Origin of the sequence: Streptomyces sp. NBC_00358, assembly GCF_036099295.1 — a bacterium.
Taxonomy (GTDB): Bacteria; Actinomycetota; Actinomycetes; order Streptomycetales; family Streptomycetaceae; genus Streptomyces.
The window spans coordinates 6,950,753-7,007,974 of the sequence record NZ_CP107976.1; the positions used below are offsets into that span (position 1 = coordinate 6,950,753).

Genomic DNA, 57,222 nt, shown 5'->3' on the forward strand with positions numbered 1-57,222 from the left:
ATTCTCAACGGGCCCAACCTGAACCTTCTCGGGCAGCGGCAGCCGGAGATCTACGGCTCCGACACGCTCGCGGACGTGGAGGCGCTGTGCGCCAAGGCCGCGGCCGCGCACGGTGGCACGGTGGACTTCCGGCAGTCCAACCACGAGGGTGAACTGGTGGACTGGATCCACGAGGCCCGGCTGAACCACGCGGGGATCGTGATCAACCCGGCCGCCTACTCGCACACCTCGGTCGCCATCCTGGATGCGCTCAACACCTGTGACGGACTTCCCGTGGTGGAGGTCCACATCTCCAACATCCACCAGCGCGAGGAGTTCCGGCACCACTCGTATGTGTCGTTGCGTGCCGACGGGGTCATCGCGGGCTGCGGGGTGCAGGGGTACGCGTTCGGGGTGGAGAGGGTGGCGGCACTCGCGGGGACGGGGCGCGCGGACACATGACCGTCGTGGGGAAGCGTCCGCCCGCCGTGACGTCCGCCCGCGGTGACGTCCGCCCGCGGTGACGGACGCCAGGCGTGGCGGACGCCGTGGTGCCGGACGTCCGGGGTGGCGGACGCCGTGGTGACGGACGTCAGGGGTGGCGGACGCCTGAGGTCAGAGGCGTCCGGTCGCCACGATCCGCTTGAGGAAGCGTTGCGTGCGTTCCTGCTGCGGGTCGCCGAAGACCTGCTCGGCCGTGCCGCGTTCAAGGATCACGCCGCCGTCCAGGAAGCAGACCTGGTCCGCGACCTCGCGGGCGAAGCCCATCTCGTGCGTGGCCAGGACCATGGTCATGCCGTCCTCCTTCAGGTCACGCACGACGCTGAGGACTTCGCCCACGAGTTCCGGGTCCAGGGCGGCGGTGATCTCGTCCAGGAGGAGCAGCTTGGGGCGTACGGCCAAGGCCCGCACGATCGCCGCCCGTTGCTGCTGGCCGCCGCTCAACCGGTCCGGATACTCACCCGCCTTGGCACCGAGCCCGAGCCGTTCCAGCAGTTCACGCGCGTGTGCCTCGGCCTCCGCGCGGCGCACGCCGTGCACCCGGCGCGGGGCGAGGGTGATGTTCTCCAGGACCGTCATGTGCGGAAAGAGGTTGTAGGCCTGGAAGACGACGCCGATCCGCCGCCGTACCGCGTCCTGATCGGCCCGCGGGTCGGTGATCTCCTCGCCGTCCAGCCAGATCGCGCCGTCGTCGATCTCCTCCAGGAGGTTGGCGCAGCGCAGCAGCGTGGACTTGCCGGACCCGGAGGCGCCGATCAGCGCGGTCACCGTGTGCGGGGCGACCTCCAGATCGACGTCCCGCAGTACGACGGAGTCACCGAAGGTCTTGCGGACGGACTCCATCCGCAGCATCGGACCGCCGGGGACGGGGGCCTTGCTCATACGGTGCCTCCCTGGCTGCGGCGCCGGTCCATACGGGCGGTGACCCAGTCGGTGAAGCGCGTCATGGGAATGGTCAGAGCCACGAACAGCAGCGCCGCGACGATGTACGCCGTGTAGTTGAGACTGCGGCCCACGATGATGTCAGCGGAGCGCATCGCTTCCACGGCGCCGCCGATGGAGACGAGGCTGGTGTCCTTCTGCAGGGACACCATGTCGTTGAGGAGCGGTGGCACCTGACGGCGTACGGCTTGCGGCAGCACCACATGGCGCAGCGTCTGCCGCGTGGTGAGGCCCAGTGAACGTGCCGCGGCCCGTTGCGAGGGATGGACGGATTCGATGCCGGCGCGGACGACTTCGGCGACGTACGCCGAGTAGGTCAGGACCAGGCCCGTGCCGCCCAGCAGGACGGGGTCGTTGGTGACGCCCTGCAACTGGAGCGCCGGGACGCCGAACACGACGATCGACAGACAGATGATCAGCGGCAGACCGCGGAAGAAGTCCGTGTACGCCGTGGCGAGGGCGCGCACCGGCCAGTACATCGGGCCCCGCAGGGTACGGGCGACGGCTATCAGCGTGCCGAGCACCAGCACCACGACACCGCACACGACGAACAGCCGGAGATTCAGCCAGAGGCCTTCGAGGACCTTCGGGAAGGCCTCGCGCGCGTAGGGCGCGTCGAAGAACGTCTCCTTCGTGCGCGGCCAGCCCGGCGCGTCGACGACGACGAGGTACAGCACCACGGCCGTGAGGAGTGTGGAGAGCGCGGCGACGGCCGTCGAACGGCGGGCGCGGGCGCGCCGATGGCGCTCGCGCTCGATCCTCCGCCGCGAGGGGACGTAGCCGTCGCCCCCGCCGGGCATGTCGCCTTCGGCGGTGTCCTCTCCCGACTCCTCCTTCATCTGCGTCACTTGAGCACCGGGGCGTCGACGGCCTCGGACAGCCACTGCTTCTCGATCCGCGCGAGCGTGCCGTCCGCGCGCAGGGCGTCCACGGCCTTCGTCACGCACGAGGTCAGCGCGCTGCCCTTGTCGAGGACGAGCCCGAACTGCTCCGGCGTACCACCCTGGTTCTCGAACTGCCCGACGATCTTCGCGTCGGTCACCTCGGCGGCCGTGATGTAGAAGGCGGTCGGCAGATCGGTGACGATGGCGTCCACCTGGCCGTTCTTCAGCGCCGACTTGGCCTGGTCGTTCTTCGCGTACGCGGCCGGCTGCCGGGCGGGCTTCACCACGTCGTCGATGTAGTTCAGGCTGGTGGTGCCGACCTGGGCGCCCAGCTTCAGGCCCTTGAGGTCCGCGAGGCTCTTCGCCTTCGCGGCCTTGGAGCCCTTCAGCGCGATGACGGCCTGGCGCACGTCGTAGTAGCCGGACGAGAAGTCCACGGCCTTCTTGCGCTCGGCGCTGATCGACACCTGGTTGATGTCGAAGTCGAAGGTCTTCGCACCGGGCGCGAAGGCCTTGTTGAAGGGCACGCTCTGCCAGACGACAGCACCCTCGGCGTAGCCGAGCTGCCGCGCGACGGCGTACGCCACCGCCGACTCGAAGCCCTTGCCGTTGGCGGGCTTGTCGTCCTTGAACCACGGCTCGTAGGCGGGCTCGTCCGTCGCGATGGTGAGCTTGCCCGAGGTCTGCGTCCGCAACGAGCCCTTGGCACAGGTCTCGGCGGTGCTTCCGGACCCCTTGCCGGACGCCTTCTCCTCCGGCTGCGGGGCGCAGCCCACGGCGAGGGCGAGCAGGGCGACGGTGCTGGCGGACGCGGCGCGCCGCAGGGCGTGTTGGGCGAGATGCATGGCGGGAGAGTGACAGCGAACCATGCTGTTTGTCCAGGTCACGGCAACAATTGTCCGCATGGTGGGAACGTGTGTTGCAGTCCTGTGAACACCCTGGACGCGACGGGTCCGGACGCGCGCCCCGGACTCATCGGCCGCGGGCGGTGGAGAGGTTGCGGGGTCGGTCCGACGGGGTGGGGGACTCTGCGCCGCGCGCCGGGCACGCACGCGAGGCGTCATGCCCCGCGTGCGTGCCCCGCGCTCGCGTTCACCAGCCTCGTGCGCGCCACTCCGGCAGATGCGGGCGCTCGGCGCCCAGCGTCGTGTCGTCGCCGTGGCCGGGGTAGACCCACGTCTCGTCCGGCAGTACGTCGAAGATCCTCGTCTCGACGTCGTGGATGAGACGGGCGAAGGCGTCCGGGTCCTTGCGCGTGTTGCCCACCCCGCCGGGGAACAGGCAGTCGCCCGTGAACACGTGCGGGTGACCGTGCGGGTCGTCGTAGACGAGGGCGATCGAGCCCGGTGTGTGCCCGACCAGGTGGCGCGCGGTGAGTTCCACGTTCCCCACCTTGACCGTGTCGCCGTCCTGGAGGGTGACGTCGGTCGGCACCGGGATGCCGTCCGCGTCGTCCCGGCCCGCGTAGGTGCGGGCGCCCGTGGCGGCCACGACCTCGGCGAGAGCCTGCCAGTGGTCGCCGTGCTGATGGGTCGTCACGACGGAGGCGATGCCGTCGTCACCGATCAGGGTGAGCAGTGTCGAGGCGTCGTTCGCCGCGTCGATCAGGAGCTGCTCGTCGGTGGCCCGGCAGCGCAGCAGATAGGCGTTGTTGTCCATCGGGCCGACGGCGACCTTGGAGATCATCAGGTTCTGCAGCTCGTGCACGTCGGCAGGGCCGCCGACCGTCACCGCTCCGCTGTACGTCATGACGGCAGCCTATAGCGGAGGGAGCGCCGGAAGCGGCCCGCCGTCGACGGCCAGCCGCGAGCCGTCGCGGCGGCCGCACAGCCAGCCGAGCAGATCGGCCGCCGGGCCCTGGACCGTGACGGATCCGCCCCCGGCTCCACCGCCCGTGGTCCACATCCGGCCGTCGCCGGCGTCCAGCACGGTGGGGGGTACGTCCTTGTGCCCGCCGAACCGCTCCGCCAGGAAGCCGATCTCCCGGATCACGAACTCCTCCGGCAGATCCTCGAGCTCGTAGCCGATGCCCAGATCCACATGGTGCAGGTCGACCTCGACCCACCGTCGGAACGGCACCCGGGCCGCGGAGTCCGTGACCCCGTTGCGCAGCTCCACCGTGCGGGACCAGTCGGCGGGAGCGGCTCCCGTCTCCCCGAAGCGGGCCGCGCTCTCGCGCACGTCGGCCAGCTGTGCGTCCAGGTGGCGCGGCGCGTCCCGCTCGATGTCGGCGTCCCGGGTGGTCGCGGAGGCGTACATGGGGCGCCCCTCCAGAACGTTCACCAGGGCGTCCGCGTTGCGGGCCAGGTGAGCGAGCACATGCCCGCGGCTCCAGCCGGGAAGCCGTGACGGTTCGGCCACGGCGGCGTTGTCCAGTTTGGCGGCTGCGGTGAGCAGTCGCTCCGTCGCGTCACGTACAGACGCCAGGTCGCGCACATGATCCATCATGAGGTCGACCCTAGCCCCGCCACACGTTCGGGTGAAGCTGGTCGGCCACGGCCGTAAATCGAATACGCGTGCTATAAGCTCGGAGGCGGCGTCGGGCATGCTGGATGGCCCGGGATTGTTGTGAAGCAGGGAAAGCAACCGGCGCTGTCAGTGGCTCCCCCTAGTCTGAGAAGACGGGGGCCTGCGGCCCCTGTCACTTCTCTGAAGAAAGGTGCGGACCGGCGTGGCCGACCGTCTCATCGTCCGTGGAGCGCGCGAGCACAACCTGAAGAATGTCTCGCTCGACCTCCCGCGCGACTCGCTCATCGTGTTCACGGGCTTGTCGGGGTCGGGCAAGTCCTCCCTCGCCTTCGACACGATCTTCGCCGAGGGCCAGCGGCGCTACGTGGAGTCCCTGTCCTCGTACGCCCGGCAGTTCCTCGGCCAGATGGACAAGCCGGACGTGGACTTCATCGAGGGTCTCTCCCCGGCCGTCTCCATCGACCAGAAGTCGACCTCGCGCAACCCGCGCTCGACGGTCGGCACCATCACCGAGGTCTACGACTATCTGCGGCTGCTCTTCGCGCGCATCGGCAAGCCGCACTGTCCGGAGTGCCGGCGCCCCATCTCCCGCCAGTCGCCGCAGGCCATCGTCGACAAGGTCCTGGAGCTCCCGGAGGGGAGCCGCTTCCAGGTCCTGTCGCCGCTGGTGCGCGAGCGCAAGGGGGAGTTCGTCGACCTCTTCGCCGATCTCCAGACCAAGGGGTACAGCCGTGCCCGGGTCGACGGCGAGACCATCCAGCTCACCGAGCCGCCGACGCTGAAGAAGCAGGAGAAGCACACCATCGAGGTGGTCATCGACCGCCTCACGGTGAAGGACTCCGCCAAGCGCCGTCTCACCGACTCCGTGGAGACCGCCCTCGGGCTCTCCGGCGGCATGGTCGTGCTCGACTTCGTCGACCTTCCCGAGGACGACCCCGAGCGCGAGCGCATGTACTCGGAGCACCTGTACTGCCCGTACGACGACCTGTCCTTCGAGGAGCTGGAGCCCCGCTCCTTCTCCTTCAACTCGCCCTTCGGCGCCTGCCCCGAGTGCACCGGTATCGGCACGCGCATGGAGGTCGACCCCGAGCTGATCGTCCCCGACGAGGACAAGTCCCTCGACGAGGGCGCCATCCACGCCTGGTCGCACGGGCACACCAAGGACTACTTCGGCCGGCTGATCGGCGCTCTCGCGGACGCGCTGGGGTTCCGGACCGACATCCCGTTCGCCGGCCTGCCGCAGCGCGCGAAGAAGGCCCTGCTCTACGGCCACAAGACGCAGATCGAGGTCCGCTACCGCAACCGGTACGGACGCGAGCGCGTCTACACCACGCCCTTCGAAGGGGCCGTCCCCTTCGTCAAGCGGCGGCACGGCGAGTCCGAGAGCGACGCCAGCCGTGAGCGCTTCGAGGGCTATATGCGCGAGGTGCCCTGCCCCACCTGCCAGGGCACGCGCCTCAAGCCGCTCGTCCTCGCGGTCACCGTCATGGAGAAGTCGATCGCCGAGGTCGCCGCCATGTCGATCAGTGACTGCGCGGACTTCCTGGGGGCGATGAAGCTCAACGCACGCGACAAGAAGATCGCCGAGCGCGTCCTGAAGGAGGTCAACGAACGGCTGCGCTTCCTGGTCGACGTCGGCCTCGACTACCTGTCGCTGAACCGCGCGGCCGGCACCCTCTCCGGCGGTGAGGCCCAGCGCATCCGCCTTGCCACCCAGATCGGCTCCGGGCTCGTCGGCGTCCTCTACGTCCTGGACGAACCCTCCATCGGCCTGCACCAGCGGGACAACCACCGGCTGATCGAGACCCTCGTCCGCCTCCGCGACATGGGCAACACACTCATCGTCGTCGAACACGACGAGGACACCATCAAGGTCGCCGACTGGGTCGTCGACATCGGCCCCGGCGCGGGCGAGCACGGCGGCAAGGTCGTGCACAGCGGACCCTTGAAGGAACTGCTCGCCAACGCCGAGTCGATCACCGGCCAGTATCTGTCGCGCAAGAGGCAGATCCCGACCCCGGACATCCGCCGGCCCGCCGACCCGGGCCGTAGGCTCACGGTGCACGGCGCCCGCGAGAACAACCTCCAGGACATCGACGTGTCCTTCCCGCTGGGCGTCCTCACGGCCGTCACCGGCGTATCGGGTTCCGGCAAGTCGACGCTGGTCAACGACATCCTGTACACGCACCTGGCCCGTGAACTGAACGGCGCGAGGAACGTGCCGGGGCGGCACACGCGCGTGGAGGGCGACGACCTCGTCGACAAGGTCGTGCACGTCGACCAGTCGCCCATCGGCCGTACGCCCCGCTCCAACCCGGCGACGTACACCGGAGTCTTCGACCACGTCCGCAGACTGTTCGCCGAGACCACCGAGGCGAAGGTCCGGGGCTATCTGCCCGGCCGCTTCTCCTTCAACGTCAAGGGCGGCCGCTGCGAGAACTGCTCCGGCGACGGCACGATCAAGATCGAGATGAACTTCCTGCCGGACGTCTACGTCCCCTGCGAGGTCTGCCACGGGGCGCGCTACAACCGGGAGACCCTGGAGGTCCACTACAAGGGCAAGTCCATCTCCGAGGTCCTGGACATGCCGATCGAGGAGGCGCTCGACTTCTTCGAGGCCGTGCCGGCGATCGCCCGCCACCTCAGGACGCTCAACGACGTCGGCCTCGGCTACGTCCGGCTCGGCCAGTCCGCGCCGACGCTGTCCGGCGGTGAGGCGCAGCGCGTCAAGCTCGCCAGCGAGCTCCAGAAGCGCTCCACCGGCCGCACGGTGTACGTGCTCGACGAGCCGACCACCGGCCTGCACTTCGAGGACATCAGCAAGCTCATCACGGTGCTGTCCGGTCTGGTCGACAAGGGCAACACGGTCATCGTCATCGAGCACAACCTCGATGTCATCAAGACCGCGGACTGGGTCATCGACATGGGCCCCGAGGGCGGCAACGGCGGCGGTCTCGTGATCGCCGAGGGCACGCCCGAGGAGGTCGCCGGCGTTCCGGCCAGCCACACCGGCAAATTCCTGCGCGAGATCCTCGGCGCCGACCGGATCAGCGACGCCGCTCCCGTGAAGGCCCCCCGGAAGACGGCCGCCAAGAAGACGGTCGCCGCCGGGACGACGGCGAAGAAGGCGGCCACGAAGACCGTCAACAGCACGGCCACCAAGAAGGCGGCCGCGGCGAAGAAGACCGCCACCAAGACGGTCGCCAAGAAGGTGGCCCCCGCGAAGAAGACCACGCGGGCCCGCAAGGCCTGATCCGACCGGTCCGCGCGTCGGCCCGGCGACTCCCCACCACACGGCGCCCCACGGGAACTCCCCGCGGGGCGCCGCCCGTTGCGACCTTGACTGCTTGGCTGCCGCGGTTCGGAACCGTGGGGTTGGCGGACGGGCGTTCCTACAGGTCGCCGAGTTCGCGGGCGTACGGCGGTTCGGCTCCGGCGCGGGAGCAGGTGACGGCCGCCGCGCGGGCCGCGAAACGCAGGAGTTCGGTCCAGCCGCGGGGGCCCAGTTCCGCGAGTGCGGTGGCGGACAGGGCGTTCCGGGTGGCCAGGCCGTGCAGCAGGGCCGCGTTCACGGTGTCACCGGCGCCGATCGTGTCCACGACGTCGACCGGTTCGCCGGGCACCGAGTGGACCGAGCCGTCCCGGGTGAACGCGGTGAGACCGTCTCCGCCCTGCGTGACGACCACGGCCGCGGGGCCGGCGGCCAGCCACTCCCGAGGGGTGCCGCCGAGCCAACGGGCGTCCTCCTCGGACAGCTTGAGCAGGGAGACCGACGGCAGCCAGCTCCTGAACCGGGCGCGGTAGGCGTCCGGGTCGGGGATCAGACCGGCGCGGACGTTCGGGTCGAGGGTCGTGAAGACGCCCCGGGCGGCGGCGGCCCGCATCAGCTCCTCGTACGCGCTCGCGCCGGGTTCCAGGACGAGTGAACAGGTGCCGAAGGACACCGCCCGCGCCGCGTCGGGGAGTCGCGCCGGGGCCGAGAAGAGACGGTCGGCCGTGCCCTCGACGTAGAAGGAGTACGCGGCCGAGCCGTCCGTGCCGATCGTGGCGACGGCCAGGGTCGTCGGTTCGTCGCCGCGCTGCACGGACGACACGTCGACGCCGGCGTCGCCCAGTCCGGCCAGGAGGGCCTCGCCGAACGCGTCGCGTGAGACGCGGGAGCAGAACGCGGTGGGGGAGCCGAGGCGGCCGAGTGCCACCGCCGTGTTGTAGGGGCCGCCGCCGAGACGAGGCAGCAGGTCCGCCAGGGCGCCCGCGCCCTGCGGCACCAGATCGATCAGGGCCTCACCGGCGACGACGATCACGACGCGGGTCCTTTCCTCGGTATCTCGGGGCTCTCGGGACGAACGGCGCTCTCGGGGCAGCCGCACGAGGTGCGGTGGACGAAGACGGAGGGAAGCCGGACGGTGCGGCTCTCGCGGTGCGGTGACGCCAGCCGCTCCAGGAGCAGGCGGACCGCGGTGGCACCGATCTCCTTGCCGGGCTGGGCGATCACGGTGAGCCGGGGCGTGAACAGATCCGCCCACGAGAAGTCGTCGAAGCAGCACAGCGCCAGGTCGCCGGGCACGGACAGGCCCCGGTCGCGCAGGGCCCGCAGGGCGCCGATGGTCATGGCGTTGTTCGCGGTGACGAGCGCCCCGGGCGGCGCCCCGAGGGACAACAGCCGGTGGGTGGCCTCCTCGGCCGTACCCGCCCGGGAGTCGCCGTGCGCCACGAGCCGTTCGTCGTAAGGGAGTCCGGCGTGCGCGAGGCCGTGGCGGTAGCCGGTGATCCGCTCCGTCGTGGTGCTGAGTCCGGGCAGGCCCGCGATCAGCCCGATGCGCCGGTGCCCGCGCTCGGCGAGGTGGGTGACCAGGTCCGCCATGGGCCCGGTGTTCTCGGCACAGACCTGGTCGTGGCGGAAGCCGTCGGCGGGGGAGTCCACGAGCCGGTCCAGGAGGACGGTGGGTACGTCGTGCCGCGCGAGGTACCGCAGGAGTGCGGCGGGGGTCGCCGAGGGCGCGATGACCATGCCGTCCACGCGTCGTTCGTGCAGCAGTCGGACGACGGTGCGCTCGTGCTCGGGGTCGTCGTGCGGATCGGCGATCAGCAGGCCGTAGCCGTGTTCCAGGGCTCCGGCCTCGACACCCTGGAGGGTCTCCGTGAAGTACGGGTTGCTGATGGCCGACACCGCGAGCCCGATGGACCGCGTGCGGGAGGTGACGAGGGAACGGGCGAGGGTGTTGGGCGTGTAGCCCAGCTCCTCGATCGCGTCGAGAACGGCCTGACGTGTGCGGGGCAGCACCGGACGGGTGTCGTTGAGGACGTGCGAGACGGTCGCGATGGACACGCCTGCCCGTCGGGCCACGTCGACCATCGTCGCCATGGCACTCCCTCCTCTCGCACTCGGGTGCCCGCCCGTGAAGGAACCCGGGTGCCGATCCGCACGGAACCCGGTCGTCCGCCCGTGAACATATCCCGTCAGCGCCTGACGTAAACGCTTACGCATACGCTTGCGTAAGCGTTTACGTCCAGGATCGCGCCGACCGGCCCCGCAGTGAGCGGAATGATCTGTACCGGTATGGTCGACGCGCGACAACCCTCGCCGTGTTCTGAGTCGTCGCGCTCGGCGGAGTGTCCGCGAGCACCCTCGACCAGTGGAGATGCCATGTCCGGCCGTCCGTCCGCGACCCGTCGTACCGTCCTGCGAGGAGCGGCGCTCGCCCCGGTCGCCGGGCTCGGCCTCGCCGCCTGCTCCGGGGGCGGCGGTGGCGGTGGCGGAACTCCCGCGACGCCGACCGCTCCCGTCGTCCTGGGCGCGGAGAGCGAGGTCGCCAAGGGCGGTGCTCAGCTGTACCAGGACGAGAACGTCGTGGTCAGCCGTGCCGAGGACGGTTCACTGAAGGCGTTCAGCTCGATCTGCACCCACGCCGGGTGCGCCATCAACAAGTTGCAGGGCACGACGCTCGTATGCCCTTGTCACGGCAGCGAGTTCGACGCCACGACGGGCAAGGTGCTGAGGGCCCCGGCCACCGTGCCGCTCCACGAGCTGCCCGTCGAGGAGAAGAGCGGGAAGATCGTCGCCGGGCCGGGCGCCTGAGCGCGGGCCGGATCGAGCCGGTTGCCGCACCGGAGCGTGGACCGGACGGGGCCGGCGACAGCCCTGGAGCGCGAGGTGGACGGGCCCGGGTTCCGCACCCCGGTGGGTGGTCACTCCCAGTCCCAGCCGATGCCCACGATCCCCGACCGCACGCGCTGTTCGACCAGGTGCACCGAGCGGTGGCGGCCGCTCAGCGGCAGTTCCTGGCGGCCGCTGCGCGGGGCGGCCGCCGAGTGCTGGGTGAACCGGTGGCAGCGCACGGGCAGCGCGTTCTCCGCGAAGTGCACCTGGAGCGCGTACTGCCCGCCCGCGAAGCCGAACCCCCGGACGTACTCGCTGGACGTCCCGGCCGTGCCGTCCTCGAAGGCGTACCGGAAGAGGTACGTGTCGCCTGCCCGCAGCCGGGTGTCGAAGAGCAGTTCGGCGACCAGCACGCCGGTGTCGCGGTGCCAGCGCACCCGGCCCGTACGGCAGTTCTCCAGAGCCCGGACGGCGGTCCGCTCCGGTGAGCATCCCGGGTCGCCGTGGTGGATGGCCATGTAGCGGTCGACGCCGTCCTTGTGGGCGCGCGCTATGTGCTGCGATTCGCGGCCCAGCAGTTCGCGATGGGCGCCGATGCGGACCCGTTCGTGATGGCCGATAGTGTGCAGACCGCCGTCGAGCGGGGACTCCAGTTCGGCCAAAAATCGTTCCAGGACGCTCGAAGCCTCGACCAGGGAGCGGTACGAACGCCTCGTGGGGCGCTCCGGATCAGGTCGCTCCTCGGCCTCGGCCAGCAGTCTTATCAGGGACTCGTCGGGCAGCTGGAGTATCTCCTCCAGGGCGCGGACGGCCCGCAGCGACTCGGGCCGCTGGGGGCGCCGGGCGCCCTGCTGCCAGTAACTCAGGCTCGTCACCCCGACCTTGACGCCGTAGCGCGACAGATGGTGCTGGACGCGTTGCAGCGGCAGCCCGCGGGCGGTGATCGCGGCGCGCAGTGCGACATGGAAGGGGCCGCCCCGCAAGGCCGTGTCCAGTTCCGCCGTGGCGACGTCCGCGTGCTGTCTGCCGTACCGCATGCAGGGGCCCTTCTGTGGATGTTCACGACGGCTGGTCAGGCCGTTCGAGCGGTTCTTCGGCGCCGCCCGGTGGGCGCGCGGGGGCTGTTCACCGGCGGGTTTCGCCGTTCACGCCCCGAGTTCCCCCGCATTGAAGCGTGTTGACCAAGTCCCGACAACACCTGATGCTCAACATGGCTCACCGCAGCCCCCGGACGCGCTCCTTCCCTCCCCGACCCCCACTCCGGAGCAGACACGATGCGCCACAGACGACGACTGGTCGCTCTCGCCGCGGTTCTGGCCGCCCTGGGAGCCACTCCGGCGGCCGCGGCCGCCGGGCCCGCGGCAGGTCACCCCGGCACGCCCGTGCACGCGGGGCCGCTCGCGCGATCGGCGCCCACGCGGCTCGGCGCGGCGGCCGGGCACGGCGCCCCCAGGATGGAACGCGCGGCGAGCGGGGACGACCGCGGACCCGGACGGGGCGGGGGCGGCGACAGGGGACCCGGACGGGGCGGGGGCGGCGACAGGGGACCCGGGCGCGGAGGTGCGGATACCCGGGACGCCGCCGCGACCGACCCCTTCGTCGTGGTGGCGTCGGCGACGGCCGGGGCGGGAGCCCTCGTCGCGCTCGTCCTGAGCGTCTCGCGCGCCCTGCGCCGGCGGCGCGGCTGACAGGGCGAGGGAACGCCGGGACGCCCGGACGGAGCGTGCGGGCGGCGTACGTCTCCGGGCGGGCCGTGACGACCGCCGTCGGGAGGCAGGGAGGCAGGCCCCACCGGTGACAGCGGCGGGGCCTGCCTCCCTGGTGCCGCACCGGCGCCCGACCTCGTCCTCCGTCCACAGGCGGGCCGGGAGCCGACCGCGCTGTCGGCCCGCGCCAGTAGGGTGTGTGACATGGCCGACCCCTCCAGCTACCGCCCCAAGCCGGGACAGATCCCGGACTCCCCCGGGGTGTACAAATTCCGCGACGAGCACCGCCGGGTGATCTACGTCGGGAAGGCGAAGAGCCTGCGCCAGCGCCTGGCGAGCTACTTCCAGGACCTGGCGAATCTCCACCCGCGCACCCGCACCATGGTGACCACGGCCGCGTCGGTGGAGTGGACGATCGTGTCCACCGAGGTCGAGGCCCTTCAGCTGGAGTACTCCTGGATCAAGGAGTACGACCCCCGGTTCAACGTCAAGTACCGCGACGACAAGAGCTACCCCTACCTCGCCGTGACGATGAACGAGGAGTTCCCGCGCGTACAGGTGATGCGCGGCCACAAGAAGAAGGGCGTGCGCTACTTCGGTCCCTACGGGCACGCCTGGGCCATCCGCGACACCGTCGACCTGCTGCTGCGCGTCTTCCCGGTCCGCACCTGCTCCGCCGGTGTCTTCAAGAACGCCTCCCGCACCGGCCGGCCCTGCCTTCTCGGCTACATCGGCAAGTGCTCGGCCCCCTGTGTCGGCCGGGTCTCTTCCGAGGAGCACCGCGATCTGGCCGAGGAGTTCTGCGACTTCATGGCGGGCCGGACGGGGACGTACATCCGCCGCCAGGAGCAGCAGATGACGGACGCGGCCGAGGAGATGGAGTACGAGCGCGCGGCCCGGCTGCGGGACGACATCGAGGCCCTGAAGAAGGCCATGGAGAAGAGCGCGGTCGTACTCGCGGACGCGACCGACGCCGACCTCATGGCGGTCGCCGAGGACGAGCTGGAAGCCGCGGTGCAGATCTTCCACGTGCGCGGCGGACGCGTGCGCGGTCAGCGGGGCTGGGTCACGGACAAGGTGGAGGCGGTCACCACGGGTGACCTCGTCGAGCACGCGCTCCAGCAGCTCTACGGCGAGGAGACGGGTGACTCCGTCCCCAAGGAGGTGCTCGTCCCGGCGCTGCCCGAACCGGTGGAGCCCGTCCAGGAATGGCTCACCGAGCGCCGCGGATCGAACGTGTCGCTCCGCATCCCGCAGCGCGGTGACAAGAAGGCGCTCATGGAGACGGTGCGGCGCAACGCGCTCCAGTCGCTCGCCCTGCACAAGACCCGGCGCGCCTCCGACCTGACCACCCGATCGCGGGCGCTGGAGGAGATCGCCGAGGCGCTCGACCTGGACAGCGCGCCGCTGCGGATCGAGTGCTACGACATCTCGCACCTCCAGGGCGACGACGTGGTGGCCTCGATGGTCGTCTTCGAGGACGGGCTCCAGCGCAAGGGCGAGTACCGGCGCTTCCAGATCAAGGGCTTCGCCGGCCAGGACGACGTCCGCTCCATGCACGAGGTGATCACGCGCCGCTTCAAGCGCTACCTCGTGGAGAAGGAGAGGACGGGGGAGTGGACGGACGGCGAGGACACCCCAGCGGAGCCGTCGGAGACCCCCACGTCCGGCAGCCCGCTGACGGAGGCGCCCGCCGCGGGGACCACCTCCTCCGGGACCGCGCTCGCGGGGACCACCTCCTCCGGGATCCCGCTCGTGGAGGCCGCCTCCACCGGGACCGCCCTTTCCGGTGCTCCCCTCCCCGGGAGCGCCTTCTCCGAGGAGGACGGCCGGCCCAAGCGTTTCGCCTACCCCCCGCAGCTCGTCGTCGTCGACGGTGGCCGGCCGCAGGTGGCCGCCGCCCAACGGGCCCTCGACGAGCTCGGTATCGACGACATCGCCGTCTGCGGACTCGCCAAGCGCCTGGAGGAGGTGTGGCTGCCCGGCGAGAGCGATCCGGTGGTCCTGCCGCGCACCAGCGAGGGCCTGTACCTGCTCCAGCGGGTCCGGGACGAGGCCCACCGCTTCGCGATCACCTACCAGCGCGCCAAGCGGGCCAAACGCTTCCGGGCGGGCCCCCTGGACGACGTACCGGGCCTGGGCGACTCACGCAGACAGGCACTGATCAAACACTTCGGCTCCGTGAAGAAACTCCGGTCCGCGACGATCGACCAGATCTGCGAGGTCCCCGGCATAGGGCGGAAGACGGCGGAGACCATCGCCGTGGCCCTCGCCGAGGCGGTTCCGGCCGCACCCGCCGTGAACACGGCCACTGGAGAGATCATGGAAGACGACGAACACGCGGCGCCCGGGACGACTGCGGGCCCCGTGGAGGAGCCCGTGACCGCGGGCACCTCGGACGAGCGACGGGGGCAGGAGACATGACCGAGAACGACGCGCGTGAAGAGGAACGCCCGGCGCAGGGCACCGAAGAGCACGGGACGGCAAGCGAGGATCACGCGGAGCACGAAGCACCACGGGAAGACGGAGCACAGGTGGGTACGGGCATCGAGACGGCCGGGACCGGGGTCCCGGACGCGGCCATTCCCGAGCTGGTGATCATCTCCGGTATGTCCGGAGCCGGCCGGTCCACGGCCGCCAAGTGTCTGGAGGACCTCGGCTGGTTCGTCGTCGACAACCTGCCGCCCGCCCTGATCCCCACCATGGTGGAGCTCGGCGCCCGGTCCCAGGGCAACGTGGCCCGGATCGCGGTCGTCGTCGACGTACGCGGCCGGCGCTTCTTCGACAACCTCCGCGAGTCCCTCGCCGACCTGGAGTCCAAGCAGGTCACCCGGCGGATCGTCTTCCTGGAGTCCTCCGACGAGGCCCTGGTGCGACGCTTCGAGTCCGTGCGCAGACCGCACCCCCTCCAGGGCGACGGCCGCATCGTGGACGGCATCGACGCCGAGCGTGAACTGCTGCGCGAGCTGCGCGGCGACGCCGACCTGGTCATCGACACCTCCAGCCTGAACGTGCACGAGCTGCGCGCCAAGATGGACGCCCAGTTCGCGGGCGAGGAGGAGCCCGAGCTGCGGGCCACCGTCATGTCCTTCGGCTTCAAGTACGGCCTCCCGGTCGACGCCGACCTGGTCGTGGACATGCGCTTCCTGCCCAACCCGCACTGGGTCCCCGAGCTGCGCCCCTTCACCGGCCTGAACGAAGAGGTCTCGGCGTACGTCTTCAACCAGCCCGGCGCCAAGGAGTTCCTCGACCGCTACGCCGAGCTGCTCCAGCTGATCGCCGCCGGATACCGGCGCGAGGGCAAGCGCTATGTGACCATCGCGGTCGGCTGCACCGGCGGCAAGCACCGCTCGGTGGCGACCGCCGAGAAGCTCGCCGCCCGCCTCGCCTCCCAGGGCGTGGAGACCGTGCTCGTGCATAGGGACATGGGGCGCGAGTGACCGGACGCACTACCCTGCGGCTGAGCCGGCTGCGCCGGGAGATCCCCGGGGACCGAGCCGCCCAGCCGGTCGCGGCGCGCGGGGCCAAGCCACGCCGCCGCGGCGCCCAGCCCAAGGTCGTCGCCCTCGGCGGCGGCATGGGGCTGTCCGCCTCGCTCGCCGCGCTGCGCCGGATCACCGGGGACCTCACCGCCGTCGTCACCGTGGCCGACGACGGCGGTTCCAGCGGCCGCCTGCGTGACGAGCTGGGCGTTCTCCCGCCCGGTGATCTGCGCAAGGCGCTGGCGGCGCTGTGCGGCGACGACGAATGGGGCCAGACCTGGGCCCGTGTCATCCAGTACCGCTTCCAGTCCAAGGGCGACCTGCACGAACACGCCGTCGGCAATCTGCTGATCGTCGCCCTGTGGGAACAGCTCGGCGATCACGTCCAGGCTCTCGACCTGGTCGGCAAGCTGCTCGGCGCGCACGGCCGGGTGCTGCCCATGTCCGCCGTTCCCCTGGAGCTCCAGGCCCTGGTCAAGGGGCACGATCCGGACAGTCCCGACGAGGTCGCCACCGTGCGGGGCCAGGCGAACGTGGCGCTCACCCCCGGCGAGGTCCAGTCCGTGCACGTCGTGCCGCACGATCCGCCGGCCGTGCCCGAGGCCGTGGCCGCGGTCCTCGACGCGGACTGGGTGGTTCTCGGCCCCGGCTCCTGGTTCTCGTCGGTCATACCCCACCTTCTGGTGCCCGAACTGCTGGACGCCCTCAGCCAGACGCGGGCCCGCCGGGTACTCTCCCTGAACCTCGCCCCGCAGCCCGGAGAAACCGAAGGCTTCTCCCCGCAGCGTCATTTGGAGGTTTTGGGACGACACGCCCCTAAACTCGCCCTGGACGTGGTGCTGGCCGACGAGGCCGCCGTGCCCGACCGCGAGTCTCTCGCCGACGCCGCCAAGCGGTTCGGTGCCGCGGTCGAGCTGGCGCCGGTGGCTCGGACCGACGGATCTCCGCGGCACGACCCGGAGCTGTTGGCCGCCGCGTACGACCGTATTTTTCGGATGCATGGAAGGATCGGCCCATGGCGATGACGGCAGCGGTGAAGGATGAGATTTCCCGGCTCCCCGTCACCCGGACGTGCTGCAGGAAGGCGGAGGTTTCCGCCATTCTGCGGTTCGCGGGCGGCCTTCACCTGGTGAGCGGCCGGATCGTGATCGAGGCGGAGCTGGACACCGCCATGGCGGCGCGCCGCCTGAAGCGGGACATTCTGGAGATCTTCGGCCACAGTTCCGAACTGATCGTGATGGCGCCCGGCGGGCTGCGGCGCGGTTCGCGCTACGTCGTGCGCGTCGTCGCGGGCGGTGACCAGCTGGCCCGCCAGACCGGGCTCGTGGACGGGCGGGGCCGCCCGATCCGCGGGCTGCCGCCGCAGGTGGTCTCGGGGGCCACCTGCGACGCCGAGGCGGCCTGGCGCGGGGCCTTCCTGGCCCACGGCTCGCTCACCGAGCCCGGCCGCTCCTCGTCCCTGGAGGTGACCTGCCCGGGGCCGGAGGCCGCGCTCGCGCTGGTCGGCGCCGCCCGCCGGCTGTCGATCGCGGCGAAGGCCCGTGAGGTGCGGGGCGTGGACCGCGTGGTCGTCCGCGACGGGGACGCCATCGGCGCGCTGCTGACCCGCCTCGGCGCGCACGAGTCGGTGCTGGCCTGGGAGGAGCGGCGGATGCGCCGCGAGGTCCGCGCCACGGCGAACCGGCTCGCCAACTTCGACGACGCCAACCTGCGCCGCTCGGCGCGTGCCGCCGTCGCCGCCGGGGCCCGGGTCCAGCGCGCGCTGGAGATCCTCGCGGACGAGGTGCCGGAGCATCTCGCCGCCGCCGGACGGCTGCGCATGGAGCACAAGCAGGCCTCCCTGGAGGAGCTGGGCGCGCTCGCCGACCCGCCGCTGACCAAGGACGCCGTCGCGGGCCGTATCCGCAGGCTGCTGGCGATGGCCGACAAGCGGGCGCAGGACCTCGGGATCCCCGGGACGGAGTCGAGTCTGTCCGAGGAGATGGCGGACAACCTCGCGGGCTGACCCGGACCCGCGGGGCGACGTGAAAGACGTACGGGATTATCTGACAGAAGCTCAATATGCCGGTGTCGACGCCCACTTGGGAGGTCGGCACCGGCGTTGATCGTCCGGCGAGGCGCCCTTGACTTGACCTTGAAGTGTCATGAGCCTGGCATCTGTTCGCTGCTGTGGCGGACCAGCGCAAGGGGGACTCATGAGACGAAGAGCGAGCGCGATCCTCGCTACCGGCGCGCTCCTGCTGGGCGGTGCGGCCGTGGCGCCGATCGCCCAGGCGCAGAACGGCGGTTCACCCGGGCCCGACGCGAACGCCGTGAAGGTGTTCCGCGCCGAGATCACGAAGCAGCAGGTACCCCTGCTGCTCGCGGCCGGCCAGGACGGTCACGAGCTCGGCGACACGACCTGGAAGAACGGCAGGAGCACGGTCGAGGTCTACGTCACCGACCAGCAGGCCAGGAAGCTGGAGAAGCAGGGCGTCGAGCTCACCGAGCACACGCTCTCCGCCAAGGCCGAGAACCGGGTCGAGGGCGCCGCCCAGGGGGTGTTCCGCCCGTACAGCGGAAAGGGCAACCTAGAGGAGGAGATCATCAGGACGGGTCAGGCCAACCCCGGCCTGACCAAGGTCGTCTCCATCGGCAAGACCGTGAACGGCCAGGACATCCTCGCGCTCAAACTGACCAAGGGTGCGAGGACGACCAAGGACGGCGCCAAGCCGTCGGTGCTGTACATGTCCAACCAGCACGCGCGCGAGTGGATCACGCCCGAGATGACGCGGCGGCTGATGCACTACTACCTGGACAACTACGCCACGAACAAGCGCATCAAGAAGATCGTCGACTCCACCGAGCTGTGGTTCGTCCTGTCGGCCAACCCCGACGGCTACGACTACACGTTCAAGGACGCCGACGCCCGCCAGTGGCGCAAGAACATGCGGGACGTGAACGGCGACGGCGTCATCTCCACCGGTGACGGCGTCGACCTCAACCGCAACTTCGCCTACAAGTGGGGCTACGACGACGAGGGTTCGTCGCCCAACCCCACGAGTGAGACCTACCGCGGGGCCGCCCCCGGCTCCGAGCCCGAGACCAGGGCGCTCGACAGCTTCGAGAAGCGCGTCGGCTTCAAGTACGGCATCAACTACCACTCCGCCGCCGAACTGCTGCTGTACGGAGTGGGCTGGCAGGTGGCGACGCCCACCCCGGACGACGTGCTCTACAAGGCCCTCGCCGGCACCCCGGAGAACCCGGCGATCCCGGGCTATCACTCCCAGGTGTCCTCGGAGCTGTACACCACCAACGGCGAGGCGGACGGCCACGCCGGCAACGTCAACGGCATGGCGATGTTCACCCCTGAGATGTCGACCTGTCAGACGGCGTCCGACCTCGACCCGAACGACTCCTGGAACGCGGCCGACTGCGCCTCGGTGTTCACCTTCCCGGACGACGAGAAGCTGATCGAGCAGGAGTTCGAGAAGAACGTCCCGTTCGCGCTCTCCGTCGCCGAGACCGCGGCCCACCCCGACCAGCCGTCCTCCTCGGTCGGCATCGCCGCCCCCGACTTCACCCCGGCCCCCTTCACGACCTCGTACTCCCGGGGCGCCGACCAGGAAGTCTCCGTCGTCGTCCGCAAGTCCGTGCGCGACAAGGAGCTCAAGTACCGCGTCAACGGCGGCCGTACGCACGACAGGGCGCTCAGGCCCTGGCGGGGCGGCGAGACCTACGGCGGCTCGGACAACCTCTACTTCGACGAGTACCGCGCCAAGGTCAAGGACGGCGACCCGGGCGACAAGGTCGAGGTCTGGTTCACCGGCGAGACCAGGAGCGGAAAGCGCACCTCCAGCACGCACTTCACGTACACCGTGGCCCAGCGGCCGCGGGCCGACGTGCTCGTGGTCGCCGAGGAGGGCGCGGCCGCCACACAGGCCCAGACCTACGTCGACGCGCTGAAGGCCAACGGCAGGAAGGCCCTCGTCTGGGACGTCGCCACCCAGGGCGCGCCCGACGCGCTCGGCGTCCTCGATCACTTCGGGACCGTCGTCCACTACACCGGTGCCCTGCGGCCCGGCAACGCCACCCAGCTCCAGCTCCGGGCCTTCCTCAATGAGGGCGGCAAGCTGGTCGAGGCGGGCGAGCTGGCCGGCGGCAGCGTCGACCTCGGCGGCGGCACCCTCTCGAACGACTTCAGCCAGTACTACCTGGGCGCCTACTCCCGTACGTCCACTCCCGGCGCGACCGGCTTCACCGGCTCGGGGAAGCTCGGCGGCGCCACGGGAGCCATCGGTGACGCGCCCGGCAACCCGCTGAACGCGGCGGGCACCTACGGCGTCACCTCGGACTCGCTCGCCGCCGCCCAGTACCCCCAGTTCGCCTCCGGCGCGGGAGCGGGCCAGTTCAGCGGGACCGCCAACCCGTACGGGCCGTACGCGGGCTCCTACATGGCCGCCGCCGTCCACACCGACGACTCCTACAAGCGCCTCACCCGCACCATCGACCTCACCGGTGTCGGCGCCGCCGACAAGCCGACGCTCCGTTCCCAGCTGCTCTGGGACACCGAGCCCGGGTACGACCACGCGATCGTCGAGGTCCACACGACCGGGGCCGACGACTGGACCACGCTTCCCGAACTGGGCGGTGCCACCTCGGCCACCGTCCCGACCGAGTGCGAGGCCGGCTTCCTCGCCCAGGAACACCCGTGGATCAAGCACTACCTGACCGTGAGCGCGTCCGGCTGCACGGCCACCGGCACCAGCGGCGCGTGGAACAGCTTCACCGGCGCCTCCAGCGGCTGGCAGCCGGTCGCCTTCGACCTGAGCGCGTACGCCGGCAAGTCGATCGAGGTCTCCTTCAGTTACATCACCGACCCGAGCACGGGCGGTCACGGCCTCCTCGTCGACAACGCCTCCCTCGTGGTCGGCGGCACCGCCACCGAGACGGAGGGCTTCGAGTCCTCCCTCGGTCCCTGGAGCGTCGCCGGACCGCCCGCGGGCAGCCCGGCCGTCCTGAAGGACTGGGCGCGCACCGGGGAACTGTTCAAGACATATGGAGCGGTCACCACGGACGACTCCGTACTGCTCGGCTTCGGCCTGGAACACGTCGTCTCGGCCGCCGACCGCGCGGCCCTGATCGGTAAGGCGCTCTCGGCACTGAAGAGCTGACTGAGCGTGACAATCGCATGAACAGCACGGGCGGTCCGTACCCCTACTGACGGGTACGGACCGCCCTGCCGTGTATGGCCCTACTCGATGTCACTCCGGGGGCCTCAGGGAGGTAGGGTCGTAGGCGGTCGGGGACATCCCATACAACTCGCCGACATCTGAGTCGGCGTACCTAACGAGGAGATCGGTTCGTGACGATCCGCGTAGGCATCAACGGCTTTGGCCGCATCGGTCGTAACTACTTCCGCGCGCTGCTGGAGCAGGGTGCTGACATCGAGATCGTGGCTGTCAACGACCTGGGTGACACCGCGACCACCGCCCACCTGCTCAAGTACGACACCATCCTGGGCCGCCTCAAGGCCGAGGTGTCGCACACCGCCGACACGATCACCGTCGACGGGCACACGATCAAGGTCCTGTCCGAGCGCAACCCCGCGGACATCCCGTGGGGCGAGCTGGGCGTCGACATCGTCATCGAGTCGACCGGCATCTTCACGAAGAAGGCCGACGCCGAGAAGCACATCGCCGGCGGCGCCAAGAAGGTCCTCATCTCGGCTCCGGCCAAGGACGAGGACATCACCATCGTGATGGGCGTCAACCAGGACCAGTACGACCCGGCGAACCACAACATCATCTCCAACGCCTCCTGCACCACCAACTGTGTGGCGCCGATGGCCAAGGTTCTCGACGAGAACTTCGGCATCGTCAAGGGCCTGATGACGACGGTTCACGCGTACACGAACGATCAGCGGATCCTGGACTTCCCGCACTCGGACCTGCGCCGCGCCCGCGCCGCCGCCGAGAACATCATCCCGACCACGACCGGTGCCGCCAAGGCCACCGCCCTGGTCCTCCCGCAGCTCAAGGGCAAGCTGGACGGCATCGCCATGCGCGTCCCGGTCCCGACCGGTTCGGCCACCGACCTGGTCGTGACGCTGCAGCGCGAGGTCACCAAGGACGAGGTCAACGCCGCGTTCAAGAAGGCCTCCGAGGACGGCGACCTCAAGGGCTTCCTGACCTACACCGAGGACCAGATCGTGTCCTCGGACATCGTCGGCGACCCGGCCTCCTGCACCTTCGACTCCTCCCTGACCATGGTCCAGGAGGGCAACACGGTGAAGATCCTCGGCTGGTACGACAACGAGTGGGGTTACTCCAACCGCCTCGTCGACCTCACGGTCTTCGTCGGCGGCCAGCTCTAACTCCCGGAGCAGGCACCTCGATGTGAGCCAGGGCTCGGGCAGCGCGACGCCGCGCTGCCCGAGCCCTGTGCTACGTAGTGATCGATCAGCCCTCTCGGATCTGAAGAGCCTTCCCTAGGAGTCCCTTTATGAAGACGATCGACGAGCTTCTCGCCGAAGGCGTGGCCGGCAAGCGGGTCTTCGTCCGCGCCGACCTCAACGTGCCGCTCGCCAACGGCCTCATCACCGACGACGGCCGCATCCGCGCCGTCCTGCCCACCGTCAAGGCCCTGGCCGAGGCGGGCGCCAAGGTGATCGTCGCTTCGCACCTGGGCCGCCCCAAGGGCGCCCCGGACCCGGCCTTCTCCCTCCTGCAGCCCGCCGAGCGGCTCGGTGAACTGCTCGGCGCGCCGGTCGCGTTCGCGCAGGACACGGTCGGCCCCGCCGCCCACGACGCGGTCGACGGCCTGGAGCCCGGCCAGGTCGCGGTCATCGAGAACCTCCGCTTCAACGCCGGTGAGACGTCCAAGGACGACACCGAGCGCGGCGAGTTCGCCGACCGGCTGGCCGCCCTCGCCGACGTCTATGTGGGCGACGGCTTCGGTGCCGTGCACCGCAAGCACGCCTCCGTGTACGACCTCCCGGCCCGTCTGCCGCACTACGCCGGCTACCTCATCGCCACCGAGGTCGGCGTCCTGAAGAAGCTCACCGAGGACGTCAAGCGGCCCTACGTCGTCGCGCTCGGCGGCTCCAAGGTCTCCGACAAGCTCGCCGTCATCGACCAGCTGCTCGGCAAGGCCGACCGCATCCTGATCGGCGGCGGCATGGCCTTCACCTTCCTCAAGGCCAAGGGCTACGAGGTCGGCTCCTCGCTGCTGCAGGAGGACCAGATCCCGGCCGTCACCGAGTACATGGAGCGCGCCGAGAAGCTGGGCGTCGAGCTGGTGCTCCCGGTCGACGTCGTGGTCTCCCCCGGATTCCCGGACCTGAAGGCCAAGGCGCCCACCGAGCACTCCGCCGTCGACGCCGACAAGATGCCCGAGGGCCAGCTCGGCCTGGACATCGGCCCGAAGACCGGTGCCCTGTACGCGACCAAGCTCGCCGACGCCGAGACCGTGTTCTGGAACGGTCCCATGGGCGTCTTCGAGCACCCCGACTACGCCGAGGGCACCAAGGCGGTCGCCCAGGCCCTGGTCGAGTCCGAGGGCTTCACCGTCGTCGGCGGTGGTGACTCCGCCGCCGCGGTGCGCACCCTCGGTTTCGACGAGACCGCATTCGGCCACATCTCGACCGGTGGCGGCGCCTCCCTCGAATACCTCGAGGGCAAGACGCTCCCCGGCCTCGCCGCACTGGAGGACTGACCTACATGAGCACGCGCACGCCGCTGATGGCGGGCAACTGGAAGATGAACCTCAACCACCTCGAGGCCATCGCCCATGTCCAGAAACTCGCCTTCGCCCTGGCGGACAAGGATTACGAGGCCTGTGAGGTCGCAGTCCTGCCGCCCTTCACCGACCTGCGCTCCGTGCAGACCCTGGTCGACGGCGACAAGCTCAAGATCAAGTACGGCGCCCAGGACCTCTCGGCGCAGGACTCCGGTGCCTACACCGGTGAGATCTCCGGCTCGATGCTGGCCAAGCTGAAGTGCACGTACGTGGCCATCGGCCACTCCGAGCGCCGCCAGTACCACAACGAGACCGACGAGATCGTGAACGCCAAGGTCAAGGCCGCCTACAAGCACGGTCTGACCCCGATCCTGTGCGTGGGCGAGGAGCTGGACGTCCGCGAGGCGGGCAACCACGTCGCGCACACGCTCGCGCAGGTCGAGGGCGGTCTGAAGGACCTCCCGGCCGAGCAGGCCGAGTCCGTCGTGATCGCGTACGAGCCCGTCTGGGCCATCGGCACCGGCAAGGTCTGCGGCGCCGACGACGCCCAGGAGGTCTGCGCCGCGATCCGCGCCAAGCTCGCCGAGCTGTACTCCCAGGAACTGGCCGACCAGGTCCGTATCCAGTACGGCGGCTCGGTGAAGTCCGGAAACGTCGCCGAGATCATGGCGAAGCCCGATATCGACGGCGCTCTGGTCGGTGGCGCGTCGCTCGACGCCGACGAGTTCGTCAAGATCGTCCGGTTCCGCGACCAGTAAGTATGCGGTAGCGGCGATTCGTCGTACCCTTGCGGGGGTCTGGTGCCGTTGCGCCGGGCCCCCGTCGTCCATCCAGTTCCGAGGAAGTTGGTCCAGCCGTGGTTTTGGGGTTCTCGATCGCCCTGATCGTCTTCAGCCTGCTGCTGATGCTGCTGGTGCTGATGCACAAGGGAAAGGGCGGCGGCCTGTCCGACATGTTCGGTGGCGGCATGCAGTCGTCCGTCGGCGGCTCCTCGGTCGCCGAGCGCAACCTCGACCGCATCACCCTGATGATCGGTCTGCTCTGGTTCGCCTGCATCGTCGTGCTCGGTGTCTTGATGAAGATCAACAACTGATCACCGGCCGACATCGGTACGGCAGCACAACTGCACATTACGCAAGCACATTCCGCACGTAAGGCCCCATGTCCGGTACGCGCCTCCAAGCGCCGCCTATCATGGGGCTTGCGTCTAGGGGTGGGGATGTAACTCCAATCACTGGACGCGCGTTGGGCCTTACGTAGACTGAGGCGGCTCGCAGCGAAGCGTCACGCCGACTCGCTTCGCGGCACCATCACGCAGGGAGTTACGACCGTGGCAAGTGGCAACGCGATCCGAGGAAGCCGGGTCGGGGCGGGGCCGATGGGCGAGGCCGAGCGCGGCGAGTCCGCGCCGCGGCTGCGCATCTCCTTCTGGTGCTCCAACGGGCACGAGACGCAGCCCAGCTTCGCCAGCGACGCGCAGGTCCCCGACACCTGGGACTGTCCGCGCTGCGGCTTCCCCGCCGGACAGGACCGGGACAACCCGCCGGACCCGCCGCGTACCGAGCCCTACAAGACGCACCTCGCGTACGTACGGGAGCGGCGCAGCGACGCGGACGGCGAGGCGATCCTCGCCGAGGCGCTCGCCAAACTGCGGGGCGAGATCTAGGAGTTGAGAGCCGGCCGGGCACCCACAGGTGTCTGGCCGGAGCCGTTTCGGACGACCTCGCGACGGAGCAGTGCTCCGCCGCCGGGCCGTGCCGCCGGTATGTCCTGAGGGCGACCCGGTCACGCGGATGCAGCAGCGCGCCCCGGAATTCACGGGAACGCACCGGCCCGGCACCGCGCACGGTCCCCGGCTCTTCGCCGGACGCCCGGTGTGGGCGCGGCGCCCCGCCCGCCGAACGGACCGGCCCCGTTCGCGCCCGTACCTCTCACCCTCGCCGTCATCGCGCTGATACCCGGGGTCAAGCGGGACGTATCTGTTGTTGAGCCGGAGGACGCACCACGACAGCTCGCGTCCAGCCCTGATCAATTAGGTTGGGACCGGCAGCGGGGCAAGGTACGCAGCAGCACAGGCAGGAAAGAAGGCGGAAGTCCGAGATGAACGCAGACAGCCGTACCCGGCTCAACCAGACGCCCGAGTGGACCGCTCTGGCCAAGCACCGCGAGGAACTCGCGGACACCCATCTGCGCGACCTGTTCGCGGCCGATCCCGGGCGCGGCTCCGGCTACTCGCTCCAGGTCGGCGATCTGCACGTCGACTACTCCAAGCACCTGGTCACCGACGAGACGCTGCGGCTGCTGCGTGAGCTGGCCGCGGCGACCGACGTGTTCGGGCTGCGGGACGCGATGTTCCGGGGCGAGAAGATCAACGTGACCGAGGACCGTGCGGTGCTGCACACCGCGCTGCGGGCGCCGCGGGACGCGGTCGTGGAGGTCGACGGGGAGAACGTGGTGCCGGCCGTGCACGCGGTCCTCGACAGGATGGCGGGTTTCGCCGAGCGGGTGCGTTCGGGCGAGTGGACCGGTCACACCGGCAAGCGCATCAAGAACGTCGTCAACGTCGGTATCGGCGGCTCGGACCTGGGTCCGGCGATGGCGTACGAGGTGCTGCGCCCGTTCACCGACCGCGGACTCACGCTGCGGTTCGTGTCGAACGTGGACGGCGCGGACCTGCACGAGGCGGTGCGGGACCTGGACCCGGCGGAGACGCTGTTCGTCATCGCCTCGAAGACGTTCACCACGATCGAGACGATCACCAACGCGACCTCCGCGCGGGACTGGCTGCTGACCGGGCTGAAGGCCGGTCAGGAGGCGGTGGCTCGGCACTTCGTGGCGCTGTCGACGAACGCGGAGAAGGTCGCCGACTTCGGGATCGACACGGCCAACATGTTCGAGTTCTGGGACTGGGTCGGCGGCCGCTACTCCTACGACTCGGCGATCGGCCTCTCGCTGATGATCGCGATCGGCCCGGAGCGCTTCCGTGAGATGCTCAACGGCTTCCACCTCGTCGACGAGCACTTCCGCACGGCCCCGGCCGAGTCCAACGTGCCTTTGCTGCTGGGTCTGTTGGGTGTCTGGTACGGCAACTTCCACGATGCCCAGTCGCACGCCGTGCTGCCGTACTCGCACTACCTGTCGAAGTTCACGGCCTATCTCCAGCAGCTCGACATGGAGTCCAACGGCAAGTCCGTGGACCGTGAGGGCCGCCCGGTCGAGTGGCAGACCGGCCCGGTGGTGTGGGGCACGCCCGGGACCAACGGTCAGCACGCGTACTACCAGTTGATCCACCAGGGCACGAAGCTGATCCCCGCCGACTTCATCGGCTTCGCCGAGCCCGTGGCCGATCTGCTGCCGGGCCTGGTCGCCCAGCACGACCTGTTGATGGCGAACTTCTTCGCGCAGACGCAGGCGCTGGCCTTCGGCAAGACCCCGGACGAGGTACGGGCCGAGGGGGTGCCCGAGGAACTGGTGCCGCACAAGACGTTCGAGGGCAACCACCCCACGACCACCATCCTGGCCCGGGAGTTGACGCCTTCGGTCCTCGGCCAGTTGATCGCCCTCTACGAGCACAAGGTGTTCGTCCAGGGCGCGATCTGGAACATCGACTCCTTCGACCAGTGGGGCGTCGAACTCGGCAAGGTGCTCGCCAAGCGCGTCGAGCCCGCCCTCACCGAGGGCGCCGACGTCCCCGGACTGGACGACTCGACCAAGGCTCTGGTCGCCAAGTACCGGACGCTGCGCGGCCGTTAGGCGATTGCGGGGAAGCGGGTGGCGGGAGTCCGCCCGCTTCCCCGGGCGCGCCGCCACGGCGACCGCCATCGCAGTCCTGGAGATGAACCGGCTTCGCCGCCGGGCGGGGGCGGCAGGGCCGGAGACCCTGCCGCCCCGGCTCAGGCGGAAGCCGGCGGATAGAGCGAGCGCGGCAGTTGGGACGCGGCGGCCGCGTCCAGGAGCCACAGGGTGCGGGAGCGGCCGTACGCGCCGGCCGCGGGAGCCTGGATCTCCCCCGCGCCGGACAGGGCGATGGCGGCGGCCTCCGCCTTGTCCTCGCCTGCCGCGAGCAGCCACACCTCGCGGGCGGAGCGGATCGCGGGCAGGGTCAGCGAGATCCGGGTCGGCGGCGGCTTGGGCGCTCCGTGCACGCCGACCACCGTCCGCTCCGTCTCCCGCACCGCGGGCAGCTCCGGGAAGAGCGACGCCACGTGCGTGTCGGGCCCGACGCCCAGCATCAGGACGTCGAAGGCCGGAACGGAGCCGTGGTTCTCGGGCCCGGCGGCCTTGGCGAGCTCCGCCGCGTACGCCTCCGCCGCCGCCTCCACGTCGGCGCCGTGCGGACCGTCGGACCCCGGCATCGTGTGCACCCGGGCCGGATCCACCGGCACCGAGTCGAGCAGGGCCGCGCGGGCCTGGGTGTCATTGCGCTCGGGATCGCCCTCGGGGAGGTACCGCTCGTCGCCCCACCACAGGTCCAGGCGCGCCCAGTCGACGGCGTCCCGGGCGGGAGCGGCCGCGAGCGCCGCGAGGAGCCCGTTGCCGTTGCGCCCTCCGGTGAGCACGATCGAGGCGTAGCCGCGCGAGGCCTGCGCGTCCACGATCTTCGTGATCAGCCGCGCCGCCGCGGCCTGGGCCATCAGTTCCTTGTCGCGGTGGACGACGAGCTGCGGAGTGTTCACTCGGCGGCCGCCTTGTCCGCCGCCTTCTTGGCGAGCGTCTCCGCCACCCCGGCGGGGGAGTCCTTGACGACCGGGGCCGCCTTCGTGGCCGTCGCCGTCCCGCCGGGGGACCCGGCCCCGGCGGTGTCCGCCGGGGCGTTCAGCCGGTCCACGCCGAAGCGCAGCGCCGAGGCGTAGGTGTCGTCCGGGTCGAGGCGGCGCAGCTCCTCGGCCATCAGCTCGGCCGTGTCACGGCGCTTGAGCGCCACCGCGCGGTCGGGCTGCCCCTGGATGGACAGCGTCGCGAGCGTCCCGTCCGCCCGGTCCAGGACGATCGGGCCGCAGCTCGTCTCCAGCCGCACCGCGGTGAGGCCGGGGCCCGAGGACAGCGACCGCTTGACGGGGACCTCAAGCCGGTCCGCGAGCCACATCGCGAGCAGCTCGCAGCTCGGGTTGAACTCCTCGCCCTCCACCTCGACCGCGTCCACGTCGCAGGTGACCTGGTCCAGGGCCGCGGCCAGCATCGAACGCCAGGGCGTGATGCGGGTCCACGACAGGTCCGTGTCACCGGGGGTGTAGGCCTCGGCGCGGGCGTTGAGCTCCCGTACCGGAGCCTCGGCGGCGTAGGTGTCGGTCACCCTGCGCTGGGCGAGCGAGCCGAGCGGGTCCTTCGCCGGGTCGAGCGGCGCGTTCACCGGCCACCAGACGACGACGGGCGCGTCCGGCAGCAGCAGCGGCAGGACGACCGACTGGGCGTGGTTGATGACCTCGCCGTACAGACGCAGCACCACCGTCTCGCCGGTGCCCGCCTCCGCTCCGAGCCGCACCTCGGCGTCGAGCCGTGACTTCGTGCGGTCGCGGGGCGAGCGGGAGACGCGCTTGATGACCACGAGGGTGCGCGAGGGGTGCTCGCGCGAGGCCTCGTTGGCGGCCTTCAGGGCGTCGTAGGCGTTCTCCTCGTCGGTGACGATGACGAGGGTGAGCACCATGCCGACGGCGGGGGTGCCGATGGCCCGCCGGCCCTGTACGAGCGCCTTGTTGACCTTGCTGGCCGTGGTGTCCGTGAGATCGGTCTTCATGGGCGACGCCAGCTCCGTCCGTCTCGTTCGAGCATTTCGTCCGCCTCGACGGGACCCCAGGTGCCCGAGGGGTACTGCGCGGGCTTGCCGTGCTTGTCCCAGTACCGCTCGATCGGGTCGAGGATCTTCCAGGACAGCTCGACCTCCTCGGTGCGCGGGAAGAGGTTCGAGTCACCGAGCAGCACGTCGAGGATCAGACGCTCGTACGCCTCAGGGCTCGACTCCGTGAAGGACTCGCCGTACGCGAAGTCCATCGAGACGTCCCGGATCTCCATGGAGGTGCCGGGCACCTTGGAGCCGAAGCGGACCGTGACGCCCTCGTCGGGCTGGACGCGGAAGACGATCGCGTTCTGGCCCAGCTCCTCCGTCGCCGTGTGGTCGAAGGGGGAGTGCGGGGCGCGCTGGAAGACGACCGCGATCTCGGTGACGCGGCGGCCCAGACGCTTGCCGGTGCGCAGGTAGAACGGGACGCCCGCCCAGCGGCGGTTGTCCACCTCCACCTTGATCGCGGCGAAGGTGTCGGTCTTCGACTTGGGGTCGATACCGTCCTCCTGGAGGTAGCCGACGACCTTCTCGCCGCCCTGCCACCCCGCCGCGTACTGGCCGCGGACCGTGCTCTTGCCCAGGTCCTTCGGCAGCCTGGTCGCGCCGAGCACCTTGGTCTTCTCCGCCGCGAGCGCGTCCGCGTCGAAGGAGGAGGGCTCCTCCATCGCGGTCAGTGCCATGAGCTGGAGCAGGTGGTTCTGGATGACGTCACGGGCGGCGCCGATGCCGTCGTAGTAGCCGGCCCGGCCGCCGATGCCGATGTCCTCGGCCATGGTGATCTGCACGTGGTCGACGAACGACCGGTTCCAGATCGGCTCGAACATCGTGTTGGCGAAGCGCAGCGCCAGGATGTTCTGGACGGTCTCCTTGCCCAGGTAGTGGTCGATGCGGAAGACCTGGTCCGGGGCGAAGACCTCGTGCACGATCGCGTTGAGTTCCTCGGCCGACTTGAGGTCGTGACCGAAGGGCTTCTCGATGACCGCGCGGCGCCACTGGCCGTTCGACTGGTCGGCCAGCTTGTGCTTCTTCAGCTGCTGGATCACCACCGGGAACGCGGACGGCGGCACGGACAGATAGAAGGCGAAGTTGCCGCCCGTGCCCTGCGCCTTGTCCAGCTCCTCGATGGTCGAGCGCAGCCGGTCGAACGCGTCGTCGTCGTCGAAGGTGCCCTGGACGAAGCGCATCCCCTGGACGAGCTGCTGCCAGACCTCCTCGCGGAAGGGCGTACGGGCGTGCTCCTTGACCGCGTCGTGGACCTCCTGGGCGAAGTCCTCGTGGGCCCACTCGCGACGGGCGAACCCGACGAGGGAGAAGCCCGGCGGCAGCAGTCCCCGGTTGGCGAGGTCGTACACCGCGGGCATCAGCTTTTTACGTGACAAATCGCCCGTGACGCCGAAGATGACCAGGCCCGACGGCCCCGCGATACGCGGGAGCCGTCGGTCTGCGGGGTCACGCAGCGGGTTGCTGCTCGACAAGATTTCAGCCCTCCGAAGGGGCGAGGCGCTGGAGCTCCGCCTCGGTCGACTTGAGCAGGTCGTTCCAGGCGGACTCGAACTTCTCGACGCCCTCGTCCTCGAGGAGCTGGACCACGTCGTCGTAGGCGATCCCGAGCTTCTCGACGGCGTCGAGTTCGGCGCGGGACTGCTCGTACGTACCGGCGATGGTGTTGCCGGTGATCCGGCCGTGGTCCTCGGCGGCCTCCAGAGTGGCCTCCGGCATGGTGTTCACGGTGTTCGGCGCGACCAGCTCGTCGACGTACAGGGTGTCCTTGTACGCCGGGTCCTTGACGCCGGTCGAGGCCCACAGCGGGCGCTGCTTGTTGGCCTGCGCCCGGTCGAGGACGGCCCAGCGGTCGGTGGAGAAGACCGCCTCGTACGCCTCGTACGCGAGCCGGGCGTTGGCGAGGCCCGCCTTGCCGCGGGCTGCCTTGGCCTCGGGGGTGCCGAGCGCGTCGAGCCGCTTGTCGATCTCGGTGTCCACGCGGGACACGAAGAAGGACGCCACGGAGTGGATCTTCGAGAGGTCCAGGCCGCGCTCCTTGGCCTTCTCCAGGCCGAGGACGAAGGCCTCCATGACCTCGCGGTAGCGCTCCAGCGAGAAGATCAGCGTCACGTTGACGCTGATGCCGAGGCCGATGACCTCGGTGATCGCCGGCAGACCCGCCTTGGTGGCCGGGATCTTGATGAGGGTGTTGGGGCGGTCCACGAGCCAGGCAAGCTGCTTGGCCTCGGCGATGGTCGCGGGGGTGTTGTGCGCCAGCCGCGGGTCCACCTCGATCGAGACCCGGCCGTCCTGGCCGCCGGTCGCGTCGAAGACGGGACGCAGGATGTCGGCGGCGTCGCGGACGTCCGCCGTCGTGATCATGCGGATGGCTTCCTCGACGGTGACCTTGCGGGCGGCGAGTTCGGAGACCTGCTGCTCGTAACCGTCCCCGCTGCTGATCGCCTTCTGGAAGATCGACGGATTGGTGGTGACGCCCACGACGTGCTGCTGGTCGATCAGCTCGGCAAGGTTGCCGGACGTGATCCGCTTGCGCGACAGGTCGTCCAGCCAGATCGCGACGCCTTCCTCGGAGAGGCGCTTGAGTGCGTCTGTCATGGAAATTGCATCTCCTACGTGTCGTATTTCAGCGTCAGCGCTGGGCTGCGGCGATCGATTCCCGGGCGGCTTCGGCGACGTTCTCGGCGGTGAAACCGAATTCGCGGAAGAGCACCTTGGCGTCGGCCGAAGCACCGAAGTGCTCCAGCGAGACAATGCGTCCGGCGTCCCCGACGAATCGGTGCCAGGTGAGACCGATTCCGGCCTCGACCGAGACACGGGCCTTCACCGAGGGCGGCAGGACGCTGTCCCGGTACCCCTGGTCCTGCTCGTCGAACCACTCCACGCACGGCATGGACACGACCCGCGTGGGGATGCCCGCGGCCTGGAGCTGCTCGCGCGCCTCGACGGCCACGTGCACCTCGGAGCCGGTGCCGATGAGGATGACCTCGGGCGAGCCGCCCTCGGCCTCGAACAGCACGTAACCGCCCTTGGCGGCGTCCTCGTTCGCCTCGTACGTCGGCACACCCTGACGGGTGAGCGCGAGACCGTGCGGGGCGCCCTTGCCGTACACCTTCGTGTAGCGCTTGAGGATCTCGCGCCAGGCGATGGCCGTCTCGTTGGCGTCCGCGGGGCGGACCACGTTGAGACCGGGGATGGCGCGCAGCGAGGCCAGGTGCTCGACGGGCTGGTGGGTCGGGCCGTCCTCGCCGAGGCCGATGGAGTCGTGCGTCCACACGTACGTCACCGGCAGGTGCATCAGGGCCGACAGGCGGACCGAGTTGCGCATGTAGTCGGAGAACACCAGGAAGGTGCCGCCGTAGATGCGGGTGTTGCCGTGCAGCGCGATGCCGTTCATCTCCGCGGCCATGGAGTGCTCGCGGATGCCGAAGTGGATCGTGCGGCCGTACGGGTCGGCCTCCGGCAGCGGGTTGCCCGCCGGGAGGAACGAGCTCGTCTTGTCGATCGTGGTGTTGTTCGAGCCGGCCAGGTCGGCCGAGCCGCCCCACAGCTCGGGGATGACCGCGCCGAGGGCCTGCAGCACCTTGCCGGACGCGGCACGCGTGGCGACACCCGTGCCCGCCTCGAAGGCGGGGAGCTTCTCCTCCCAGCCGGCCGGCAGCTCGGTCGCGGCGATGCGGTCGTACTCCGCGGCGCGCTCCGGGCTGGCGGTGCGCCAGGCGGCGTAGCCCTTCTCCCACTCGGCCTTGGCCTGGGCACCCCGGTCCAGGGCCTGGCGGGTGTGGGCCAGCACCTCGGCGGCCACGTCGAAGGACTTCTCCGGGTCGAAGCCGAGGACCCGCTTGGTGGCCGCGACCTCGTCGTCGCCGAGCGCCGAGCCGTGCGCGGCCTCGGTGTTCTGCGCGTTCGGGGCGGGCCAGGCGATGATCGAGCGCATCGCGATGAACGACGGCTTGTCCGTCACCTTCTTCGCGGCCTCGATGGCGTTGTAGATGGCGTGCGGGTCGAGGTCGCCGTCCGGCTTCGGGGCGACACGCTGGACATGCCAGCCGTACGCCTCGTAGCGCTTGACGGTGTCCTCGGAGACCGCGGTCTCCGTGTCGCCCTCGATCGAGATGTGGTTGTCGTCCCACAGCAGGACGAGATTGCCGAGCTTCTGGTGCCCCGCCATGGAGGAGGCCTCCGAGGAGATGCCCTCCTGGAGGCAGCCGTCACCGGCGATCGCGTAGATGAAGTGGTCGAACGGGGACTCGCCCTCGGGCGCGTCCGGGTCGAACAGGCCGCGCTCGTAGCGGGCGGCCATCGCCATGCCCACCGCGTTGGCGACACCCTGGCCGAGCGGACCGGTCGTGGTCTCCACGCCCGGCGTGTGACCGTACTCGGGGTGCCCGGGGGTCCTGCTGCCCCAGGTCCTGAAGGACTCCAGGTCGTCCAGCTCCAGGCCGAACCCGGCCAGGTAGAGCTGGGTGTAGAGGGTCAGGGACGAATGGCCGGCCGACAGCACGAAGCGGTCGCGTCCAACCCAGTCGGTGTCCGCCGGGTCGTGCCGCATCACCTTCTGGAAGAGGGTGTAGGCGGCGGGCGCCAGGCTCATGGCCGTACCGGGATGGCCGTTGCCGACCTTCTGTACGGCGTCGGCGGCCAGGACGCGGGCGGTGTCGACCGCCCGCTGGTCCAGCTCGGTCCACTCGAGGTCTGTGGTGGTCGGCTTGGTGCTCACCCTGGGTCAGGGCTCCTCTCCACATGTCACACATGTCGAAATGCCGGTGCACTGGGCGCCCCGGCCGTTGTCGAGCCTACCCCCGTGAGTACGTGCGTTTTTTCGAGTCATTCCAGACTGCCGGGACTCATCGGGATCCGCCTCCCGACTGGGCCGTTCCGTGTTCGACACGTGAATACGGAGCCGCTCGTCCGAGTGCTCAATCGAGTGTCGATCGGCTCTTCCAGCGGCACCGTCCAACACGAGCGCACCCCCGCGAATGCCGGGGTCTGGGCAACGTCTACAGTGGCGTGGTACGCGTGAGCCTTTGCGGGGAATTCATTCCCGGGGCTTGCTGGGATGTCTCTGTCAGGGGTGTGCGTGACGGCCGTCGAATCCCGTCCAGCCGGTGTGCTCGGGACGAGCAGCAGCCGGGGCCAGCGGCCGTTCGGGGCCCGTCTGAAGGCGTTCGTGGCGCTGACCAAGCCGCGGATCATCGAACTGCTGCTGATCACCACCGTTCCGGTGATGTTCCTGGCGCAGCAGGGCGTGCCCGACCTGAAGCTGGTGCTCCTCACCTGCCTCGGCGGCTATCTGTCCGCGGGCGGCGCCAACGCGCTGAACATGTACATCGACCGCGACATCGACGCCCTCATGGAGCGCACCTCGCAGCGCCCGCTGGTCACCGGGATGGTCAGCCCCCGTGAGTGCCTCGCGTTCGGCATCGCGCTGGCCGTCGTGTCGACGCTGCTGTTCGGTCTGGCCGTCAACTGGCTGTCCGCCTGGCTGTCGCTCGGAGCGCTCCTCTTCTACGTCGTCGTCTACACGATGATCCTCAAACGCCGTACCTCGCAGAACATCGTGTGGGGCGGTATCGCCGGCTGCCTGCCCGTGCTCATCGGCTGGTCGTCCGTCACGAACTCCATGTCGTGGGCGCCGGTCATCCTCTTCCTCGTCATGTTCTTCTGGACGCCGCCGCACTACTGGCCGCTGTCCATGAAGGTGCGTGACGACTACGCGCGCGTGGGCGTGCCGATGCTCCCGGTCGTCGCGAGCAACAAGGTGGTCGCCCGCCAGATCGTCATCTACAGCTGGGTGATGGTCGCGGTCTCGCTGCTGCTCACCCCGCTCGGGTACACGGGCTGGTTCTACACCGTGGTCGCGCTCGGCGCGGGCGGGTTCTGGCTGTGGGAGGCGCACGGTCTGCAGAACCGCGCCAAGGCCGAGGTGGCGGGCGGCAAGCTCAAGGAGATGCGGCTGTTCCACTGGTCCATCACCTATGTGTCGATCCTCTTCGTGGCCGTCGCGGTGGACCCCTTCCTCCGCTAGGCCCCTTCCTCCGCCGGGGTCCTCCACGGGACCCCTTCGCCGGACCGGCCGGTCCGGCCGGGGCCCGCGTGGCCAAGGCCACGCACCCCTCCCGTCGCCATTCGATCTACCCGTCGGTAGCATCCTGGCCATGGCAGACACCCAGCAGATCGACGAGACCGCCGGCACCGTGCAGGACCCCAGGGCCGGGCGTGCCGCCGCCAAGCTCGCGCAGCGGATCACCGCCTTCTCCAAGGCGCACGGCGGGGCCGAGGCGCAGGTCGCCTACATCGGACAGCGCGGCGCCCGCATCGTGCTCGTCGGTGAGGACGGCGGCTGGGGCGACCTCGTGGCGACGAGCTACGAGATCGCCGAGGACGCCGTGAAGAAGGCCGGGATCACCGTCCACGAGACCTTCGACGGAGAGTTCGCGGCCAAGGTGAAGACCGGTCCCTACGAGTGGAAGCGGATGGCCGGCATCCAGCTCGGCGGCCCCTCCAACGACTGACGGGTCACCCGTCGCACGGACGGCCGACAATCATCGGCGGTTCGCACGGGGTGTGCGCGACCAACACCTGACACCCGGCTCAGCCGTTAGGACCTGGAAAGCAACGGTCCGCTCGCGGGGAGTCCGGATGATCGAAACGCCGTCCCTGGTGGACCAGTACTGCCACGGCGTACTGCGGACGGAGCTGGGCCTCGGCACGTTCGAGGCCCACCTCGCCAGGACCGAGGGGCCGCCGGCCGCCGGCACGACCTTCTTCGACACCCAGACCGGGTTCGCCGTACGACGCTGGTGTCCGCCCCTGCTCGGGCTCGAACCGCACTGCACGCCGGCCCACTATCTGGCCCGGCGCCGCGAACTCGGCGTACTGGAATCGGGCCGCAGACTGCTGCGCGGCAGCGGCATCACCACCTATCTCGTCGACACCGGGCTGCCGGGCGATCTGACCGGGCCGGGCGAGATGGCCACCACGGGAGCCGCCACGGCCCACGAGATCGTCCGCCTGGAACTGCTCGCCGAACAGGTCGCCGACACCTCCGGAACCGTCGAGTCCTTTCTCGCCAACCTCGCCGAGTCCGTCCACGGAGCCGCCGCGACCGCGGTCGCCTTCACCTCCGTGGCCGGTGTGCGGCACGGTCTGGCACTGGCGCCCGAACCGCCGGGACCCGGGGAGGTGCGGGGCGCGGCCGCCCGCTGGCTGGCCGGGCGCGGGGTGGGCGGCACGCTCACCGACCCCGTCCTGCTGCGCCATCTGCTGTGGATCGCGGTCGCCTCGGGACTTCCCCTGCAACTGCACGCCGGATTCGGTGAGCCCGGCCGGCGCATCGACCGCACCGACCCCGCGCTGCTCACCGACTTCGCCCGGGCCACGGCCGGCCTCGGCACCGACCTGGTCCTGCTGCACGGCTACCCGGACCACCGGCACGCGGCGCATCTCGCGGGCGTCTTCCCGCATGTGTACGCCGACCTGGGCGCCGCCCTCGTCCGCACCGGCGCACGCGCGGCGGCCGTCTTCGCCGAGGTCCTGGAACTGGCCCCCTTCGGCAAGCTCCTCTTCTCCAGTGGGGCACATGGTCTGCCCGAACTCCATGTGATCGGCGCACACCTGTTCCGCGAGGCACTCGCACGGGTGCTCGGCACCTGGGTCGCCGAAGGCGCCTGGGCACTGGCCGACGCCCAGCGGGTGGCGGCCCTGATCGCGGCGGGGAACGCCCGTCGGGTGTACGGGGTGGAGTGAGCCCGGCGGGCGTGATCGCCGGGCCAGGTCGCGTGCCCTTCCCCGGGGCGCCGGGCGGCACCAGACTGTCCGGATGACCGACGAGCCCAGGATGACCGACGAGGCCACCGTCCGGCTGCTCGACCGCTTCCTCGCTGATCTGAGCGCCCTCGCCCCGGTCGCCCTGTGGGCGCACGGTTCGCTGGCCGGTGGCGACTATCAGGAGGGGCGCAGCGACCTCGACCTGATCGCGGTGCTGGACGACCCCGTCCGGTTCGGCACCGTACGCGAACTGATCCGGCTGCACCGGCGGCTGCGTGCCGACGAGCCGCTGGCCGGGAAGCTGCACTGCAGCTACCTGACGCCCGGGACGGCGGCCGGTGCCGAGCGGCCGTATGTCACCTGGGCCCACAACGGTCCGATGCGCCGGCCGGTCACCCCGGTCACCCGCCGTGAGCTGCACGCCTTCGGGCGCGTCCTGCACGGCGTACCCCCGGCGGACCTGCTGCCACCCGTTCCGGAGGGGGAACTGCGGGCCTTCGTCGTCCGGGACCAGAAGGAGTACTGGCGTCCCGCGGTGGACAAGGCCCGGCTGTGGACCCAGGACGTGTGGGTCGACCTGGGCACGGTCACCTTCGCCCGGGCGACGGTGACGCTGCGGGACGGGCGGCTGATCTCCAAGGGGGAGGCCCTCGGCCTGCTCCCCGGGCTCGGGGCTCCGGCGGAGCTCGTCGACGACATCGGGCGCCGGCGCTACGGGGACCCGGCGCCGCCCACCCGCGAGTGGGCGCGGCGCCGGGCCGGGCTGACGAGAGACTTCCTCGGCCCCGCGATCGACGGCCTGGTCGCCGCGTACGAGGGGTCCACGCGCGCGTGAGGATCCGCGAAAGGACTACGCGCGCGTGAGGGCCGACGTGGTCACGGGGCCCGGCAGGTCCGCCACGGCCTCCGGTCGTTCGCGCAGGGCCAGCAGGACGCGCACCACGCCGATCCACACCAGGCAGGAGCCGAGCATGTGCAGGGCGACCAGGGCCTCGGGCAGATGGGTGAAGTACTGGACGTAGCCGATGACACCCTGGGACAGCAGGATCAGGAACAGGTCGCGGGTGCGCCGCAGGGGGCCCTGGGGGGCGTCGACCGCCTTGAGGACGAACCACAGGGCGAAGGTCAGCGTGACGACGATCCAGGCCAGCACGGCGTGCAGCTTGGCCACGGTCTCCCAGCTCAGGGGGATGCGGTCGACCTTGCTGGAGTCACCCGCGTGCGGGCCGGCACCGGTGACGACCGTGCCGGCCGCGATCAGCAGGACGGCGGCGACGACCAGGAACCACACGAGCTGCTGCACCGACTTGCCGACGAGCGGCCGGGGCGCCGCGTCGCCCTCGCGGGTGCGCTGCCACATGAGCGCGGCGACGGTGATGAGCGCCGTGGAGAGCAGGAAGTGGGCCGCGACCGTGTAGGGGTTGAGGCCGACCAGGACGACGATGCCACCGAGGATCGCGTTGCTCATGACGATCCAGAACTGGGCCCAGCCGAGCCGGGTGAGGCTCCGCCGCCACGGCTTCTGCGAGCGGGCGGCCACGATCGCCCACCCGACCGCGGCGCACAGCACGTACGTCAGCATGCGGTTGCCGAACTCGATGGCGCCGTGGAAGCCCATCGCGCTCGTCGCCGTGAGCGAGTCGTCGGTGCACTTGGGCCAGGTCGGGCAGCCGAGGCCGGAGCTGGTGAGCCGCACGGCACCGCCGGTGACGACGATGACGACCGACATCACGAGGGCGGAGAGCGCAGCGCGCCGCACCGTCCGGGAGGCCGGGGTCCAGCGTTCGGCGATGAAGGCGAGCGGGTTGCGCACCGCGCTGAGGGCGTCGGCTCGGGTCAGGTTCGGCACGCGCACCATCGTAGGGGGCCGCTTGTGCACGCTTTCACGAGGGTCCGCCCGGGCGGCGCGCCCGCTTACTCCCAGCGGAAGAACCGGCCGGCCGCGCCGAGCCCCACGACCGCCCAGACGGCCAGGATCCCGAGGTCGGCCCAGGGCGTTCCGGAGCCGTGCTGGAGCACGTCCCGCAGGCCGTCGGAGAGCGCCGAGATGGGCAGCAGGCCGAGCACGTCCTGGGCGCCGGCGGGGAACTTGTCCAGCGGCACGATCACCCCGCCGCCGACCAGGAGCAGCAGGAAGACGAGGTTGGCGGCGGCCAGCGTCGCCTCGGCCTTGAGCGTGCCCGCCATGAGCAGTCCGAGCCCGGAGAAGGCCGCCGTGCCGAGCACCAGCAGGAGCAGGACCGCGAGCGGGTTGCCGTGCGGCGACCAGCCCAGCGCGAAGGCGATCACGGTGAGCAGGATCACCTGGAGAATCTCCGTGACCAGTACCGACGCCGTCTTCGCGGTCATCAGGCCCCAGCGGGGCAGCGGGGAGGCGGCCAGTCGCTTCAGGACGCCGTACCGGCGCTCGAAGCCGGTGGCGATGGCCTGGCCGGTGAACGCCGTCGACATCACGGCGAGCGCCAGGATGCCCGGCGCCAGGAAGTCGACCGCCTCGCCCGCACCGGTGTCGATGATGTCGACCGAGCTGAACAGGACGAGGAGCAGCGTCGGGATCACGACGGTCAGGAGGAGCTGCTCGCCGTTGCGCAGCAGCATCCTCGTCTCCAGCGCCGCCTGCGCGCCGATCATGCGGGGCAGCGGGGCGGCGCCCGGCTTCGGGGTGTACGTACCGGCGGTGGTCACGGACACAGCTCCTCGCCGGTCGGTTCCAAGCTGGGTCCCGCTCATGAGCGCAGCTCCTTGCCGGTCAGTTCCAGGAAGGCGTCTTCCAGGGTGTGGCGTTCGACCGAGATCTTCTCCGGCATCACGCCGTGCTGGGCGCACCAGGACGTCACGGTCGCCAGCAGTTGCGGGTCGATCTCGCCGCCGACCCGGTAGGCGCCCGGTGTCAGCTCGGCCGCCGTGGAGTCCGCCGGCAGGGCCTTCAGCAGGGAGCCCACGTCGAGTCCCGGACGGCCGCTGAAGCGCAGGGTGTTCTCGGCGCCGCCGCGGCACAGCTCCTCGGGGGAGCCCTGGGCGACGACCCGGCCCGCGTCGATGATCGCGACGTCGTCCGCGAGCTGCTCGGCCTCGTCCATGTAGTGCGTGGTGAGGATCACCGAGACACCGTCGGAACGCAGGTCGCGGACCAGGTCCCAGGTGGCGCGGCGGGCCTGCGGGTCGAGACCGGCGGTCGGCTCGTCGAGGAAGACCAGCTCGGGGCGGCCGACGACGGCCATGGCGAGCGCGAGGCGCTGCTGCTGGCCGCCCGACAGCCGCCGGTACGTGGTCCGGCCGCAGCCCTCCAGGCCGAGCCGCTCGATGAGCGCGTCGACGTCCAGCGGATGGGCGTGCAGCTTCGCGACGTGGCGGAGCATCTCGTCGGCGCGGGCGCCCGAGTAGACGCCGCCGGACTGGAGCATCACGCCGATACGGGAGTGCAGCTCCCCGGACTGTCTCGCCGGGTCGAGGCCGAGGACGCGCACCGTGCCGGAGTCCGGCTTCCGGTACCCCTCGCAGGTCTCGACCGTGGTCGTCTTGCCCGCGCCGTTGGGTCCGAGTACGGCGGTGATGCCCGCCGTGGCCACCAGGTCGAGGCCGTCCACCGCGGTCTTCGTGCCGTACCGCTTCACCAGGGCCTGGACCTGGACCACGGGCTCGCTTCGCATGAGGAGCAAGTCTAGGGACGTCCGCGCGGCCCGGAACCGCCGGGGGCCGTATCCACGTACAGGTCCCGTGGACGGTGCACGGGCAGCCAGCGCTCCGCGTACGCCACCGCGTCGGCCACCGGGAAGAGCCGCGCCGCGGCCGCGCCCACGGTGCCCCGTACGACGGGACGGTCCCGTTCGAAGTCGGAGCCGAGCTCCTCGAACAGCTCGGAGGTGATCGACAGTTCGCGCACCTTCCGCCAGCCCGTCGGGGACGGGCGTCCGACCTCCACGACGGGCGAGGGGACGCGGTACTCGGCCAGGTGGAAGCTGGTGCAGGTGCCGTAGCCGGCGCCGAGCAGCAGGACACGGGCGCCGCCGGCCTCCAGGCGGGCCAGCGGGCTCCGCTCGCCGAGCCGGCAGTCGGGCGCGTGGCCTTCGACGATCGCCGCCGCGCCCGGGCCCACTGCCGCGAACGAGGTCTCCGGGTGGGCGCTGCGCAGGGCGCCCGGCCAGTTGCGGACGGTCTCGGGTATCACGCCGACCCCGCGGGAGGGCGTCACGCGGGGGTCGTAGGCGGGCATGGTCGCCCGGATGGTCGGCCACCACTCCTCGGGGACCGGGGGACGGCTCCACAGCGCGGGGTCGGAAAGGTCGCCGGACTGCGTGGGGACCACCAGGGTGCCGTCCGGACCTACGGCGTCGAGCAGTCCTTGGACGACGGTCACGGGGCCGCCGTTCACCCAGCCGAGGGAGCTGAGCGAGGAGTGCACAAGAAGCGTTTCTCCCGGTCGTACGCCCAGGGCGCGCAGGTCCCCGGCGAGGGTGTCCCGGGTGACGAGTGGGCCGGTCGGAGGGGGTGTCGGCATGGTCCCGGAGTCTTCCCGAAAGAGGGTCCCGACACCACCCGATTGATCGATCAAAGATCGTTTGCCCAGGTCACATTAGGTATACCTAAGTGACGCAGCGCACCGCCCGCCCGGGAGGGGGCGGCTTGTCAGGCCCTGAGGAATTACGCAACAATGGTGTTGTGAAATACGTTGGCGAGGCTCGGGAGACCCCCACGGGGCCCCCGCAGGAGGAACTCGCGACCGGTGAGCGCTCGACGCGCAACCGAGTCGTGCGGTCCATCCTGGACCACGGCCCGTCGACCGTCGCCGACCTGGCGGGCCGACTGGGGCTGACCCAGGCTGCCGTACGCCGTCATCTCGACGCGCTGGTCGCCGACGACGTCGTGGAAGCACGTGAGCAGCGGGTCTACGGAGCGCGTACGCGCGGACGTCCCGCCAAGGTGTTCGCCCTGACCGACTGCGGCCGGGACGCCTTCGACCAGTCCTACGACAAGCTCGCCGAGGACGCCCTGCGCTGGATCGCCGAGCGCGAGGGCGGGGACGAGGCGATTCTCTCCTTCGCCCGCGCCCGGATCGCCGCACAGGCCGGGGCGTACCGCGAGGCCGTCGAGGCCGCGACCCCCGAGGAGCGCACGGAAGCGCTGGCCAAGGCGCTGAGCGCCGACGGGTACGCTGCCACGGCGCGCAGCGCACCGGTCGGCGAGCAGCTCTGCCAGCACCACTGCCCGGTCGCACATGTCGCCGAGCGGTTCCCGCAGCTTTGCGAGGCGGAGACGGAGTTCTTCTCCCAGCTTCTCGGCACGCATGTCCAGCGGCTGGCCACCATCGCCCACGGCGACGGGGTGTGCACGACGTTCATCCCCAAGATTTCGCAAACCACTCACAACGCATCTGCAAGCACCGCCGGGAGGAACCCCGCATGACGCTCCCCATCGAGGAGACTGCCCACCCCGAGCTCGAGGGTCTGGGTACGTACGAATACGGCTGGGCCGACTCCGACGTGGCCGGTGCCTCCGCCAAGCGCGGCATCAACGATGACGTCGTCCGAGACATCTCCGCGAAGAAGAGCGAGCCGGAGTGGATGACCAAGCTCCGTCTCAAGGGCCTGCGCCTCTTCGAGAAGAAGCCCATGCCCAACTGGGGCTCGGACCTGTCGGGCATCGACTTCGACAACATCAAGTACTTCGTGCGCTCCACGGAGAAGCAGGCGGAGTCCTGGGAGGACCTGCCCGAGGACATCAAGAACACGTACGACAAGCTCGGCATCCCCGAGGCGGAGAAGCAGCGCCTCGTCGCCGGTGTCGCGGCCCAGTACGAGTCCGAGGTCGTCTACCACCAGATCAACGAAGAGCTCGAGGCGCAGGGTGTCATCTTCATGGACACCGACACGGCGCTCAAGGAGCACCCGGAGCTCTTCAAGGAGTACTTCGGCACCGTCATCCCGGTGGGCGACAACAAGTTCGCGTCGCTGAACACGGCCGTGTGGTCCGGCGGCTCCTTCATCTACGTGCCGAAGGGCGTGCACGTCGAGATTCCGCTCCAGGCCTACTTCCGTATCAACACGGAGAACATGGGCCAGTTCGAGCGGACCCTGATCATCGTCGACGAGGGCGCCTACGTGCACTACGTCGAGGGTTGTACGGCGCCGATCTACTCCTCGGACTCCCTGCACTCCGCGGTGGTCGAGATCATCGTGAAGAAGGGCGGCCGCTGCCGCTACACGACGATCCAGAACTGGTCGAACAACGTCTACAACCTGGTCACCAAGCGCGCCGTGGCGTACGAGGGCGCGACCATGGAGTGGATCGACGGCAACATCGGCTCCAAGGTCACCATGAAGTACCCGGCCGTCTACCTGATGGGCGAGCACGCCAAGGGCGAGACCCTGTCCATCGCCTTCGCGGGCGAGGGCCAGCACCAGGACGCCGGCTCCAAGATGGTCCACATGGCGCCGAACACCTCCTCGAACATCGTGTCGAAGTCGGTGGCGCGCGGTGGCGGCCGTACGTCCTACCGCGGTCTCGTCGAGATCGGCGAGGGCGCCCACGGCTCCAAGTCGAACGTGCTGTGCGACGCGCTGCTCGTCGACACCATCTCCCGCTCGGACACGTACCCGTACGTGGACGTCCGCGAGGACGACGTGTCCATGGGCCACGAGGCGACCGTCTCCAAGGTCTCCGAGGACCAGCTCTTCTACCTGATGAGCCGCGGTCTGACCGAGTTCGAGGCGATGGCGATGATCGTGCGCGGCTTCGTCGAGCCGATCGCCAAGGAGCTGCCCATGGAGTACGCCCTGGAGCTCAACCGGCTGATCGAGCTGCAGATGGAAGGCTCGGTCGGCTGACCCCGCCCCTCCGCAACAGCAGCCAGCGAATTCTGACGTAGGAAGAGAGCAGACCGACAGCCATGGCTGAGGCTCAAATTATCCCCGTGGGCTCCACGACCGCGGGCCAGATCGCGGTGGCCGCCGAGTCGACCGTCGCCACGCGCATGAGCGCGCCCCCGTCCTTCGACGTGGCGGACTTCCCCGTCCCCCACGGCCGCGAGGAGGAGTGGCGGTTCACCCCGCTGGCGCGCCTGCGCGGGCTGCACGACGGCACCGCCGTCGCGACCGGCGAAGGCGTACGGATCGACGTCGAGGCCCCCGAGGGTGTCACCGTCGAGACCGTCACCCGGGACGACGCCCGCCTCGGCAGGGCCGGCACCCCGGTCGACCGCGTCGCCGCCCAGGCGTACTCGGCGTTCGAGAAGGCCGGTGTCGTCACCGTCCCCAAGGAGACGGTGCTCACCGAGCCCATCCGGATCGCCGTCCGCGGCGAGGGCGGGGTGGCCTACGGCCACCAGGTCATCGAGCTGGGAGCCTTCGCCGAGGCCGTCGTCGTCATCGACCACACCGGTGACGCGGTGCTCGCCGCCAACGTCGACTACGTCCTCGGGGACGGCGCCAAGCTGACCGTCGTCTCGGTCCAGGACTGGGACGACAAGGCGGTCCACGTCGGCCAGCACAACGCGCTGATCGGCCGTGACGCGACCTTCAAGTCGTTCGTGGTCACCTTCGGCGGCGACCTCGTGCGCCTCCACCCCCGCGTCACCTACGCGGGCCCCGGCGGCGAGGCCGAGCTCTTCGGTCTGTACTTCACGGACGCCGGCCAGCACCAGGAGCACCGCCTCCTGGTCGACCACAACACCCCCCACTGCAAGTCGAACGTCATGTACAAGGGCGCGCTGCAGGGCGAGGGCGCGCACGCGGTCTGGATCGGTGACGTCCTCATCGAGGCCAAGGCCGAGGGCACGGACACCTACGAGATGAACCGCAACCTGGTTCTGACCGACGGCGCCCGCGTCGACTCCGTGCCGAACCTGGAGATCGAGACCGGCGAGATCGTCGGCGCCGGCCACGCCTCCGCGACCGGCCGCTTCGACGACGAGCAGCTCTTCTACCTGATGGCCCGCGGCATCCCCGCCGACGAGGCCCGCCGCCTGGTGGTCCGCGGCTTCTTCGCCGAACTCGTCCAGCAGATCGGTGTCGACGACATCGAAGAGCGCCTTCTCGTGAAGATCGACGAGGAGCTGGAGGCGTCGCTCTGATGCCCGGCACCTTCGTGCGCGTCTGTGGGCTGAGCGAGCTGGAGGAGGACACCCCGAAGCGGGTGGAACTCGACGGCACGCCGGTCTCGGTCGTGAAGACCGAGGGGGAGGTGTTCGCGATCAACGACATCTGCTCGCACGCGAACGTCTCGCTCTCCGAGGGCGAGGTGGAGGACTGTCAGATCGAATGCTGGCTGCACGGCTCCGCGTTCGACCTCCGCACCGGCAAGCCGTCCGGCCTTCCCGCGACGCGCCCCGTCCCCGTATACCCCGTACAGATCGAAGGGGACGACGTGCTCGTCTCCCTCAACCAGGAGTCCTGAGGAACCCATGGCAACGCTTGAAATCCACGACCTGCACGTCACCGTCGAGGCCGACAACGCCACGAAGGAGATCCTCAAGGGCGTCGACCTGACCGTGAAGCAGGGCGAGACGCACGCCATCATGGGCCCCAACGGCTCCGGCAAGTCGACCCTCGCCTACTCGCTCGCGGGCCACCCGAAGTACACGATCACCAGCGGCACCGTCACCCTCGACGGCGAGGACGTCCTGGAGATGTCCGTCGACGAGCGCGCCCGCGCGGGCCTGTTCCTGGCGATGCAGTACCCGGTCGAGATCCCCGGCGTCTCGGTCTCCAACTTCCTGCGTACCTCCGCCACCGCCGTCCGCGGCGAGGCCCCCAAGCTGCGTACGTGGGTCAAGGAGGTCAAGGAGACCATGGCGCGCCTCTCCATGGACCCGGCCTTCGCCGAGCGCAATGTCAACGAGGGCTTCTCCGGCGGTGAGAAGAAGCGCCACGAGATCCTTCAGCTGGAGCTGCTCAAGCCGAAGATCGCGATCCTCGACGAGACCGACTCCGGCCTCGACGTCGACGCCCTGCGCGTCGTCTCCGAGGGCGTCAACCGCGTCCGCGAGACCGGTGAGGTGGGCACCCTGCTCATCACGCACTACACGCGCATCCTGCGCTACATCAAGCCCGACTTCGTGCACGTCTTCTCCGGCGGCCGCATCGTCGAGTCCGGCGGCGCCGAGCTCGCGGACAAGCTGGAGAACGAGGGCTACGAGTCGTACGCAGTCGACGCGAAGGGTGGCGTATCCGCGTGACGCAGCTGCCGGGCCTCCTCGACACCGAGGCGATCCGCAAGGACTTCCCCATCCTGGACCGCCAGGTCCACGACGGTAAGAAGCTGGTGTACCTGGACAACGCGGCGACCTCGCAGAAGCCGCGCCAGGTACTGGACGCCCTCAGTGGCTACTACGAGCGCTACAACGCCAACGTCCACCGCGGTGTGCATGTGCTCGCCGAGGAGGCCACGGCGCTGTACGAGGGCGCGCGCGACAAGGTCGCCGCGTTCATCAACGCGCCGAGCCGCGACGAGGTGATCTTCACGAAGAACGCCTCCGAGTCGCTCAACCTCGTGGCCAACATGCTGGGCTGGGCCGACGAGCCCTACCGCGTGGACCACGAGACCGAGATCGTCATCACGGAGATGGAGCACCACTCCAACATCGTTCCGTGGCAGCTGCTGTCGCAGCGCACCGGCGCGAAGCTGAAGTGGTTCGGCCTCACCGACGACGGCCGTCTCGACCTGTCGAACATCGACGAGATCATCACGGAGAAGACGAAGATCGTCTCCTTCGTGCTGGTGTCGAACATCCTGGGCACCGTGAACCCGGTCGAGGCGATAGTGCGCCGCGCCCAGGAGGTCGGCGCCCTGGTCCTGATCGACGCGTCGCAGGCCGCGCCGCACATGCCGCTCGACGTCCAGGCCCTCCAGGCCGACTTCGTGGCCTTCACCGGCCACAAGATGTGCGGCCCGACGGGCATCGGCATCCTCTGGGGCCGCCAGGAACTCCTGGAGGACCTTCCGCCGTTCCTCGGCGGCGGCGAGATGATCGAGACCGTGTCGATGCACTCGTCGACGTACGCCCCGGCGCCGCACAAGTTCGAGGCGGGCACCCCGCCGATCGCGCAGGCGGTCGGTCTGGGCGCGGCGATCGACTATCTCTCCGCCATCGGCATGGACAAGATCCTCGCCCACGAGCACGCGCTCACCGAGTACGCGGTGAAGCGGCTCGCGGAGGTCCCCGACCTCCGGATCATCGGCCCCACCACGGCCGAGGACCGCGGCGCGGCGATCTCGTTCACGCTGGGCGACATCCACCCGCACGACGTGGGCCAGGTTCTCGACGAGCAGGGCATCGCGGTCCGGGTGGGTCACCACTGCGCCCGTCCGGTGTGCCTGCGGTACGGAATTCCTGCGACCACGCGAGCGTCGTTCTATCTGTACTCCACGCCGTCCGAGATCGACGCTCTGATCGACGGCCTGGAGCACGTACGGAACTTCTTCGGCTGAGGGGCTGGCTGGGAACGTGAAGCTGGATTCGATGTACCAGGAAGTCATCCTGGACCACTACAAGCACCCGCACGGGCGCGGTCTCCGGGACGGCGACGCCGAGGTGCACCACGTCAATCCCACGTGCGGTGACGAGATCACCCTGCGTGTGAAGTACGACGGCGAGCGGATCGAGGACATCTCGTACGAGGGCCAGGGCTGCTCCATCAGCCAGGCCTCGGCCTCCGTACTGAATGACCTGCTGGTCGGCAAGGACGTGTCCGACGCGCAGAAGATCCAGGAGACCTTCCTGGAACTGATGCAGTCCAAGGGTCGGATCGAGCCGGACGACGCGATGGAGGAGGTGCTGGAGGACGCGGTCGCGTTCGCCGGCGTCTCCAAGTACCCGGCACGGGTCAAGTGCGCCCTCCTCAGCTGGATGGCGTGGAAGGACGCGACGGCCCAGGCTCTGGGCGAGAGCGCCGAGAGGAAGACGGCATGAGCGAGAACACTGTGACATCGGAAGAGACCGCCGTGACGTCGGACGGGACCGTTGCGACGACGGGCGGGACGGCTGTGGCGTCGGGCGAGAGCCTGACGACGAAGCCGGCCTCCGAGGAAGAGGTCCGCGAGGCGCTCTACGACGTCGTCGACCCCGAGTTGGGCATCGACGTCGTCAACCTCGGCCTCATCTACGGCATTCACATCGACGACGCGAACATCGCGACGATCGACATGACCCTGACGTCCGCGGCCTGTCCGCTCACCGACGTCATCGAGGACCAGGCCAAGTCCGCCACGGACGGCCTCGTCAACGAACTGCGCATCAACTGGGTCTGGATGCCGCCGTGGGGCCCGGACAAGATCACGGACGACGGCCGCGAGCAGCTTCGGGCGCTCGGGTTCAACGTCTGAGTTCTCGGGACCGCGGTACGCGGAATTCGGTACGGGGCGGCACCTTCGGGTGCCGCCCCGTCGCGTTCTCCGGAGGTGGCCCCGGGCTCAGGCCAAGCCCCGCACCAGACGGAACGCCGAGTCCGCCCGGTAGCGCCTGTCGTGCTCCGAACGGCCCAGCAGGAGCTGGAAGTTGCGATGGCGCAGGAAGCGGCCCGGGTAGTTGACCGCCTCCAGCATGACGGCGCCGGAGTAGGAGGACGCCCGCGGACAGAAGGTGGCGTCCTTCCGGAAGAGGGCGGAGCCGTCGTCGCGGTCGGCGTGCAGCACGAAGTCGCGGTGGCGCAGGTAGGACCCGTCGGTGGTGGCGAAGGAGTAGCAGGAGGATTCCGCCAGTCCGGGGACCACCTTGAAGCTGGCGGCCCGTCGGGTCGCGGCCGGGCTGCCCGCGCCCACCGGGTCGAGCCCGACCTGACCATCACTCACATGCCAGTAGCGGTCGGGGTAGTTGACCGCCTGGACGGACTTCAGCGAGGTGACCGGCCGGGGCGGGGAAGTGGTGCCGGAGGCGGGCGTCGACGGTCCGGGGGTGGGCCGGCCGGACCCCGGCGAGGTGGAGGGCCGCGGGGTGGAGTCCGGTGAGGCCGAGCGGGCGGTCGCCGGCGAGGCCAGCGCGTTCTTGCCGGCCGGCGCCGAGCTCGCTCCGGCGGGAGCGCCGGGGAGGAAGGGGTTCATCGTGTCGGCCGTGGTCCTGTTCTCCGCGCGACTCTGTGACGGATCGTCAGAACGGTTCGTCTGTACGGAGATCACGACGACGGCGGCAACGGCCACGACCACGGCGAGCCCGCCGGCCAGCCAGAGCCGACGTGTCCCGGGCAGCCTGCCCTCGTCGTCCGGCCTGGCCGCGTCCCAGGGGGCCGGGAGTACGGGAACGAGATCGGTCGGCACCGGGTAGGGCGCGCCGCGCGGGGTGGGGCGCCAGGGCACTATCTCCCTGGAGGGGGCGGGGTGGTCGGGCCCGGATCCGGGCGCCACTTCTGGCATACGCGTTCCTAAGCGGGGAGGGCGAGCGCGTGAGAGGGCGACGCGAGGGGTGGGGAGGGTGTGGGCACACGGAGCGGGACGGTCATGGAGACCAGGTGTGCGACCGGTGAAACAGTAGTGGAACCGGTGACTTCTGAGCAGTCGTTTCCCGCACCGAAACCGGGAATCACGTGCCACGTTCTCGGAGAATTGCCCCCAGAGTCGGGGGAGTTGGGCGGAGCTGAGTACTGGCGGTGAGCCGGCTGTGAGCCGGTCCTGCGCTGCGGAGGCGCACTGGGACGCGGTGCGGTGGGGTCGCGCGGGGCAGGACCCGGTTTCCGGGGTTCGTCCGACGGGCGCGGCGCGCGGTCGCCGCTCGGCCTCGTCGGGGCGTGACGGCCGGCCTCCTGGGCGATTCCGTGCGGCCTCTCGTCGCCCTCCTCTGTCTGGTGGCGGCCCTCCTCGCTCCGGGGGAGACTGCCGTTCATGGCTGTCTCCTTCCACCACCTCGTCGTCGACGCCCACGACCTGCCCGCGCTGGCCCGTTTCTGGTGCCAAGTCCTCGACTGGCGCGTGCTGTTCGAGGCGGAGGACGAGATCGTCATCGGCTCGGACGCGCACGCGCCGCCGGGACTCTGCTTCGTACCGGTCGCCGAGCGCAAGACCGTCAAGAACCGGCTCCACATCGATCTCGCGCCGGACGACCAGGCCGCCGAGGTCGAGCGGATCCTCGCCCTCGGGGCGCGCCGGGCCGACGTCGGGCAGGGCGAGGACGTGAGCTGGGTCGTCCTCGCCGACCCCGAGGGCAACGAGTTCTGCGTGCTGCGGCCGAAGAGCTCGCTAGTGGACTGAGCCGGGTGTCTCCGGTCCGCCGTGCGCCTCGGGAGCCGCGGCCGCGCGTATCAGCACGTCCGCCAGGCCCTCCCGGCGGATGCGCTGATCGATGTACAGCAGGTTGCTCACCAGGGGCAGCAGCACCATCGAGAGCAGCTGGGTGACGATGCTGGTGATCACCGTGACCACCAGGTAGGGGCCCAGATCGGGTACGGCCTGGGCGAAGAAGTCCGACATACGTGTTGGCGGCGGCGCCGAGGGGTCGTACCGCGGGGTCGGGGCCATGATCATGAGCGGCACCCTGATCACGAGCGATCCGATCACCACGATCAGGCCGCCGAGCAGCGAGATGCCGCACGTGCGCCACCACGCGCCGCGTATCAGCCGGGCCGAGCGCCGCATCGCCGTCAGGGGAGAGGCTCCCTCCAGCACGGCGGCGGCCGGGGCGAAGCTGAACAGGACGTAGAGCCAGAGCGTCAGCGGCATGGAGAGCAGCAGGAGCAGGAAGCCGGTCCCGAGCGCCATGAAGGGATCGGAACCCGCCATGGACAGGGCCGCCAGGACGAAGAGCAGAGTGAACAGTGCCATCGGCACCAGGACGATCAGGCCCGTCAGCAGCATCACGCCGAGTACGGACGGGGTGCGCGGCCACGCGCGCCGCCAGACGGCACCGACACGGGCCGGTCGCCCGAGGACGGCGTCGTGCAGGGTGGCCGCGGACGAGGCCTGGACGAAGGCGCCGGCCACGAGCCCGCCCAGGAGGCCGGTGATCCAGACGGAGCCGAAGGCGATCAGGACGGCACGTACATCGGTCCAGTCGGCCGATCGGGGAGCCGAGAACATGCGATGCAGCTGGTGCGTCGTCGCGGCGTAGGCGAGACCTCCCAGTCCGAGCGTCAGGGCCAGCAGCGCCAGCCCGACCAGCCCGGCGAGCCCGAACAGCGGCTTCGCGTAACGGCGCATCGTGGCGAAGACCCCGCCGAGGACCGTGTCCACGCCGAGCGGGGCCAAGGGGATCACGCCCGGCTTGGGCGGTCGCGGCGGCGCCCAGTGCCAGCCGCCCGGGTTACCCCCGTACGGTCCCCAAGGGCCGCCCGGCGCACCCCCGTACGGTCCCGACGGCCCTGACGGTCCCCACCCAGAACTGTCCGACATGCCCCTCGCGCTCCACACGTTGTCGGGAGTCTGTTCGACTCCGGCCCCCTTGTGATCGCGAACGATATCCGCTGGGGCTCATGGTGCCCATGGCATATACGGGATCCATACGAGCCCGGCGGCCGACGGGAGTTGCGGACACCTGTACACAGCGCGCGAGCCGCATGTGTACGGTTGTACGCATGGGATACGTACTGCTCGCCGGAGCCATCGCGGCGGAGGTCGGCGCGACCACCGCGATGAAGTACACGGAGGGTTTCAGCAGGCTGTGGCCGTCCTTGCTGACCGTCCTCGGCTATGTCGTCGCCTTCGCGCTGCTCGCGCAGACCCTGAGGACGGTGTCGGTCGGCACGGCGTACGCGATCTGGGCCGGCGTCGGCACCGCGGCCATCGCGGCGATCGGCATGCTGTTCCTCGGCGAGGGACTCACGGTCGCCAAGGCCGCCGGGCTCGTGCTGATCATCGGCGGAGTCGTGCTGCTGAACCTGGGCGGGGCGCACTGATGGGCGCGCCCGGCACGGTGTACGCAACCGTGCCTGGCACTGTGCCCGGCATGGTGGATGGGACCGTGCCCGGCATGGTGGACGGAGGCCCGTGATGGCGCGCCGGTACGACCCCGAGCGGCGGCAGCGGATCATCGACGCGGCGATCCGCGTCGTCGGCGCCAAGGGCATCGCCGGGCTCAGCCATCGCTCCGTCGCCGCCGAGGCCGATGTGCCGCTCGGCTCCACCACGTACCACTTCAAGACCCTCGACGAACTCATGGTCGCCGCCCTGCGCCAGGCGAACGAGGGCTTCGCCAAGGTGGTCGCCGCGCGCGGCACCCTGGAGGACACCCGCGCCGACCTGGCCGCCGAACTCGCCGGACTGATCGGCGAATGGCTCGCCGGCGACCGTACGGGCGTGGAGCTGGAGTACGAGCTCTACCTCGCCGCCCTCCGCAGACCCGCCCTGCGCCCGGTCGCCGCCGAGTGGATCGACAGCCTCGTCGAGCCGCTGACCCGGCGCACGGATCCGGTCACCGCGCGGGCGCTGGTCGCCCTGCTGGACGGGATCTGTCTCCAGGTGCTGCTGACGGGGACGTCCTACGACGAGGGATACACGCGCGAGGTGTTGACCCGGGTCCTGCCGGGAGACGGGGCGACCGGCGGCGACCAGTAGTCGGGGCCGGCGACCGGGGGCGGTCCGCCATGCGGGAAGGGTGATGCGGGGTGGCGGGGGACGGTCCGGGGCGGTGGCCGGGGGCGGCGACCAGTAGTCGGGGCCGGTGACCGGGGGTGGTCCGGGGCGGCCATGCGGGACGGGTGATGCGGCGGGCGACGCGGGGCAGCCCGGGGACGGGTGGCCGGGGATGGCCCGAGGTGCTGGCCGGGGACGGGTGGCCGGGGACGGTCGGGCGCCCGGTGGCCGAGACGGCTCGCGCACCGGTTCGCCCGCGCGGGCCCCGCCAAGTTAGGTTCTACCCATGACCGACACGACTGCTTCTCGTACCACCGGCGCCGTCGCCGCCGGGCTCGCCACCCTCACCGCAGACGGCACCGTTCTCGACACGTGGTTCCCCGCGCCCGAACTCTCCGCCGAGCCCGGCCCGGCCGGCACCGAGCGGCTGTCCGCCGAGCGCGCCGTGGAACTGCTCGGCGAGGGAGCCGCGCAGGCCATCGGCCCGGACGCCCGCCGGGGCGTCGAGGTGGTCGCGGTCCGTACGGTCATCGCGTCGCTGGACGACAAGCCGCTCGACGCGCACGACGCCTACCTGCGTCTGCACCTCCTCTCGCACCGCCTGGTGAAGCCGCACGGCCAGAACCTGGACGGCGTGTTCGGCCTGCTCACCAACGTGGCCTGGACCTCGCTCGGTCCGGTCGCCGTCGACGACATCGAGAAGGTCCGGCTGAACGCGCGCGCCGCGGGCCTGCACCTCCAGGTGACCTCCATCGACAAGTTCCCGCGCATGACGGACTATGTCGCGCCCAAGGGCGTCCGCATCGCCGACGCCGACCGGGTACGCCTCGGCGCGCACCTCGCCGAGGGCACGACCGTCATGCACGAGGGCTTCGTGAACTTCAACGCGGGCACGCTCGGCACGTCCATGGTCGAGGGCCGCATCTCCGCCGGAGTCGTCGTCGGCGACGGTTCCGACATCGGCGGTGGCGCGTCCACCATGGGCACCCTCTCGGGTGGCGGCAACGTCCGCATCACCATCGGTGAGCGCTGCCTCGTCGGCGCGGAGGCGGGCGTCGGCATCGCCCTCGGCGACGAGTGCGTGGTCGAGGCCGGGCTGTACGTCACCGCCGGCACGCGGGTGACGATGCCCGACGGCGACATCGTCAAGGCCCGCGAGCTGTCCGGGGCTTCGAACATCCTCTTCCGTCGCAACTCGGTCACCGGAACGGTCGAGGCACGCCCGAACAACGCGGTGTGGGGCGGCCTGAACGAGGTCCTGCACAGCCACAACTGATCACCGGCGGCCGTGGCATGCGGCCGTCCAATCGATCACTGCTTTGACCTGCTGCCGAGCTGTCGGCACCTGTCGACGTTGGTCACCATCGAGCGCCCTTCCACGGCCCGGGAGGGCGCTCGTGCGTTGACGTCTGCCCTCTGAGTTCGCTCGCTGCGCGGTGCGGCGTGTCGGAACGGGGCTCGATGGTCGCTCGCGGATCCGGCTGTGGCCGCTTCGGTGCACCATCGTTGGCCGACGTTGTGTCAGCCCGACGGGTCATGCACTGACGGCCAACTCGCGTGCCCGCTGACGGGCTTGGGATCTCACTTCCGTGAGCCGACCGTGGAACGGGTTGTGGCGGTTCTGGTCGAGGTTCAGAGGCAGGTCGAGTTGAGAGATGAACTCCGACTCCATGGTCCATGGTTCGTCGTGCTCGATCCAGCACACTCGGGCGTTCCCCGCCATCCACTGACTGAGGGCGGCTTCCCCGGCCTTGCCGAAGGTCATGCGCGTCCCGCTCCTGCCTACTCGACGGAGCTCGATCCCGAGCAGGCAACCAAGGGTGAGGCGAAGCGTCGATCCGGCCGCGTTGCCTCGGTAGTGATACCGCACGCGCTTGCGCAGGTTCTGTGTGCTGGTCCGGTTCGCCATGTACCGCGGGGCTATACCGACGTAGAGCAGGCGCCCGGCCGTGAGATCCGCACAGGGCGCCTGTTCGAAGTGCCACCCGTAGACCCCGGCCGCCGCCGGCACCGGGCTCGGGCGCGACAAGACCTCCGGTGCCGACCACAGCTGATCCGGTTCGGTGAGGGCGGCATGGGCCACGGAGCCTCCAAGGTCGGCGGGCTAGTTGGGCGCAGAGTACTGGCTGCTCACGTGAGTCCCAGCGGCAGACCGGGTACCGCAGCTTTGTAAGGGCGGACGTGTAGGGCTGTTGGACTGCGCAGGTCACCCCTGGTTCGGAGAGTCCCCAGCTCGGCGGCATCTCTGGGCTGCCGCGAACCGTCGTTGACCGTGGTTGACCGCACGATGTGGCACGGCCGTGGCACGCAACGACACCCGTTCTGGGAGTTCGAGCAGGAAGAGGCGCCCAGCCACCGGCAGGCGTCTATACGCCCAGAGGGCTCAAGATGGTCAATCGTTGCCGCGATAAGTGCTGCGACAGGCACAATGGACGATGCCCCACGGCCCGCATTTTTCCGTCTGCCGCAGGGTCATGCAACAGTGAGAAATTTCCGATCGAGGCTGGAAGAGAATGCTGTCAATCGTCATTTCGAGTGTTGCCGTCATCGTTAGCTTCATCTCGCTTTTCGTAAGTAGACGCAAAGATAAGCGAGATATCTTTCTAAAACTTCACGAGCTGCTGGTTAGCCCTGAACTGCAAAATGGCAGACGCGTTCTGTTTCAACTCCACGCGCGAGTCGGTCGAGTGGAAGATTTAAGTGAGGCCGACTACGCCAGCGCGAACCGGGCTCTGGCGTCGCTCGATATAGCAGGCCTGTACTGTCATAAGAAGTACGTGAGCGAGAAGGAAATTCTAGATCTTTGGGCCCCCTCTCTGGCCAGAATGAAATATGCCGCCGGCCCTTTTCTTCAGCATCGAGATTCGTTCTGGTCGGGCATCCCCACGTGGCCGCATTACCGACGTCTGGCCGACCATGCGGAAGAGTATCTAAGATCACGGGGGGTCGATATTGATCAGTTCGTCACCCCGGTTCCTCCTCTTTCTCCGGGACCTTCGGACCCATCATAGTTTTCCTTGTGTCAGTGGACTCGCATAGCACTGACACTTCACATGCTCGGCCTTCTCAAGCACATCAAGCTATTACGCGGACCGAGGGAACGAGCGGTCGGCGGAACGACTTTGGGCGGGAGTTGCCATGGGGCGAGTTATCGTGGCCCCGTAAGCTTTCGGTGCGTCGGGCAGTCTGTAAATCTGCCGGCTTAGGGATACGACTACGACCACTTGCGCCGATGGCTCCGCCAACGCGGCGTTCACCACCGCATCGCCCGCAAGGGCATCGAGTCCTCCCAGCGGCTGGGCAGCCACCGCTGGGTGGTGGAGCGCACCGTGTCCTGGCTGGCCGGCTGCCGCTGCCTGCACCGCCGCTACGAGCGCAAAGCTGAGCACTTCCTCGCCTTCGTCGGCATTGCCGCAGCTCTCATCGGCCACCGCCGACTTGCCAAAGGGTGACGTCCTAGACTGACGAGCGGCCAGAATGTGACGGGGGCATGGGCGTGAGCACTGGTGTGGATATGAGCGGCGAAGTGTACTTCGACCCTTTCCTGATATCTGCAGTACGGGCCAGGGACACCGACGCTATGGAAAACCTGCTCCTGGCAGGCGCCGACCCCGACGTGCATGACGAACGCGGAACACCAGCACTATGCCTGGCGATCGAGTTGTACGCCGGAACCGCCGCCCGTCTACTGGCCGAGCATGGTGCCGACCCCGAGCAGTACGGACCGGACGGTGTGCCGCCATTGCGCAAGGCCGTCGACTCGGGCTCGCCGACGCTGGTCGAGGCGGTCTTGCACGATGAGTCCCGGTGGCGTCAGCGCAAGGCCGAGCTACTGGAAATGCAGAACCTCGCCCAGCACTGGCATGAGATGGGTACCGAAGCGGAACTGCGGCGCCGTACCGGCGCGCAGGGCCCCTTGGCTCGGACCCGCGTCCAGGACGACGAGTTCACGGTCGTCAACGAGCTCTCCCTCGGTGGGCTGACAGTGCGCGACGGGCATGCGGCGATCCTCACGCATCTGGAGGCCACGCTCGACGTCCAGACCTCCTTCGAGGAACTGATGGACCGCGCACTGACCCGCCCCGACCAGCAGCACGCCGTATGGCTGACTTCCACCATCCTTTTGGCGAACCGCCGCGACCAGGACACCTGGGACGCCGCTGCGGCCCTGCGCGTCCACCCAGACCCGGCTCACCGGCTGTTCGGTGCAGAGGTGTTGCGACTGACCCATCTGTTCGACGAGAGCGACGAGGAACCCTTCGCGGGCCCCGCCCTGGAGCTCTTCGTCGACTGGTCGGGCCGGGAAAGTGACGCCGCCGTGCTCACCGAGGTGCTGGTCGGCCTCGCCGACCACGCCGACCCGCGCGCCGACGCAGCCCTCCTGCCATACGACAGCCATCCC

53 protein-coding genes and 1 pseudogene (2 of these 54 only partly in view) are annotated in these 57,222 nt (G+C 70.0%); 34 read left to right on the forward strand and 20 right to left on the reverse strand.

The genetic code is table 11. The features are described 5' to 3' along the window. Positions 1-441, forward strand: partial view of a type II 3-dehydroquinate dehydratase gene (gene aroQ, locus OHT01_RS29615; RefSeq protein WP_328556161.1) — the 3' portion only. The gene continues 33 nt to the left of window position 1, outside the view; the window shows 441 of its 474 coding nt (coding positions 34-474); the start codon falls outside the window, past its left edge; the stop codon is at positions 439-441. A gap of 153 nt (positions 442-594) precedes the next feature. Here aroQ and OHT01_RS29620 read toward each other — a convergent pair whose 3' ends face one another. From OHT01_RS29620 to OHT01_RS29640, 5 genes are all read right to left on the reverse strand, one after another. Then, entirely contained in the window at positions 595-1,362 is a 768-nt protein-coding gene (locus OHT01_RS29620; RefSeq protein ID WP_328556162.1) for an amino acid ABC transporter ATP-binding protein, read from the reverse strand. Beyond that, complete coding sequence (locus tag OHT01_RS29625; RefSeq protein ID WP_328556163.1) at positions 1,359-2,270, reverse strand: amino acid ABC transporter permease; 912 nt, start codon at positions 2,268-2,270, stop codon at positions 1,359-1,361. The genes OHT01_RS29620 and OHT01_RS29625 overlap by 4 nt, the downstream gene beginning before the upstream one ends. Further along, positions 2,267-3,151 (reverse strand): ABC transporter substrate-binding protein, encoded by an 885-nt coding sequence (locus OHT01_RS29630; RefSeq protein ID WP_328556164.1) that lies wholly within the window; start codon positions 3,149-3,151, stop codon positions 2,267-2,269. Before OHT01_RS29630 ends, OHT01_RS29625 begins: the two co-directional genes overlap by 4 nt. A gap of 247 nt (positions 3,152-3,398) precedes the next feature. After that, positions 3,399-4,055 (reverse strand): MBL fold metallo-hydrolase, encoded by a 657-nt coding sequence (locus tag OHT01_RS29635; RefSeq protein WP_328556165.1) that lies wholly within the window; start codon positions 4,053-4,055, stop codon positions 3,399-3,401. A gap of 9 nt (positions 4,056-4,064) precedes the next feature. Beyond that, positions 4,065-4,754, reverse strand: a complete 690-nt coding sequence (locus OHT01_RS29640; protein WP_328556166.1) for a maleylpyruvate isomerase family mycothiol-dependent enzyme — start codon at positions 4,752-4,754, stop codon at positions 4,065-4,067. Between the two features lie 223 nt (positions 4,755-4,977). Here OHT01_RS29640 and uvrA point away from each other — a divergent pair, with 223 nt between their 5' ends. Continuing rightward, positions 4,978-8,028, forward strand: coding sequence for an excinuclease ABC subunit UvrA (gene uvrA, locus OHT01_RS29645; RefSeq protein ID WP_328556167.1), 3,051 nt, complete (start codon positions 4,978-4,980; stop codon positions 8,026-8,028). Between the two features lie 139 nt (positions 8,029-8,167). On the opposite strand, the gene OHT01_RS29650 is transcribed toward uvrA, so the two are convergent. Continuing rightward, positions 8,168-9,079 (reverse strand): carbohydrate kinase family protein, encoded by a 912-nt coding sequence (locus tag OHT01_RS29650; protein WP_328556168.1) that lies wholly within the window; start codon positions 9,077-9,079, stop codon positions 8,168-8,170. Next, positions 9,076-10,140 carry a LacI family DNA-binding transcriptional regulator gene (locus tag OHT01_RS29655; RefSeq protein ID WP_328556169.1) on the reverse strand — a complete coding sequence of 355 codons (1,065 nt, stop codon included), beginning with the start codon at positions 10,138-10,140 and terminating at the stop codon, positions 9,076-9,078. Before OHT01_RS29655 ends, OHT01_RS29650 begins: the two co-directional genes overlap by 4 nt. A gap of 282 nt (positions 10,141-10,422) precedes the next feature. On the opposite strand from OHT01_RS29655, the gene OHT01_RS29660 reads away from it, so the two are divergent. Beyond that, on the forward strand, positions 10,423-10,854 hold the full coding sequence (locus tag OHT01_RS29660; protein WP_328556170.1) for a Rieske (2Fe-2S) protein: 432 nt from the start codon (positions 10,423-10,425) through the stop codon (positions 10,852-10,854). A gap of 110 nt (positions 10,855-10,964) precedes the next feature. On the opposite strand, the gene OHT01_RS29665 is transcribed toward OHT01_RS29660, so the two are convergent. Next, positions 10,965-11,912 carry a hypothetical protein gene (locus OHT01_RS29665; protein WP_328556171.1) on the reverse strand — a complete coding sequence of 316 codons (948 nt, stop codon included), beginning with the start codon at positions 11,910-11,912 and terminating at the stop codon, positions 10,965-10,967. 237 nt (positions 11,913-12,149) lie between these two features. Here OHT01_RS29665 and OHT01_RS29670 point away from each other — a divergent pair, with 237 nt between their 5' ends. From OHT01_RS29670 to pgi, 12 genes are all read left to right on the forward strand, one after another. Next, a complete protein-coding gene (locus OHT01_RS29670; RefSeq protein WP_328556172.1) occupies positions 12,150-12,563 on the forward strand; it encodes a hypothetical protein in 414 nt (137 codons plus the stop codon). 192 nt (positions 12,564-12,755) lie between these two features. After that, on the forward strand, positions 12,756-15,005 hold the full coding sequence (uvrC, locus tag OHT01_RS29675; RefSeq protein ID WP_443043556.1) for an excinuclease ABC subunit UvrC: 2,250 nt from the start codon (positions 12,756-12,758) through the stop codon (positions 15,003-15,005). Continuing rightward, positions 15,002-16,021 (forward strand): RNase adapter RapZ, encoded by a 1,020-nt coding sequence (gene rapZ / locus OHT01_RS29680; RefSeq protein ID WP_328556174.1) that lies wholly within the window; start codon positions 15,002-15,004, stop codon positions 16,019-16,021. Before uvrC ends, rapZ begins: the two co-directional genes overlap by 4 nt. Further along, positions 16,018-17,088: a gluconeogenesis factor YvcK family protein gene (locus tag OHT01_RS29685; protein ID WP_328556175.1), complete on the forward strand. Its 1,071-nt coding sequence runs from the start codon at positions 16,018-16,020 to the stop codon at positions 17,086-17,088. The genes rapZ and OHT01_RS29685 overlap by 4 nt, the downstream gene beginning before the upstream one ends. Next, on the forward strand, positions 17,079-18,068 hold the full coding sequence (whiA, locus tag OHT01_RS29690) for a DNA-binding protein WhiA (protein ID WP_037624822.1): 990 nt from the start codon (positions 17,079-17,081) through the stop codon (positions 18,066-18,068). Before OHT01_RS29685 ends, whiA begins: the two co-directional genes overlap by 10 nt. A 190-nt stretch (positions 18,069-18,258) precedes the next feature. Then, complete coding sequence (locus tag OHT01_RS29695; protein WP_328556176.1) at positions 18,259-21,216, forward strand: M14 family metallopeptidase; 2,958 nt, start codon at positions 18,259-18,261, stop codon at positions 21,214-21,216. A 191-nt stretch (positions 21,217-21,407) separates the two neighbouring features. Then, on the forward strand, positions 21,408-22,418 hold the full coding sequence (gene gap / locus OHT01_RS29700; protein ID WP_261703388.1) for a type I glyceraldehyde-3-phosphate dehydrogenase: 1,011 nt from the start codon (positions 21,408-21,410) through the stop codon (positions 22,416-22,418). Between the two features lie 128 nt (positions 22,419-22,546). Beyond that, positions 22,547-23,758, forward strand: a complete 1,212-nt coding sequence (locus OHT01_RS29705; RefSeq protein ID WP_328556177.1) for a phosphoglycerate kinase — start codon at positions 22,547-22,549, stop codon at positions 23,756-23,758. Between the two features lie 5 nt (positions 23,759-23,763). After that, positions 23,764-24,540 carry a triose-phosphate isomerase gene (tpiA, locus tag OHT01_RS29710; protein WP_328556178.1) on the forward strand — a complete coding sequence of 259 codons (777 nt, stop codon included), beginning with the start codon at positions 23,764-23,766 and terminating at the stop codon, positions 24,538-24,540. Positions 24,541-24,638: 98 nt separating this feature from the next. After that, positions 24,639-24,875, forward strand: a complete 237-nt coding sequence (gene secG, locus OHT01_RS29715) for a preprotein translocase subunit SecG (RefSeq protein ID WP_261703385.1) — start codon at positions 24,639-24,641, stop codon at positions 24,873-24,875. Between the two features lie 237 nt (positions 24,876-25,112). After that, on the forward strand, positions 25,113-25,448 hold the full coding sequence (locus OHT01_RS29720; protein WP_003957010.1) for an RNA polymerase-binding protein RbpA: 336 nt from the start codon (positions 25,113-25,115) through the stop codon (positions 25,446-25,448). Positions 25,449-25,882: 434 nt separating this feature from the next. After that, a complete protein-coding gene (gene pgi, locus OHT01_RS29725) occupies positions 25,883-27,535 on the forward strand; it encodes a glucose-6-phosphate isomerase (RefSeq protein ID WP_328556179.1) in 1,653 nt (550 codons plus the stop codon). Between the two features lie 140 nt (positions 27,536-27,675). On the opposite strand, the gene pgl is transcribed toward pgi, so the two are convergent. Genes pgl through tkt form a run of 5 tightly spaced genes read right to left on the reverse strand, consistent with a single transcriptional unit; the run spans position 27,676 to position 34,281 of the window. Beyond that, a complete protein-coding gene (gene pgl / locus OHT01_RS29730; protein ID WP_328556180.1) occupies positions 27,676-28,458 on the reverse strand; it encodes a 6-phosphogluconolactonase in 783 nt (260 codons plus the stop codon). Beyond that, on the reverse strand, positions 28,455-29,516 hold the full coding sequence (gene opcA / locus OHT01_RS29735) for a glucose-6-phosphate dehydrogenase assembly protein OpcA (protein ID WP_328556181.1): 1,062 nt from the start codon (positions 29,514-29,516) through the stop codon (positions 28,455-28,457). Before opcA ends, pgl begins: the two co-directional genes overlap by 4 nt. Further along, complete coding sequence (zwf, locus tag OHT01_RS29740) at positions 29,513-31,039, reverse strand: glucose-6-phosphate dehydrogenase (protein WP_328558318.1); 1,527 nt, start codon at positions 31,037-31,039, stop codon at positions 29,513-29,515. The genes opcA and zwf overlap by 4 nt, the downstream gene beginning before the upstream one ends. Position 31,040: 1 nt before the next feature. Then, complete coding sequence (gene tal, locus OHT01_RS29745; protein ID WP_328556182.1) at positions 31,041-32,159, reverse strand: transaldolase; 1,119 nt, start codon at positions 32,157-32,159, stop codon at positions 31,041-31,043. A 34-nt stretch (positions 32,160-32,193) separates the two neighbouring features. Continuing rightward, positions 32,194-34,281, reverse strand: a complete 2,088-nt coding sequence (tkt, locus tag OHT01_RS29750) for a transketolase (RefSeq protein WP_328556183.1) — start codon at positions 34,279-34,281, stop codon at positions 32,194-32,196. A gap of 354 nt (positions 34,282-34,635) precedes the next feature. Between tkt and OHT01_RS29755 the strand changes: the two genes are divergently transcribed. The 4 genes from OHT01_RS29755 (at position 34,636) to OHT01_RS29770 (ending at position 38,166) form a co-directional block, all read left to right on the forward strand. Then, positions 34,636-35,589, forward strand: a complete 954-nt coding sequence (locus OHT01_RS29755) for a heme o synthase (RefSeq protein WP_328558319.1) — start codon at positions 34,636-34,638, stop codon at positions 35,587-35,589. 130 nt (positions 35,590-35,719) lie between these two features. After that, the gene (locus tag OHT01_RS29760) at positions 35,720-36,076 is read left to right on the forward strand and encodes a hypothetical protein (protein ID WP_328556184.1); all 357 of its coding nucleotides are present in this window, start codon (positions 35,720-35,722) and stop codon (positions 36,074-36,076) included. Between the two features lie 127 nt (positions 36,077-36,203). Further along, entirely contained in the window at positions 36,204-37,310 is a 1,107-nt protein-coding gene (locus OHT01_RS29765; protein WP_328556185.1) for an amidohydrolase family protein, read from the forward strand. Positions 37,311-37,383: 73 nt separating this feature from the next. Then, positions 37,384-38,166, forward strand: coding sequence for a nucleotidyltransferase domain-containing protein (locus tag OHT01_RS29770; protein WP_328556186.1), 783 nt, complete (start codon positions 37,384-37,386; stop codon positions 38,164-38,166). 15 nt (positions 38,167-38,181) lie between these two features. Here OHT01_RS29770 and OHT01_RS29775 read toward each other — a convergent pair whose 3' ends face one another. From OHT01_RS29775 to OHT01_RS29790, 4 genes are read right to left on the reverse strand one after another with little or no spacing between them, the layout of a single operon-like run. Then, a complete protein-coding gene (locus OHT01_RS29775) occupies positions 38,182-39,189 on the reverse strand; it encodes a COX15/CtaA family protein (protein WP_328556187.1) in 1,008 nt (335 codons plus the stop codon). A 56-nt stretch (positions 39,190-39,245) separates the two neighbouring features. Beyond that, positions 39,246-40,061: an ABC transporter permease gene (locus OHT01_RS29780; RefSeq protein WP_328556188.1), complete on the reverse strand. Its 816-nt coding sequence runs from the start codon at positions 40,059-40,061 to the stop codon at positions 39,246-39,248. Next, positions 40,058-40,981 carry an ABC transporter ATP-binding protein gene (locus OHT01_RS29785; RefSeq protein WP_328556189.1) on the reverse strand — a complete coding sequence of 308 codons (924 nt, stop codon included), beginning with the start codon at positions 40,979-40,981 and terminating at the stop codon, positions 40,058-40,060. Before OHT01_RS29785 ends, OHT01_RS29780 begins: the two co-directional genes overlap by 4 nt. An 11-nt stretch (positions 40,982-40,992) precedes the next feature. Further along, positions 40,993-41,829, reverse strand: a complete 837-nt coding sequence (locus OHT01_RS29790; protein WP_328556190.1) for an aminoglycoside N(3)-acetyltransferase — start codon at positions 41,827-41,829, stop codon at positions 40,993-40,995. Between the two features lie 161 nt (positions 41,830-41,990). On the opposite strand from OHT01_RS29790, the gene OHT01_RS29795 reads away from it, so the two are divergent. From OHT01_RS29795 to OHT01_RS29830, 8 genes are all read left to right on the forward strand, one after another. Next, a complete protein-coding gene (locus OHT01_RS29795; RefSeq protein WP_328556191.1) occupies positions 41,991-42,734 on the forward strand; it encodes a helix-turn-helix transcriptional regulator in 744 nt (247 codons plus the stop codon). Next, positions 42,731-44,155, forward strand: coding sequence for a Fe-S cluster assembly protein SufB (gene sufB / locus OHT01_RS29800; protein ID WP_328556192.1), 1,425 nt, complete (start codon positions 42,731-42,733; stop codon positions 44,153-44,155). The genes OHT01_RS29795 and sufB overlap by 4 nt, the downstream gene beginning before the upstream one ends. Positions 44,156-44,217: 62 nt before the next feature. After that, positions 44,218-45,399, forward strand: a complete 1,182-nt coding sequence (gene sufD / locus OHT01_RS29805) for a Fe-S cluster assembly protein SufD (RefSeq protein ID WP_328556193.1) — start codon at positions 44,218-44,220, stop codon at positions 45,397-45,399. Next, the gene (locus OHT01_RS29810) at positions 45,399-45,722 is read left to right on the forward strand and encodes a bifunctional 3-phenylpropionate/cinnamic acid dioxygenase ferredoxin subunit (RefSeq protein WP_328556194.1); all 324 of its coding nucleotides are present in this window, start codon (positions 45,399-45,401) and stop codon (positions 45,720-45,722) included. Before sufD ends, OHT01_RS29810 begins: the two co-directional genes overlap by 1 nt. A 7-nt stretch (positions 45,723-45,729) precedes the next feature. Then, positions 45,730-46,503 carry a Fe-S cluster assembly ATPase SufC gene (gene sufC, locus OHT01_RS29815; RefSeq protein ID WP_328556195.1) on the forward strand — a complete coding sequence of 258 codons (774 nt, stop codon included), beginning with the start codon at positions 45,730-45,732 and terminating at the stop codon, positions 46,501-46,503. After that, entirely contained in the window at positions 46,500-47,756 is a 1,257-nt protein-coding gene (locus tag OHT01_RS29820; protein WP_261703356.1) for a cysteine desulfurase, read from the forward strand. Before sufC ends, OHT01_RS29820 begins: the two co-directional genes overlap by 4 nt. A 16-nt stretch (positions 47,757-47,772) precedes the next feature. Beyond that, a complete protein-coding gene (gene sufU / locus OHT01_RS29825) occupies positions 47,773-48,237 on the forward strand; it encodes a Fe-S cluster assembly sulfur transfer protein SufU (RefSeq protein ID WP_151470345.1) in 465 nt (154 codons plus the stop codon). Beyond that, the gene (locus OHT01_RS29830) at positions 48,234-48,650 is read left to right on the forward strand and encodes a metal-sulfur cluster assembly factor (RefSeq protein WP_405917422.1); all 417 of its coding nucleotides are present in this window, start codon (positions 48,234-48,236) and stop codon (positions 48,648-48,650) included. Before sufU ends, OHT01_RS29830 begins: the two co-directional genes overlap by 4 nt. Positions 48,651-48,737: 87 nt before the next feature. Here the strand turns inward: OHT01_RS29830 and OHT01_RS29835 are convergent, their stop codons facing one another. Next, positions 48,738-49,673, reverse strand: a complete 936-nt coding sequence (locus OHT01_RS29835; RefSeq protein ID WP_328556196.1) for an AbfB domain-containing protein — start codon at positions 49,671-49,673, stop codon at positions 48,738-48,740. A gap of 465 nt (positions 49,674-50,138) precedes the next feature. Here OHT01_RS29835 and OHT01_RS29840 point away from each other — a divergent pair, with 465 nt between their 5' ends. After that, positions 50,139-50,504 (forward strand): VOC family protein, encoded by a 366-nt coding sequence (locus OHT01_RS29840; RefSeq protein WP_328556197.1) that lies wholly within the window; start codon positions 50,139-50,141, stop codon positions 50,502-50,504. On the opposite strand, the gene OHT01_RS29845 is transcribed toward OHT01_RS29840, so the two are convergent. Continuing rightward, the gene (locus tag OHT01_RS29845; RefSeq protein WP_328556198.1) at positions 50,493-51,506 is read right to left on the reverse strand and encodes a DUF7847 domain-containing protein; all 1,014 of its coding nucleotides are present in this window, start codon (positions 51,504-51,506) and stop codon (positions 50,493-50,495) included. The two genes, OHT01_RS29840 and OHT01_RS29845, sit on opposite strands and share 12 nt — an antisense overlap. Before the next feature lie 317 nt (positions 51,507-51,823). On the opposite strand from OHT01_RS29845, the gene OHT01_RS29850 reads away from it, so the two are divergent. From OHT01_RS29850 to dapD, 3 genes are all read left to right on the forward strand, one after another. Then, positions 51,824-52,144, forward strand: a complete 321-nt coding sequence (locus tag OHT01_RS29850) for a DMT family transporter (RefSeq protein WP_328556199.1) — start codon at positions 51,824-51,826, stop codon at positions 52,142-52,144. Positions 52,145-52,238: 94 nt separating this feature from the next. Then, the gene (locus tag OHT01_RS29855) at positions 52,239-52,802 is read left to right on the forward strand and encodes a TetR/AcrR family transcriptional regulator (protein ID WP_328556200.1); all 564 of its coding nucleotides are present in this window, start codon (positions 52,239-52,241) and stop codon (positions 52,800-52,802) included. 304 nt (positions 52,803-53,106) lie between these two features. Then, the gene (dapD, locus tag OHT01_RS29860) at positions 53,107-54,096 is read left to right on the forward strand and encodes a 2,3,4,5-tetrahydropyridine-2,6-dicarboxylate N-succinyltransferase (protein WP_328556201.1); all 990 of its coding nucleotides are present in this window, start codon (positions 53,107-53,109) and stop codon (positions 54,094-54,096) included. Between the two features lie 258 nt (positions 54,097-54,354). Here the strand turns inward: dapD and OHT01_RS29865 are convergent, their stop codons facing one another. After that, on the reverse strand, positions 54,355-54,903 hold the full coding sequence (locus OHT01_RS29865) for a GIY-YIG nuclease family protein (RefSeq protein WP_328556202.1): 549 nt from the start codon (positions 54,901-54,903) through the stop codon (positions 54,355-54,357). A 430-nt stretch (positions 54,904-55,333) separates the two neighbouring features. Between OHT01_RS29865 and OHT01_RS29870 the strand changes: the two genes are divergently transcribed. From OHT01_RS29870 to OHT01_RS29880, 3 genes and pseudogenes are all read left to right on the forward strand, one after another. Next, positions 55,334-55,831: a hypothetical protein gene (locus OHT01_RS29870; RefSeq protein ID WP_328556203.1), complete on the forward strand. Its 498-nt coding sequence runs from the start codon at positions 55,334-55,336 to the stop codon at positions 55,829-55,831. A 195-nt stretch (positions 55,832-56,026) separates the two neighbouring features. Next, positions 56,027-56,272, forward strand: a pseudogene (locus OHT01_RS29875) (transposase); the annotation flags it as partial. A 38-nt stretch (positions 56,273-56,310) separates the two neighbouring features. Then, positions 56,311-57,222, forward strand: the 5' portion of a protein-coding gene (locus OHT01_RS29880) for a HEAT repeat domain-containing protein (RefSeq protein WP_328556204.1). The gene runs 363 nt beyond the window's last position; only the first 912 of its 1,275 coding nucleotides appear in the window; its start codon is at positions 56,311-56,313; its stop codon lies beyond the right edge, outside the window.

Bases quoted from the DNA above. Each gene is read 5' to 3' on its own strand.
- OHT01_RS29620 (WP_328556162.1), bottom strand. From the start codon at position 1,362: ATGAGCAAGGCCCCCGTCCCCGGCGGTCCGATGCTGCGGATGGAGTCC.
- dapD (WP_328556201.1), top strand. From the start codon at position 53,107: ATGACCGACACGACTGCTTCTCGTACCACCGGCGCCGTCGCCGCCGGG.
- OHT01_RS29660 (WP_328556170.1), top strand. From the start codon at position 10,423: ATGTCCGGCCGTCCGTCCGCGACCCGTCGTACCGTCCTGCGAGGAGCG.
- OHT01_RS29790 (WP_328556190.1), bottom strand. From the start codon at position 41,829: ATGCCGACACCCCCTCCGACCGGCCCACTCGTCACCCGGGACACCCTC.
- OHT01_RS29855 (WP_328556200.1), top strand. From the start codon at position 52,239: ATGGCGCGCCGGTACGACCCCGAGCGGCGGCAGCGGATCATCGACGCG.
- OHT01_RS29780 (WP_328556188.1), bottom strand. From the start codon at position 40,061: ATGAGCGGGACCCAGCTTGGAACCGACCGGCGAGGAGCTGTGTCCGTG.
- sufC (WP_328556195.1), top strand. From the start codon at position 45,730: ATGGCAACGCTTGAAATCCACGACCTGCACGTCACCGTCGAGGCCGAC.
- OHT01_RS29870 (WP_328556203.1), top strand. From the start codon at position 55,334: ATGCTGTCAATCGTCATTTCGAGTGTTGCCGTCATCGTTAGCTTCATC.
- OHT01_RS29785 (WP_328556189.1), bottom strand. From the start codon at position 40,981: ATGCGAAGCGAGCCCGTGGTCCAGGTCCAGGCCCTGGTGAAGCGGTAC.
- opcA (WP_328556181.1), bottom strand. From the start codon at position 29,516: ATGAAGACCGATCTCACGGACACCACGGCCAGCAAGGTCAACAAGGCG.
- OHT01_RS29630 (WP_328556164.1), bottom strand. From the start codon at position 3,151: ATGCATCTCGCCCAACACGCCCTGCGGCGCGCCGCGTCCGCCAGCACC.
- OHT01_RS29635 (WP_328556165.1), bottom strand. From the start codon at position 4,055: ATGACGTACAGCGGAGCGGTGACGGTCGGCGGCCCTGCCGACGTGCAC.
- rapZ (WP_328556174.1), top strand. From the start codon at position 15,002: ATGACCGAGAACGACGCGCGTGAAGAGGAACGCCCGGCGCAGGGCACC.
- sufD (WP_328556193.1), top strand. From the start codon at position 44,218: ATGGCTGAGGCTCAAATTATCCCCGTGGGCTCCACGACCGCGGGCCAG.
- tal (WP_328556182.1), bottom strand. From the start codon at position 32,159: ATGACAGACGCACTCAAGCGCCTCTCCGAGGAAGGCGTCGCGATCTGG.
- OHT01_RS29665 (WP_328556171.1), bottom strand. From the start codon at position 11,912: ATGCGGTACGGCAGACAGCACGCGGACGTCGCCACGGCGGAACTGGAC.
- OHT01_RS29695 (WP_328556176.1), top strand. From the start codon at position 18,259: ATGAGACGAAGAGCGAGCGCGATCCTCGCTACCGGCGCGCTCCTGCTG.
- OHT01_RS29810 (WP_328556194.1), top strand. From the start codon at position 45,399: ATGCCCGGCACCTTCGTGCGCGTCTGTGGGCTGAGCGAGCTGGAGGAG.
- OHT01_RS29765 (WP_328556185.1), top strand. From the start codon at position 36,204: ATGATCGAAACGCCGTCCCTGGTGGACCAGTACTGCCACGGCGTACTG.
- OHT01_RS29670 (WP_328556172.1), top strand. From the start codon at position 12,150: ATGCGCCACAGACGACGACTGGTCGCTCTCGCCGCGGTTCTGGCCGCC.
- OHT01_RS29835 (WP_328556196.1), bottom strand. From the start codon at position 49,673: ATGCCAGAAGTGGCGCCCGGATCCGGGCCCGACCACCCCGCCCCCTCC.
- OHT01_RS29760 (WP_328556184.1), top strand. From the start codon at position 35,720: ATGGCAGACACCCAGCAGATCGACGAGACCGCCGGCACCGTGCAGGAC.
- sufB (WP_328556192.1), top strand. From the start codon at position 42,731: ATGACGCTCCCCATCGAGGAGACTGCCCACCCCGAGCTCGAGGGTCTG.
- tpiA (WP_328556178.1), top strand. From the start codon at position 23,764: ATGAGCACGCGCACGCCGCTGATGGCGGGCAACTGGAAGATGAACCTC.
- OHT01_RS29655 (WP_328556169.1), bottom strand. From the start codon at position 10,140: ATGGCGACGATGGTCGACGTGGCCCGACGGGCAGGCGTGTCCATCGCG.
- pgi (WP_328556179.1), top strand. From the start codon at position 25,883: ATGAACGCAGACAGCCGTACCCGGCTCAACCAGACGCCCGAGTGGACC.
- OHT01_RS29705 (WP_328556177.1), top strand. From the start codon at position 22,547: ATGAAGACGATCGACGAGCTTCTCGCCGAAGGCGTGGCCGGCAAGCGG.
- OHT01_RS29770 (WP_328556186.1), top strand. From the start codon at position 37,384: ATGACCGACGAGCCCAGGATGACCGACGAGGCCACCGTCCGGCTGCTC.
- OHT01_RS29830 (WP_405917422.1), top strand. From the start codon at position 48,234: ATGAGCGAGAACACTGTGACATCGGAAGAGACCGCCGTGACGTCGGAC.
- whiA (WP_037624822.1), top strand. From the start codon at position 17,079: ATGGCGATGACGGCAGCGGTGAAGGATGAGATTTCCCGGCTCCCCGTC.
- OHT01_RS29640 (WP_328556166.1), bottom strand. From the start codon at position 4,754: ATGATGGATCATGTGCGCGACCTGGCGTCTGTACGTGACGCGACGGAG.
- OHT01_RS29850 (WP_328556199.1), top strand. From the start codon at position 51,824: ATGGGATACGTACTGCTCGCCGGAGCCATCGCGGCGGAGGTCGGCGCG.
- OHT01_RS29775 (WP_328556187.1), bottom strand. From the start codon at position 39,189: ATGGTGCGCGTGCCGAACCTGACCCGAGCCGACGCCCTCAGCGCGGTG.
- OHT01_RS29840 (WP_328556197.1), top strand. From the start codon at position 50,139: ATGGCTGTCTCCTTCCACCACCTCGTCGTCGACGCCCACGACCTGCCC.